We start from the raw sequence: 57671 nt of genomic DNA, 5'->3' as shown, positions 1-57671 counted from the left end.
CCCGCGGCCCCCGAGGGCGGCAACCCGGCGCTGCCCGGCGGTGCCCGCGGCCCCGCCGACGTCGTCACACCCGACCTCGTCGCCCGGCTCACCCGCGGCCTGCCCGGCACCGGCCGCACCACCAGCCACACCCCGCTCACCGGCGCCGAGCTGGCCTCCCTCCCCGAGGCCACGCCCGACGACGTCGCCGAGGCCTTCCGCCGGGCGCGCGCGGCCCAGCCGCAGTGGGCGGCCCTCCCGGCGAAGCGCCGGGCCGCGGTCCTGCTGCGCTTCCACGACCTCGTCCTCGCCCGGCAGGCCGAGGTGCTCGACCTCATCCAGGTAGAGACCGGCAAGGCCCGGCTGCACGCCCACGAGGAGGTGCAGGTCGTCGCGATGGCGGCCCGGCACTACGGGCTCAAGGCGCCGTCCTACCTCGCCGCCCGGCGCCACCAGGGCGCGATCCCGGCCCTGACCCGCACGGTGGAGCTGCGCCAGCCGCGCGGGGTCGTCGGGCAGATCTCGCCCTGGAACTACCCGCTGGAGCTGTCTGTCGGCGACGCGCTGCCCGCCCTCGTCGCGGGCAACGCGCTGGTCACCAAGCCCGACACCGAGACCGCGCTGACCGCCCTGTGGGCGCGCGAGCAGCTGATCGAGGCGGGCCTGCCGGAGGGCGTGTGGCAGATCGTGATCGGTGAGGGCCCGGTCGTCGGGCCCGCCGTCGTCGACCACGCCGACTACGTGTCCTTCACCGGCTCCACCCGCACCGGCCGCGAGGTCGCCCAGCGCGCCGCCGCCCGGCTGGTCGGCGCGAGCCTCGAACTCGGCGGCAAGAACGCCCTGCTGGTGCTGCGCGACGCCGACCTCGACAAGGCCGCCGAGGGCGCGGTGCGCGCGTGCTTCGCCTCCGCGGGCCAGCTGTGCATCTCCATCGAGCGGCTGTTCGTGGACGCCTCGGTCGCCGACGCCTTCCTGGAGCGGTTCGCCGCCAGGACCCGGGCGCTCAAGCTCGGCACCGCGCTCGCCTACGGCGCGGGCATGGGCTCGCTCGTCGGCCCGGCCCAGCTCGACGTCGTCACCCGGCACGTGGAGGAGGCGAAGGACAAGGGCGCCCGGGTGCTCGCCGGCGGCCGCGCCCGCCCGGACGTCGGCCCGTACGTCTACGAGCCGACGATCCTGGACGGCGTGGAGCCGCCGATGGCCGTCTGCACCGAGGAGACCTTCGGCCCGGTCGTCTCCGTCTACCGCTTCCGGGACGAGGACGAGGCCGTCGAACGTGCCAACGCCACGCCCTACGGCCTCAACGCGAGCGTGTGGACCAAGGACGTACGGCGCGGCGCCCGGATCGCCGCGCGGCTGCGCTCCGGCACGGTCAACGTCAACGAGGCCTACGCCGCCGCGTACGGCAGCGTGCGCGCCCCGATGGGCGGCATGAAGGACTCCGGGCTGGGCCGCCGGCACGGCTCGGAGGGCATCCTCAAGTACACCGAGGCGCAGACCGTCGCCACCCAGCGGCTGCTGCCGCTCGGTCCCTCCCTCGGCATGGACGACGAGAAGTACGCGGCTTTCCTGAGCCGTTCGCTGCGGCTGATGAAGACGCTCCGGATGCGCTGAGGAGGCGCTTGTGACAGCGGAAGGCGAACCCCGCGGCTCTCGCGGGGCGGAGGACGGCTTCGACTACGACGTCCTCGTGATCGGCTCCGGCTTCGGCGGTTCGGTCGCCGCGCTGCGGCTGACCGAGAAGGGCTACACCGTCGGCGTGCTGGAGGCCGGCCGCCGCTTCGCCCGCGGCGAACTGCCCAGGAACTCCTGGGACCTGCGCAACTACCTGTGGGCGCCCGCGCTCGGCCTCTACGGCATCCAGCGCATCCACGTCCTCGGCAACGTCCTGGTCCTCGCCGGTGCGGGCGTCGGCGGCGGCTCGCTCAACTACGCCAACACCCTCTACGTACCGCCCGCCGCCTTCTTCCAGGACCGCCAGTGGGGCCACATCACCGACTGGCAGCGGGAGTTGACGCCGTACTACGACCAGGCCAAGCGCATGCTCGGGGTGCGGCTCAACCCGACCACCACACCCTCCGACGAGCATCTGAAGGCCGCGGCCCAGGAGATGGGCGTCGGCGACACCTTCCACCTCGCCCCGGTCGGTGTCTTCTTCGGCGACGGCGGCGACTCCGACGGCGCCGTCAAGGCCGCCCCCGGCGAGGAGGTGCCCGACCCGTACTTCGGCGGCGCGGGGCCCTCCCGGCGGGCCTGCACCGAGTGCGGGGAGTGCATGACCGGCTGCCGGCACGGCGCGAAGAACACCCTCAACGAGAACTACCTGCACCTGGCAGAACGGTCCGGCGCCACCGTCCACCCCATGACCACCGTCGTGGACCTCACCGAGGACGCGAGCGGAGGCTACCGGGTCACGACCGTGCCCACCGACCGCCGCCGCAAGGGCGCCCGCACCACCCTGCGCGCCCGCCAGGTCGTCGTCGCCGCGGGCACGTACGGGACGCAGACGCTGCTGCACACCATGCGCGACAGCGGCCGGCTGCCCGCCCTGTCGCCCCGGCTCGGCGAGCTGACCCGCACCAACTCCGAGGCCCTGGTGGGCGCCCAGACCTCGCCGCGCCGCTACCGGAAGAAGAACCCGGGCCGCGCCCCGGACTTCACCCGCGGGGTGGCGATCACCTCGTCCGTGCACCCCAACGACCACACCCACATCGAGCCGGTCCGCTACGGCCGCGGCTCCAACTCCATGGGCTCGTTCTCGATCCTGGCCGCGCCGTACCGCGGAAAGCTGCCGCGCTGGGCGGAGTTCGCCGGTGCCTACCTGCGGCACCCGCTGCTCGCGGTGCTGTCGCTGTCCAACCGGCGCTGGTCGGAGCGCACCATCATCGGCCTGGTCATGCAGACCAGCGACAACTCCCTGGCCACGTACCGCAAGAAGCGCGGCCCCGGCAAGGGCCTGCTGACCGCCCGGCAGGGCCACGGCGAGCCCAACCCCGTGCACATCCCCGAGGGCGCGCGGGCCGCGCAGCTCATCGCCGAGCAGATCAACGGCTTCGCGGGCAGCAACATCGGCGAGGCCGTCAACCGCCCGATGACCGCGCACTTCCTCGGCGGCTGCCCGATCGGCGAGGACGCCGAGCACGGCGTCATCGACCCCTACCACCGGCTCTACGGGCACCCGGGCATCCATGTCGTGGACGGCGCCGCGGTGTCGGCGAACCTCGGCGTCAACCCGTCGCTCACCATCACCGCCCAGGCCGAACGCGCGATGTCGCTGTGGCCCAACAAGGGCGAGGAGGACCCGCGTCCGGCCCAGGGCGAGCCCTACCGCGAGATCCCGGCCGTGCCGCCGGCCGAACCGGCGGTGCCCGACAGCGCGTTCGGCGCGCTGCGGCTGCCGCTGCTGCCCGTTCCCGCGGTGCCGCCGGCCCGCGGACAGGCGGCGGGAGCCACGGCTCCGGGGGACGAGGGGGCTCCCGGAGCCGCCGCACAGGACGCGGAGGACTCCTCTTCCCGGTGAAAGAGCACCGAACGCGCCTGTACGCACGGTAATGTGTGCGTTACGGTGCTCTCGGTGCAATTGCGGCAGCGGGTGCCGTGAGAGGTGCCGCAGAGCGGCCGGACCCGGGCGTCCCCGGAGCCGACCGCCTCTTGGAGTCGTGACCGGGCTGCTGTCCCCTGCCGTCCGGTCACTGGCTGCCGCTGCGAGGTCCCACGGCGGCGCATCGCTGCGCCGCCTCATCGCACCGGCCCACACCCCGCCCAGCTGCGTCTGGGCGGTGTCCACTTCCACGCGTGGTGTTGGCGACCGCCCCTGGCTGGCACGGACACCACCTCCAACGAAGGCACCGCGGGGCGGTCACGTGCCGTTCGGGTGATGCCCCCCGAAAGGGTCGCGCCCGCGCGCCGCGTTGTCCCGCCGCGCCCGGACGCGACCCACCGTGCCCGGCCGTGTCACACCGTGCCGCGGCACAGCTCCAGCAGCGTCATCGCGACCGAGGTGCCCGGCCGCCCGAGCGCGTCCCCGTACGTGCGCAGGATCTCCATCTCGCGGGCCAGGTGCACGCGCCGCCCGCCGGCCCCCATCCGTGCCTGCTGGACGGCCCGCGACGCCGCCATGCGCTCCTCGACCAGGGCGATGATGCGGGTGTCCAGGTCGTCGATCCGCGCCCGGTTCGCCGCGATCACCTCGTCGGGGGTGGGCGCGTCCTGCTGCTGCGGTGCCGGTGTCGTCATGTCTGCTCCTCGGGTCCGGTCGGTGGTGGACCTCCGGGAGCCGCGGTGCCGTCCCGCCCGGGAAACGGCAGGCGCCCCGGGCGGTGAGCCCGGGGCGCCTGGAAGTCGCGGTGTCAGCGGCACACGCGACGCGACCATGGCAGCCGGCCGGGCCAGTTGCCATAGGTAAACGCGAAGGTGTGCGCGGTCATGGGGGTGAGTGTAGCGGCGGTAGAATCGGAGATCGACCCCCCTTCGCAGACCGCCGGAAGGCAGCACGTGGCACCAGCGACCCCCGCGAACACCGAGACGCCCAGGACCGACGAACTGACGCCCGAGAACGACACGGTCCTCGTCGTCGACTTCGGGGCGCAGTACGCCCAGCTCATCGCCCGCCGGGTGCGCGAGGCCAGGGTCTACAGCGAGATCGTCCCCTCGACCATGCCGGTCCAGGAGATGCTGGCCAAGCGCCCCAAGGCCGTCATACTCTCCGGCGGCCCCTCGTCCGTCTACGAGCCGGGCGCGCCGACGCTGGACCCGGCGCTGTTCGAGGCCGGTGTCCCCGTCTTCGGCATGTGCTACGGCTTCCAGATCATGGCCACCACGCTGGGCGGCACGGTAGACAACACCGGCGCGCGCGAGTACGGCCGTACCGCGCTGAGCGTCTCGCGGCCCGGCTCCACGCTCTTCGAGGGCACCCCGGCCGAGCAGTCGGTGTGGATGTCGCACGGCGACGCGTGCTCGGCCGCGCCCGAGGGCTTCACCGTCACCGCGTCCACCGACCTGGTGCCGGTCGCGGCGTTCGAGAACGACGAGAAGCGGCTCTACGGCGTCCAGTACCACCCCGAGGTGCTGCACAGTACGCACGGCCAGCAGATCCTGGAGCACTTCCTCTACCGCGGCGCGGGCCTGGCCCCGACGTGGACGGCGGAGAACGTCGTCGAGGAGCAGGTCGCCGCGATCCGCGCGCAGGTCGGCAGCAGCCGGGCGATCTGCGGGCTGTCCGGCGGGGTGGACTCCGCGGTCGCCGCGGCCCTCGTCCAGCGCGCCATCGGCAGCCAGCTGACCTGCGTCTACGTCGACCACGGCCTGATGCGCAAGGGCGAGACGGAGCAGGTCGAGAAGGACTTCGTCGCCGCGACCGGCGTGCAGCTGAAGGTCGTCGACGCCTCCGAGCGCTTCCTGAACGCGCTGGCCGGGGTGTCCGACCCGGAGCAGAAGCGCAAGATCATCGGGCGGGAGTTCATCCGGGTCTTCGAGCAGGCGCAAGCCGAGATCGTCGCCGAGGCGCCCGGTGACCACCCGGTGGAGTTCCTGGTGCAGGGCACCCTCTACCCCGACATCGTCGAGTCCGGCGGCGGCACCGGCACCGCGAACATCAAGTCGCACCACAACGTCGGCGGCCTCCCCGAGGATCTGGAGTTCCGGCTCGTCGAGCCGCTGCGCCAGCTGTTCAAGGACGAGGTCCGGATGGTCGGCCAGGAGCTGGGCCTGCCCGAGGAGATCGTGCAGCGCCAGCCGTTCCCCGGCCCCGGCCTGGGCATCCGCATCGTCGGCGAGGTCACCCGCGAGCGGCTGGAGCTGCTGCGCGAGGCCGACGCGATCGCCCGCGAGGAGCTGACGGCGGCCGGGCTGGACCGGGAGATCTGGCAGTGCCCGGTCGTGCTGCTCGCCGACGTCCGCTCGGTCGGCGTCCAGGGCGACGGCCGCACCTACGGCCACCCGGTCGTGCTGCGCCCCGTCTCGTCCGAGGACGCGATGACCGCCGACTGGTCGCGCCTGCCCTACGACGTCCTGGCCCGGATCTCCACCCGCATCACCAACGAGGTCCGCGACGTCAACCGGGTCGTCCTCGACATCACCAGCAAGCCCCCGGGCACCATCGAGTGGGAGTGATCTCCCGCACACACCGGAAGATCCCGGCGGCCGCACGGCCGCCGGGATCTTTTTTGCGCCCGCGGTGAGACACAGCTCGCTGGTGTACGTATGACTGTCTGACACCGGCAGGGCGGAGGGGACGCTTCCGCGACGGCGACCGGCGGCGGGAGAGGCGGAGGACGATGCGCGAGACGGTCGAGAAGTGGCGGGCGGTCGCCGGGCGGTACGCACTGCTGCCGCTGCGGGTGTTCCTCGGGGTGACGTTCGTCTACGCCGGGCTGGACAAGCTGACCAGCGACAGCTTCTTCACCGACAGCGCCAACGGCTCGCTGCTGCAGATCCTGCACGCCTCGCACGACACCGCCGCGATCCCCGGCCTGGTGGACCTCGCGCTCAAGGCGCCGCACGGCTTCGGCTACGCGATCGCGCTGGGGGAGATCGCCGTCGGGCTCGGCACGCTCGCCGGGCTCTTCGGGCGGGTGGCCGCCGCGGGCGGGGCGCTGATCTCGCTGAGCCTGTGGCTCACCGTGAGCTGGCCCACCACGCCCTACTACTACGGCAACGACCTCGCCTACCTGATGGCCTGGCTGCCGCTGGTGCTCGCCGGGACGCCGCTGCTGTCGGCCGACCGGCTGCTCGCCGTACGCCGGGAGCGCGCGGCCGGTGCGCCGGGCGCCCCCGACGTCACCCGCGCGCCCGGCGCGAGCGCGCCCGTACGGACCGCACCGCCTGCGTGAGCACCCCCGTGACGGCGGCCAGCACCAGGCCGCCGCCCGCCAGCCAGGAGGCCGTGCGCCACCCCAGGTGCCACACGCCGCCCGCGTCCAGCAGGAAGAACACCGCCAGGGTGCACAGCACCAGGCCCATCACCAGGGCCGCGGGTTCGAACCGGTGCCTGTTCACCTGACCACCTTCAGCTGGCCCACGCCCACCTCGACGTGGAGATCGACCGTTCCGTGCGCGGGGACGCCCGCCGCCGGGCGCAGCGTCACCGTGCCGTGCTTGTCCGACTGGATACGCACCCCGTCGTTGACCTTGTCCGGCAGCACCAGCTCGGCCAGACCCAGGTCGTAGTCGAGCACCACCGTCGCGTCCTTCGGCAGCCGTACCTCCGCCAGGCCCGCGCCCACCTTGACGTGCGAGCCGACCGTCGCGCCCGCGGGCAGCTCCAGGACCGACAGGTCCAGCAGCCCGCGGCCGGTGCCGCGTTCGTACAGCGTCCGCACCTGGCCCGCGTCCGCCGGGCGCCACGTCGTGGTGCCGACACCGGGGCCGCCCGCCGTGGGCAGCGCCGTCACACCGACCAGCGCGCCCAGCGTCAGGACGGCGAAGAAGGCCGTGCCGCCGCGGGCCCGCCCCGCGAACGACGCCACCACGAAGGCCGCGCCCAGCACGGCCAGCGCCGACGCCAGCCCGATCTCCGCGCTGACCGCCGCAGGCTGGTAGGGCCAGGACACCCCCGTGCCGACGCCGAGCGCCGTGACCGTCAGCAGCAGCACGGCGAGCGCGAACGGCCACGAGCGCTCCTGCCCCTGCCGCACCGCCTTCTTCCGGTCCCGCCACGCCTGCCGGTCCTCGTCGCCGTACGGCCCGTCGTCCGGGCCCCACAGATACCGCGGCAGCTCCTTCGTCAGCGGGTCCCGCCACCACGAGGGCCGCCCCGGCTCCGGCGGCGGCGCCACCGCGGGCGGCGCGTCCACCACCGCCGCCGCGGCGGCCGGGGAGACCGGAGGCGCGGGGGACTGGCGGCGCTGCGACCAGTACACGGCGCCCGCGGTCGCGAAGAGCAGCACGAGCGAGAAGGCCTGGTTGGTGGCGTTGCCGAGCATCGAGGCGTACAGGCCGCAGCCGACGAGCGTCATGAGCACGGCGGTGAGCGGCGCGCCCTCGATGCGTCCCGACATCAGCCGGTGCGCCTCGCTCTGCTCCTCGTCCTCCTGCGGGATGACGAGCCAGCCCATCCCGTACACGATCAGGCCTATGCCGCCGGTGAGGGCGAGCACGGCGAGCACGATGCGGAAGATCACCGGGTCGAGCCCGAAGTACCGCCCGGCCCCGTCGCACACGCCCGCCACGACGCGCCGCTCCCGGCCGCGGGTGATCCGCGGGCGGGCGGGGCGGTCGGCCCGCTCACCGCTGCCGCTGTCGGTGCCGGGGGGTGCCTCCTCCGGCGCCGGGGCGCGGGTGGCGCCCGCCTCCGTGCGGGCGGCGGGGGGCTCGTCGGTCGGCTCGTCCGTCATAGCCACCATGGTGGCCGTTCGCGGCACGCCCCGGCACCCGGTCCGACCCTGGTAGGACCCTGATCCGACCCTGGGGCCCTCCCCGGGGCCGCCCCCGGCGGGCGGCGGCGACCCTTGGGGGGTCAACCCTGATGCCCGGCGGGGGCCGGACGTGTGACGATCGGGGGTATGTCAGCGAGCAGCGCCCCGGCCGGGGCGCACACCCGACCCCCGGGCGGCGCCGCGCGCAGCGCGGGCTCCGCCGGCGGCGAGCGCGGCGCGCCCGGCGTGTCCGGCGCGCCCGCGGGCAAGGGCGCGCGCGGCGCGGGCGGGGGCCCCACGGGCGCGTCCTTCCTCAACCCGCCCGACCCCGCCGCCGGTCCGCGCCGCCTCTACCGCAGCTCCGAGGGCCGCTGGGTCGGCGGCGTCGCACGCGGCCTGGCCGGGCACCTCGCGCTGCCGGTGCTGTGGGTGCGGGTGCTCTTCCTGACGCTCGCCTCCTTCAACGGCATCGGCGTGCTGCTCTACGCCGTCTTCTGGTTCTTCGTCCCGCTCGGTGTCGGCGGCGTCGCGGAGGCCAAGGAGCCGCGCGACGCCCGTTCCTGGCTGGCCGGGCGCCGCCCCGACAAGGGCCAGGTCATCGCGCTCATCGCGCTCGCCGTCGGCACGGTCGTCCTCATCGACAACCTCAACCTGGGCGTCGCCAACCGGGCGGTGTGGCCGCTGCTGGTCATCGGGCTGGGCGCCGCGCTGGTGTGGCGGCAGGCGGACAACGCGCGCAAGGCCCGCTGGGTCGAGATGAGCCAGGGCAAGCGGTTCTGGCCGCTGGTGCGGGCCGCGGGCGGCATCGCCCTGGTCGTCGCGGGTGTCACGGGCTTCATCGTGGTGCGCGGCTCCGGCAGCCACCTCGGCGCGATCCTCCAGGCGGCGCTCGCCGTCCTGGTCGGCGTCGCGCTCATCGCGGGCCCCTACCTGGTGCGGATGACGCAGGACCTGTCGGCGGAGCGGCTGGCCCGTATCCGCGCCCAGGAGCGGGCCGAGGTCGCCGCGCACGTCCACGACTCGGTGCTGCACACGCTGACGCTGATCCAGCGCAACGCCGACGACCCGCGCGAGGTCTCCCGGCTGGCCCGCGCCCAGGAACGCGAACTGCGCGCGTGGCTCTACCGCCCCGAGGGCACCGGCCGCGACGACGAGCCGACGACGCTCGCCGACGCGGTGCGCGCGGCCGCCGCCGAGGTCGAGGACGCGCACGGGGTGCCCGTCGAGGTGGTGTGCGTCGGCGACTGCCCGCTCGACGACCGCCTCGTCGCGACGATGCAGGCCGCGCGGGAGGCCATGGTCAACGCGGCCAAGTACGGTGGCGGCGGGGCGGTGCAGGTCTACGCCGAGGTCGAGGACGGCAAGGTCTTCGTGTCGGTGCGCGACCACGGGCCGGGCTTCGACATCGACGCCGTGCCGGAGGACCGGATGGGCGTCAGGGAATCGATCATCGGCCGGATGCGGCGCAACGGCGGCGAGGCGCGGCTGCGCCCCGCGCCGGGCGGCGGCACGGAAGTCGAACTGGAGATGGAGAGGGCCACGACATGACGGACACCGAGGGCGGCGGGCGCCGCCACGTACGGGTGGTGCTGGTGGACGACCACCGGATGTTCCGCACCGGCGTGCAGGCGGAGATCGGCGCGACGGACGAGACGGGCGTGGAGGTCGTCGGCGAGGCGGCCGACGTCGACCAGGCGGTCACCGTCGTCACCGCGACCCGCCCGGAGGTCGTCCTGCTCGACGTCCACCTCCCCGGCGGCGGCGGCGTTGAGGTGCTGCGCCGCTGCGCGACCCTCGCCGCGGACCCCGAGCAGCCCGTGCGCTTCCTCGCCCTGTCCGTGTCCGACGCGGCCGAGGACGTCATCGGCGTCATCCGCGGCGGCGCGCGCGGCTACGTCACCAAGACCATCACCGGCCCCGACCTGATCGACTCCATCTTCCGCGTCCGCGACGGCGACGCCGTCTTCTCCCCCCGCCTGGCCGGCTTCGTCCTCGACGCCTTCGCCTCCACCGACGCCCCGCCCGTCGACGAGGACCTCGACCGCCTCACCCAGCGCGAACGCGAGGTCCTCCGCCTCATCGCCCGCGGCTACGCGTACAAGGAGATCGCCAAGCAGCTCTTCATCTCGGTGAAGACCGTCGAATCCCACGTCTCCGCGGTCCTCCGCAAACTCCAGCTCTCCAACCGCCACGAACTCACCCGCTGGGCGACCGCCCGCCGACTGGTCTGAGGAGTCACAAGGGATCCGGGTCCGCGTGGTCGGGATGCGGAGGTAAAGGATTTGCTACACTCCCGGTGTGGATGAGTGGGAGATCCGGGTGACCGACGAGCTGCTGGCCTGGATCAAGTCGCTGGACGAGGCATCCCGTGCGCAGGTAGTTGACGCGGTGGACCGACTTGCCGAAGCCGGACCCGGACTGGGGCGCCCCCTGGTCGATCGCGTGACGGGCTCCGACGTCCACAACATGAAGGAGCTACGCCCAGGCTCGGCCGGGCGGTCAGAGATCCGGGTCCTCTTCGTCTTCGATCCCTGGCGGTCGGCGATCCTGCTGGTGGGCGGCGACAAGTCGGGCGAATGGGCGCGGTGGTATCGCCACGCGATTCCGCGAGCCGAAGAACTGTACGAGGATTACCTCAGGGAGCGGTCGGCCGAGGAGGAGCCATCATGACGGACTTTCCCAAGTGGAGCGACGTCCGGGCCGGGGTCGTCGCCGATGCGGGGGGCGAGGAGGCGGTGGCCGAGGCCCGGCGGCGGAATCAGGCGTATGTCGACGGTCACCGTCTTGCCGAGCGACGCACCGCTCTGGGGCTTTCGCAGAGTGACGTCGCGGCCCGGATGGCGGTCACGAAGAGCCGTGTGTCGCAGATCGAGCGCGGCGAGGTGTCGACCGTCGAGGTCATCGCCCGCTACGTCGAGGCACTCGGCGGCACGCTCCAGGTGGCCGCCGTCTTCGGGGACGACCACTACATCCTGCGCGGCACGGACACGCACGCCGCCTGAGCCGCACCGGCGCAGGCGGCGAACGGCAGCCCGGAGGGCGCGCCCTCCGGGCCAGGATCACTACAGGCCGGAGCCGCCCGTGGCGTCGATGACGCGGCCGCTGACCCAGCGGGGGTCGTCGGAGGCGAGGAAGGCGACGACGTCGGCGACGTCTTCGGGCTGGCCGACGCGGCCGAGGGCGGAGAGGGCGGCGGCTTTGGCTTCGGCTTGGGGATTGCCGCCGCGACCCGGCTGTTCTGGGAACGCGGCTACGAGGCCACCTCCATCGGCGACCTGACGGAGGCCATGGGCATCCGGCCGGGCAGCCTCTACGCCGCCTTCGGCGACAAGAAGTCGCTCTTCCACGAGGTGGTCCGGGTGTACGGGGACACCCCCACCGGCGCCTTCCTCGGCCGCGCCCTCGCCGAGGAGCCCACGGCCCGCGACGCCGTCGCCCGTATGCTGCGCGAGGCCGCGGTCAACTACGTCTGCACGAGCCACCCCGCGGGCTGCCTGACGATCAGCGCCGCCACCAACGTCAGCCCGCAGGACGCCGAGGTGCAGACCTTCCTGTGCGGGCTGCGCACCGCCAACATCGACGCCTTCGAGGCCCGGCTGCGTACCGCCGAGCAGGCCGGTGAGCTGCCCGCGGGGACCGACGCCCGGTCGCTCGCCGCCTACTTCGCCGCCGTCCTCCAGGGCATGTCGCAGCGCGCCCGGGACGGCGCCACCGCGCAGGAGCTGGCCGCGACCGCCGAACTGGCCCTCGCCGCCTGGCCGGAGGCCGCCGCGGCCCGGAAGGCGGGTGTGACGGACGGGAGTTAATGCCCTGGACATTTCGCGGCGAAATTTGGCACGGTGGGCGCGGTCGGCCGCGTTCCGAGCGCGTCGGTGGGGCTGCCGCACCCTTCCGTCATTCCCTTGCGCCTCTCGGAGGCCCCGCCGTGCCCGCTCCCCGTCTCACCCCCGAGGCTGCCGCGTACTACGCCGCACAGAGCCCGACGTCCGACCCCGGCGCGTACGCCGGACTCCTCGCGGATCTGCCGCGCGACCCCGGCGGGCTCGCCCGGGTCGTACGGGGGCTGATGATCCACCGGGTCGAGGGCGGCCAGTGGGACATCCCGATCGCCGACGACCGGATGCGCGACGACGCCGAGACGCGCTACATCGACGACATCCTCGGGCTCGTCGCCGCCCGCGACCCCGGTCCGCTCACCGCCCGCCGCGCGTGGTCGGACCGCTTCGTCGGCATCTGCCGGGACTTCACGCTGCTGCACGTCGCCCTGCTGCGCCACTTCGGCATACCGGCGCGGCTGCGCTCCGGCTTCGCCACGTACTTCTCCGACGAGGGCTTCCACTGGGACCACGTCGCCACCGAGTACTGGGACGCCGAACGCGGCTGGCTGCTCGCCGACGCGCAGATCGCCGACCCCGAGCACTACGCGTACGGCTTCGACCCGATGGACGTCCCGCGCGACCGGTTCATCGTCGCGGGCCAGGCCTGGCAGGCGATCCGCGCGGGCGACGCCGACCCGATGCGCTTCGGCCTCGACCTGGAGGACACCCCGTTGCTCGGCGAGCGCTTCGTCGCGGGCAACGTCCGCTACGACCTCTCGGCGCTCAACAAGGTCGAGACGCTGCTGTGGGACGTCTGGGGCGCGGGCTCGGAGTCCGCCACCGACGTCGGTGCGGACGGCGGGCTGTCGGATGAGCTGTACGCGCTCTACGACCACGCCGCCGCCGTGACGGCCGGCCCCGACCCGGATTTCGCGGCCGTCCGCGCCCTCTTCGCCACGGAGGACCGCCTCCGTACCCCGCGGACCGTGCGCTCCCTCGCCCCGCTGCGCGGACCCGCCACGGTCACCCTGCGCTGAAAGCCGGCGGATTTCGCCGCAGCGTCCCCTTCTCCGCCGATTTCACCGTTTGCCGTCTTCGCCGGAAAGGTATTCGAGGGCGCTCCAGGTCTCTGCGCGTGCGGGATGAAACTTTTCCCGGCCGATCACCCTGTTTCGGGCACGCGGCAGGGTGATCGCCCATCTCCAGCCTCTTTCTTCCCTCAGTGCTCCACAGTTTCATCGAAGGGAATACACCCTTCCATCTCCTGTTGTTAATGTGGAATAAACCGTACCGGGGGTGTTTGTCGCGGGTAATTGCAAACGGCAAAGTTTGTATTGACGGTGCCTCGTCGGCGGTGTTTCCCTTGCTCCGTTTGTAAATTCGCAGCGCTCATTGGGTGGGTATTGTGAAACGGAGTGCAACAGGCCGCCGCCTTCCGGGGGCGGGCAGGCTCAGACCGGTGGTCGCGGTGTTCGCCGCGGCCGGGCTGCTGTCGGTGCTGCCGGCGGTCGGCGGCGCGCCCGCCGTGGCCGACGGCGGGCAGAAGGCCGCGGCCGCGAGCGGCGCGGCGGCGAAGACCGCCTCGCAGCGGGCCGCGCAGAGCGGCAAGCGGGTCGAGGTCACCGAGGACAGAACCGAGTTCGCCACCGTCTACGCGAACCCGGACGGCTACACGTACACCCAGGAGACCTCCGCGGTGCCGGTGCGGGTGCGCACCGGATCCGGCGGCTGGACGCGACCGGACGCCACGCTGGTGCGGCGCCCGGACGGCAGCGTCGGGCCCAAGGCCGCGATGGTGGACCTGGCCTTCTCCGGCGGCGGTTCACCGCGGATGGTGACGATCGGCAGCCAGGGCAAGGACATCTCCCTGACCTGGCCCGGCACGCTGCCGAAGCCGGTGCTCGACGGCGACAGCGCCGTCTACCCGGAGGTGCTGCTGGGGGTGGACCTGCGGCTGACGGCGTCGGTGCAGGGCTACCGCGAGGTGCTGGTGGTCAAGACCCCGCAGGCCGCCGCGAACGCCGACCTCAAGCGGCTGGCCTTCGGCGTGCGCAGCAGCGGCCTGAACGTCACTCCGCTGGCCGGCGGCGGCCTGGCGGGCGTGGACGACAACGGCACGCAACTCTTCACCGCGCCGCCCGCCCAGATGTGGGACTCGCACGGCACCGGGCCTGCCGCCCGGACCCGCACCCTGTCCGCGTCCCCGGCGACGCAGCAGGCCACGGGACAGGCCGCACCGCAGGCCACCGGGCAGGCCGCGCCCCAGGCCCAGGCCACCCCCGCGGACCCGCCGCCCGACTCCGCCGTGGACGGTCCGGCGCCCGGCGCGGGGGCGGTGGACCTCCCCGTCACCGTGTCGGCCGACGCGCTGGCCCTCACGCCCGACGCACATCTGCTCGCGCAGACCGACCCGGCCGCGTACCCGCTCTACATCGACCCCAACGTCAGCCTCTCCTCCGGATCGCCCGAGCGCACCCTGCTGCGCAGCGACGGCTACGACGACTACGCCTGGGCCAACGGCACCAACGGCGAGGGCGACGGCAAGTGCGGGACCTGGAACGGCTACTACTGCGGGCCCGGTTACGTGCAGAAGCTGTACTTCCAGTTCACGCCCGGCAACCTCAAGGGCAAGCAGGTGCTGTCCGCGACCTTCCGGGTGACGTCCCCGTGGGCCTTCCAGTGCTCGGCCCGGCAGACCGACCTGGTGCGCACCAACAACATCTCGTCCTCCACCACCTGGGCGACCCGCCCCAAGGAACTGGACTGGATGGTCGACGAGTCCTTCTCGGCGGGCCGCGGCTCGTCCTGCGACCCGGACACCCCGGACGCGCCGATCGAGTTCAAGGACAACCCGTCGGAGTCAGACGAGAACCTCACGCCGACGGTGCGGGACTTCGCGGCGGGCAAGTTCGCCAAGCTCACCCTGGAACTGCGGGCGCACGACGAGGGCGACACCTCGGCGTGGAAGCGCTTCAAGAACGACGCGACGCTCACCGTCACGTACGTGGGCCTGCCCGTGCCGCCCACCTACGCCGGTATCCAGGAGGGCAGCGGCATCTCCTGCGAGCCCAGCGCCTCCGCGCCGGACGTGGTCGCCGACCCGCACCCGCAGCTGACCGCGCGGCCTCAGGTCGCGTCGGGCGGCACCTCGGCGGGCGCGCCCGCCAAGCTGCGGGTGGACTTCCAGATGCAGCAGCAGTCGGCGTCCGGCACCTGGTCGGTGGTCACCGAACCGATCAGACCCATGGCACCGGACTTCGCGGGGGCAAACTCCACCGTCTCGACCCCGACCCCGGTCACCCTCACCGAGGGCACGCTCTACCGGCTGGCGGCCTCCACCTGGTCGTACGAGGACAACCAGAGCACGCACATCAACTCCCACAGCACCGTGACCACGCACGGCTGGTGCTACTTCAAGGTCGACACCACCGCGCCCAAGCCGCCGCAGGTGACCTTCGGCGGCCCGTACACCCCGTGCACCACCAACGACTGCCAGGCCGCGGGCGGCCCCGGCCAGGCGGGTGCCTTCACCTTCGCCGCGGCGTCCGGTGACAAGGTGTCGGGCTTCCAGTACAAGCTGGCCAGCGGCGGCTGGTCGTCGACGATCAGCGGCGCGGGCCCGGTGACGGTGCACATCACCCCGCAGCTCACCGGCACCCAGCAGCTCCAGGTGCGCGCCAAGGACGACGTGGGCACCGGGCGGTGGGGCGCGCAGACCATCGTGGCGTTCAAGGTCGCCGAGGGCGCCGACGCGATCGGCCGCTGGCACTTCGACGACGCGGCCCCGGGCAGCGTCACGGTGGTCGCCGCCGACAGCGCGACGGAGGCCGGTGCCCGGCACCCGGCGACCCTGCGCAACGCGGGTGCCGGCTGGTCGAGTCTGGCCCGGCGCGGGGACGCCGACCGGTCGCTGTGGCTCAACGACACCACCGCGACCGCCCAGCAGACCGGCTACGCCGACACCGCGGGCCCGGTGGTGAACACGCAGGACTCCTTCACCGTCTCCGCGTGGGTGCGGCTGTCCGACACCGACAACTACCACACCGTGCTGTCGCAGACCTCCAGCGACAAGAGCAGCTTCACGCTGCGCTACTCGCCGGGCGTGCACCGCTGGGTCTTCCTGTGGACCTGGCCGTCCGGCGGCAAGGTGACCTGGCTCGGCGCGAACGGCCTCAGCGACGTCGTCGCCGACGAGTGGACCTACGTGGCCGCGTCCTACGACGCCACCGCGGGCACCGTCGCGCTGTACGTCAACGGTGTGCCGCAGGGCGCGCCGGTGGCGCTGCCCGCCGGTGCCAAGGCCTCCGCGAGCGACGGGCCGCTGGAGTTCGGCCGCTACAACGACCCCAACAAGGCGGCCTGGACGGAGTACTGGAAGGGCCGGATCGACGAGGTCGAGGTGTGGCAGCGCGCGCTCACGCCCGAGGAGATCGCGCTGGACGCGCGGCTGCTGGACGAGAACGGCAAACCCGCCGTGGAGAACGTCGGCTACTGGTCGCCCGACCCCGCGGCCACCGGCACCGCCGACCTGGCCGACGCGGGCAGCGGCTACGGCCGGGCGCTGACCCTGCAGAACGGCGCCTCCGTCGCCGACGGCGCGCTCGTGCTGGACGGTGTCAACGACGCCGCCGCCACGCCGCAGCCGCTGGTGGACGAGACCGGCTCGTTCACCGTCACCACCAGCGTCCAGATCGACCAGGACGCGATGCTCGCCAAGCCGGACGGCTACACCGCGCAGGTCGTCGGCCAGCGGTCCGCGGACGGCTCGTCGTGGGGCCTGTGGTACCAGCTCACCGGGCGGACAACGGCGCTGGACGACGACCTGAACGTGATCACCGTGCCGACCAGCCGGTGGCTGTTCGGCCGGATCAACGCGGACGGCAGCTTCTCCGGCGCCGCCTCGGCCGTCGCGGTCGGCGCCGGCGACAGCGGCGACACCTCCAACGGCGAGGGCGCGGTCCGGGTGACCGGTGTGTACGACGCGCAGGACGGCACCGGCACCGCGACCCTCTACCTCGGGGAGAGCGGCCAGGAGACCCAGGCGTACACCGCGCAGCCCGGCACCGCGAGCTTCACGGTCGGCGACGGCTACGTGGCCGGTGTCTGGGGCCACTACCTGCCGGCCCGCGTCGGGGAGGTCCGGGTCTGGACGGGCGCGATGAGCGACCCCGACCAGATCGGCTCGGTCATCGGCGACTGACCGCACACCCGGCGACCGGGCGGGCCGCACCCGCGTCCCGCCCGGTCCCTCCGAAAAACCTCTCGTCCGCACCACCGCTCCACCCCACCGCGGCCGGCACCGGCTTCTCCCTGGTGCCGGCCGCGGTCAGGTCCGCGTGCCCGCACGCGGTTCGTCCAGGAAGGGATTCCGTGAGATCACCGAATGGCCCCCGGGGGCCGCGCCGTTCGGCGTGGTGGCGGGGCAGCACGATATGCGCGACGCTCGCCGCGGCCGTCGTCGTGCCGATGCTGGGGCTGAGCGCCGCCCCCGCAGCGGCGGACGCCGGACCGCTCGGCCGCAGCGCGGTACCGAAGCCGCACAGCACGAAGACCCACTCCGTCGCGCTGGGCGCCCAGCAGCAGCGCGACGCGTTCGCCCGGCAGCGCAAGGCCGACGACACGCAGGCCGCCCGCGCCCTGACCCAGCAGCACGCGTCCTGGCCCGCGGGCGGTACGGGCACGGTCGCGGTACGCGCGCCCGGCGCGCACGGTGCCGCGGCGGCGGCCGGCGGACTGCCCGTCACCGTCACCGCGGCGGGGGCCGCCGCCGGCACCCCGCAGAACGCCACCGTCACGGTCGCCGACCGGGCGGCCACCCGGGCCGCGGGCGTCACCGGCGTCCTGCTCTCGGTCACCGGGCAGGGGACCACCCGGCCGGACCGGGTCCAGGTCGGCTACGCGGGCTTCGCCTCGGCGTACGGCGGCGGCTGGTCCGGGCGGCTGCGGCTGGTGCAGCTGCCGGCCTGCGCCCTGACCACCCCGCAGCAGACCCGGTGCCGTACGCAGACACCGCTGGACGACGCCAACGACGTGGCCGCGCAGACCGTCTCGGCCGCGCTGCCGCGGACCGCTGCCGCCGCCGCGGCCGCGGCCGCCCCGACGGTGCTCGCGCTCACCGCGGACGGCACCGGCGGCGAGGCCACCGACGGGGCGGGCGACTACTCCGCCACCAAGCTGGAGCCGTCGGCGACCTGGACCGCGGGCGACTCGTCCGGGTCCTACTCCTGGTCGTACGCCATGGACGTGCCCTCCGCCCCCGCCGGTCCGGCGCCCTCGCTGTCGCTGGCCTACGACTCCGGCAGCATCGACGGGCAGATCGCGACCAGCAACAACCAGGGCTCCCAGGTGGGCGCGGGCTTCACCGACACCGCCGAGTCCTACATCGGCCGCAACTACGGCTCCTGCGACGAGGACGGCCAGAGCAAGGTCTACGACCTGTGCTGGAAGTACGACAACGCCTCGCTCGTCCTCAACGGCCGGGCCACCGAGCTGGTCAAGGACGACACGACGGGCACCTGGCGGCTCGCCGACGACGACGCCTCCACCGTCACCCACTCCACCGGCGCCGACAACGGCGACCAGGGCGACGGCGTGGACGGCGCGGGCGAGTACTGGACGGTGACGACCGGCGACGGCACGAAGTACGTCTTCGGCCTGAACAAGCTGCCCGGCGCCGGCACCCAGCGCACCAACTCGGTCTGGACGGTGCCGGTCTTCGGCGACGACTCCGGCGAGCCCGGCTACGCCAAGGGCAGCGCCTTCGCCGACCGGTGGTACCAGCAGGCCTGGCGGTGGAACCTGGACTACGTCGTGGACACGCACGGCAACGCCGAGACGTACTGGTACACCGCGGAGACCAACTCCTACAAGCGTGACAAGGCCACCACCGCCAACGCCACCTACACCCGCGGCGGTTACCTCGACCACATCCTCTACGGGCAGCGGTCCGACACCCTCTTCACCGCCACCGCCCCCTACCAGGTGCACTTCGGCTACGCCGAGCGCTGCCTGGCCGCCGACTGCTCCAGCCTGACCGAGAAGACCGCGCAGAGCTGGCCCGACGTGCCCTTCGACCAGATCTGCGCGGCGAACGCCTCGGACACCGCGTGCAAGGCGGTCGCCCCGTCCTTCTTCACCCGCAAGCGGCTGACGCAGGTGCAGACGTCGGTGTGGTCGGGCAGCGGCACCACCTACACGCCCGTCGACACCTGGGCGCTGACGCACAAGTACCTGGACCCGGGCGACATCGGCGACAGCTCCGACCAGTCGCTCGTCCTCGACACCCTCACCCGTACCGGCAACGGCGCGGGCGGTGTCACCCTCAAGCCGGTGAGCTTCACCTACCAGCAGCTGCCCAACCGGGTTGACGCCACCGACAACATCCTGCCGCTGTCGCGTCCGCGGCTGGAGGGCATCACCTCGGAGACGGGCGCGGTCACCACCGTCACCATGTCCCCGCCGGACGACTGCGTCCGCGGGACGAGGATGCCCGCCGCCGAGGACGACGACACCATGGCGTGCTATCCGGTCTACTGGCACGTCAACGGCGCCACGGACGCCTCGGTGGACTGGTTCCACAAGTACCGTGTGCTGTCGGTCAGCACCGCGGACCCGACCGGCAACAACGAGCCGGAGGAGCACTCCTACGAGTACGCCGACCCCGCCTGGCACCACGACGACAGCCCGCTGACCCCCGAGGACGAGCGCACCTGGTCGATCTGGCGCGGCTACCGCACCGTCACCGACTACCTCGGCACGGGGACCGGCCGGGAGAAGACCGTCACCACCTACTTCCAGGGCATGGACGGCGACAAGCGCAAGTCCGGCGCCGCCCGCTCGGCCACGGTCACCGGCCAGAGCGTCGGCGGACTGAGCATCCCCGCGGTCACCGACGCCGACCAGTACGCGGGCTTCACCCGTGAGTCCGTCACCTACGACGGCGCCACCGCGATCTCCGCGACCGTCAACGACCCCTGGTCGGCGCGGACGGCGACGCAGCACAAGTCGTACGCCGACACCGAGGCCTACTACGTCCGCACCGGCAAGACGTACGACTACACCTGGCTCACCGCACGGTCGGCGTGGCGGTCCACGTCCACCGCGACCACCTACGACTCCTACGGCATGGCCGTCAGCGAGGACGACGCGGGCGACACCGCCAAGAGCGGCGACGAGACGTGCACCCGCACCTGGTACGCCCGCAACCCCGGCGCCGGTCTGACGGCGCTGGTGTCCAGGACCCGTACCGTCGGCAAGCCGTGCGGCACCACCGACAGCGCCCTGGCGCTGCCCGCGAACAGCAGCACACCCGGCGACGTGCTCTCCGACACCGCCACCGTCTACGACAACCCGTCCGCCACCACCTGGACCTCCGCCCAGACCCCCACCAAGGGCGACGGCAGCTGGACCGGCCGCGCCTCGGCGTATCCGGCGGGCGCCGACAGCAACGGCGAGCGCAAGCCGGTGAGCTGGCAGACCACCACGAAGACCGCCTTCGACGCCCTGGGCCGCGCCACGTCCTCGACGGACGCCGCCGGCAACACCGACGCCACCGCCTACACACCGGCCGGTGCGGGAGTCCCGACCCAGACCGTCGAGACCAACGCGGCCAAGCAGTCCACCGTCACCGTGCTGGAGCGGCTGCGCGGCCAGAAGACGCAGGTCTACGACGTCAACGGCAAGCTCACGGAGCTGACCTACGACGGCCTCGGCCGGCTCACCGGCGTCTGGCTGCCCAACCGCAGCAAGGGCGGCGGCGAGAGCGCCAACACCACCTACACCTACCACGTCGACAACGCGACCCAGTCGTACGTCGCCACCTCCACGCTGGGGCTCAACAACACCCGCAGCACCAGCTACGACATCTACGACGCGCTGCTGCGGCCGATCCAGAAGCAGACCCCGACGCCGATCGGCGGCCGGCTGCTCACCGACACCCGCTACGACTCGCGCGGCCTGGTCACCGCCACCTACGCCGACACCTACGACAGCTCCAAGGCGCCCACGGGCACGTACGACCGGGGCGAGTACGGCGGCACGCCCACGCAGCACCAGTTCACCTTCGACGCGGCGGGCCGCACCACGTCCGACCAGCTGCTGGTCTACGGCGTGCCGAAGTGGTCCACCACCACCAGCTACACCGGTGACTCCACGGCCGTCAGCGCGCCCGCGGGCGGCTCGGCCTCCCGTACCGTGACCGACGCGCGCGGGCGGACCTCGGAGCTGCGCGAATACTCCGGCGGCTCCTACGCCGACGCCGACTACGGCGGCACCGCGCCGTTGCCCGCGCACACCACGACCGCCTACACCTACGGCAACGACGACCGCAAGCTCACCGTGACCGGGCCCGACAAGGCCGTGTGGTCGTGGGGCTACGACCTGTTCGGCCGCCAGACGTCGGCGACCGACCCGGACGCCGGGAAGACCACGACCACCTACACCGCGATCGACAACGTCGACACCGACACCGACGCCGAGGGCCGCACGCAGCTGTTCGGCTACGACTCCCTCGGCCGCAGGACCGGCCTGTGGCAGACCGACCGCAGCGACGCCAACCGGCTGGCGAGCTGGACCTACGACACCGTCGCCAAGGGCCAGCCCGCGACCTCGACCCGCTACGACGGCGGCAGGCAGTACACCGACGCGATCACCTCGTACGACAGCCTCTACCACGTCACCGGCAGCACCGTGAGCCTGGACCCGACCGATCCGCTGGTCACCTCCGGCGCCGCGCAGGCCGGTTACAGCTTCGCCGCGAGCTACAACGTCGACGGCAGCCTCGCCTACAGCCGCGAACCGGCCGTCGCCGGACTCCCGCAGGAGGACGTCAGCTACACCTACACCCCGACCGGGAACGTCGACACGGTGGTCGGCAAGTCCGGCTACGTGCTGGACACCGCCTACTCGCAGACCGCCCGGCCCGAGCAGCTGACGCTCGGAGTCTCCCCCTCGCCGACCGTCAAGCAGGCCTACCTCGACAACGAGTGGGAGGAGGGCACCGGCAGGCTGCTGCGCAGCTACGTCACCGACGACACGCACGCGTGGATGCCGATGGACCTGCACTACAGCTACGACGCCGCCGGTGACGTCACGAAGATCAGCAACCCCGCCACCCTCGGCGGCACCACCACCGCCGACACCCAGTGCTTCGGCTACGACGGCTACCAGCGGCTGACCAGCGCCTGGACCCCGGCCGGCGGCGACTGCGCGTCGGGTACGGCCGCCACCGCCGCCCTCGGCGGACCGGCACCGTACAGCAGCAGCTACGCCTACACCGACGGCGGGCTGCGCACCAGCGACACCGAGCGCACCGCGGCGGGCGCCGGCGGCACCACCACCTACTGCTACGGCAAGCCCACCCAGCCGCACACCCTGACCAGCACCGTCAGCACCGGCAGCTGCACGGGCGCGGCCGACACGTACACCTACGACAAGGCGGGCAACACCCTCACCCGGCCCCTCGCGGGCACCGCCGGGCAGCAGCTCACCTGGAACACCGAGGGCGACCTCGCCACCTCCGCCGAGGGCACCGACGCGGCGGGCTACCTCTACGACGCCGACGACGACCTGCTCGTCCGCCACGCCACCAGCGGGGACGGGGAGAGCGTGCTCTACCTCGGCGCTACCGAACTGCACTCCCGCAAGGGCGCCGACGGCAAGGTCACGACCTGGGGCGTACGCCAGTACACCGAGGGCGCGGACGGCCAGGTCGTCGCGGAGCGCACCACCGAGCCGGGCGTGCCGCAGCTGAGCTGGATCGCCTCCGACGACCACGGCACCGCGGGCATCGCCCTGGACGGCGCGACCCAGGCCGTCAGCACGCGCTACACCACGCCCTTCGGCTCCTCGCGCGGCAGCGGCCCCGCGAACTGGCCGGACGACAAGGGCTTCCTCGGCGCCCCGGCCGACCCCGGCAGCGGCCTCACCCAGGTCGGCGACCGGCAGTACGACCCGCTCACCGGCCGCTTCCTGAGCACCGACCCGAAGCTGGAGACGGACAAACCGCAGACCCTCAACGGCTACGCGTACGGCGCGGACAACCCCGTCACCTTCGCCGACCCCACCGGCGACGGCCTGGCCTGCGGCTTCGGCGACGAGCCGGCCTGCCCGCACACCCCCAGCAAGGGCAAGGGCGACGGCGGCGACCACCGCACCCAGAAGGAGAAGGAGCAGGACGCCCGGCACCACTCGGGCGCGAGCCACACCGCCACCTCCGCCTCGTACCACACCAAGAGCGGCAACAGCGGCGGCAACTCCGTCGACAGCAAGACGCAGGACTGGCTGCGCAAGAACCTCGGGTACACCGGCGGCGGCAACCTGGACGACAAGACGTTCAGGAACTGGATGGACACCGCGGGCGGCAAGTACTCGGCGCAGATCCAGCAGTTCGGCAAGTGCCTGGACGGCGGCAGCTCGGCCGCGCAGTGCAAGGACGCCGTCAAGATGCCGCACAAGAACGACGTCGCGGACAAGCTCAACGCGGCGTCCAACGACGCCATCATGCTGGCTGGCGCCGGGCTGCTCTTCTGCTCGGTCGTCGGCCCCGAGGGTGGCGCGGCGTGCGGTGCGACGGCCATCGCCGTCTACACCGGCATCCAGATCGTGGCCAACGGCTACCAGGCGTACTACAACTGCCGTAACGGCTTCGGCACCGCGTGTGTGAAGTCCTCCGTGCAGGCGCTGCTCATCTTCACCGGCATCGGATTCGCCCCCAAACTGGCGGCGTCACCCGTCGGGAAGGTGGCGAACAAGATAGGGACCTCGGTCGCCGGCGGCATCGTCAAGGGGGTCGGCGGTGTCGCGAAGGGGTTCAAGAAACTCGGTGGTCTCTTCGGATGAGCAGGACAATGACAACGGAGCAGGCGGAGCAGGGGACGAGAACGGAGGAGGGGGACCGATGACGGTTTCCGCTGCGGAACACCCGCAAAGGCAACCGGGCTTCCTGGTGCCGCTGGTGGCGCACACCCGGTGGATCACCGCCGGGTGCGTGGCCGGCACCGCGGCGGGCCTCGCCGTGGCACTGCCGGTCGGCAGCCGCGACCAGGACTGGGACGCCTTCAACCTGACGGGGCAACTCGTCGTGCTGGGGCTCTACCTGGTGATCATGCCGTTCGCGCAGTTCCGCGCGGGGGCGCGGCGCCGCACGGCCGAGGGCTACGCGGCGGCCGTCCCCGCCGAAGGGCTGCCGGGCGTGCGGCCGGCCGGGGAAGTCCGGCGGCGGCTCGCCCTGGACGCCGTGGCAGTGGGCCTGGGCAGCGCGCTGTTCGCGCTGTTCGGCGTCTGGCGGCTGCACGTGCCGTTCCTGGTACTGCTGCTGCCGCTGCTCTTCACGGTGTTCGCGGTGCAGACCCGCGCCGCCCGGGGATGGGAGCGCGAGCACGGCGTCGTCCTGTGGCGGCCGGCGCTCGGCCGGGCGGGATCCCGCGGAAAGGCCGCGGGGCTGTACGTGACACCCGCGGACACGCCCTAGCACGCGGACCCCTGCCGGCCCGGTCGCGACGCGACCGGGCCGGCAGTCCCATGTCCCGCCGTGTCAGCTCGGCCGCACCGCGCCCGCGAAGGGCATCTCGCTGATCGGCGCGATCCGCACCGTCGAACCGGGATGCGGGGCGTGGATCATCCGGCCGCCGCCGATGTAGATCCCGACATGGCTCACACCCGAGTAGAAGAAGACCAGGTCGCCGGGCTGGAGCTGGTCGCGCGAGATCCGCTGCCCCGCGTTGATCTGGGTGTAGCTGGTGCGCGGCAGGGACACGCCCGCCGCCTTGTACGCCGCCTGCGTCAGGCCCGAGCAGTCGTACGCGCGCGGGCCCGTGGCGCCCCACACGTACGGCAGGCCGAGCGCGCGGTACGCGAACGCCACGGCCCTGGCGGCGCGCGCCGAGGGCGCCGCGACGGAGGGGAGCGGCGCGGTGGCGGTGCCGTGCGCGCCGGGGGAGGCGGGGGCGGCCTGCGCCGGGGGGTCCTCGTCCGCCGCGAGGGCCGCGCGCTGGGCGGCGGTCAGCCGGTCGAGCAGCGCCTGTGCGGCGGCGAGCTTGCCGGTGACGGTGCGGCGGTGCGCGGCGACGGCGGCCTGCGCGCCGCGCAGCGCGGCGAGCTTGTCGGCGGCCTGCGCGCGGGTGCCGGCGATGTCGCGCTGCTGGGCGGCGAGCTGCCGCAGCGTCACGGACTGCCGGGTGCCGGCCTGGGTGAGGAAGGCGGCGCGTTCCAGGTAGCTGCCGGGCGTGGAGCTGAGCGCGAGCTGCAGCAGCGGGTCGAGGCCGCCGGTGCGGTACTGGGCGGCGGCGAGGCTGCCGAGCGCGTCCCGGGTGGTGTTCAGGGCCGCGGTCTTGCGGGCCAGCTCGTCCTGGAGGGCGGTGACCTGGGTGTCCGCCCGGTCGGCCTGCTCCTTGGCGCCGTCGTACTCCTGCGTGGCCCGCTCCGCCTGCTGGTAGAGCGTCGCGACCTGGGCGCGCACCTGGTCGGGGGTGAGCGTGGGCTCGGCGTGGGCGGTCTCGCCGAGCAGGGACACGGAGGCGGCCGAGGCGAGGGCCAGGGTGACGCCGACCCGCTTGGTGGTCGTGGCGGGACCGCCGGCTAAAGGGGGGCGTTTGCGGTGCGCGGCGGGGCCGGTGGGACTGCCGGCGGGACTGTGTGAGGCCATCGCGGCCGTCACTCCTTCCAGGGAACGGCCCGGCGGCGCCTGCACGGGGGAGCAGGACGCCGCCGGGCCTTCGGCGGGGGTGGCCGATGCCGTCCACGAGCCGGGACGGCAGTGGGGTGTCGGCCACCTGAGGAGCGACGCTAGACCCGCCGGGGGCGGAAAAGGGGCGCACTGACCGGGACTGACCTCATCCGGTCGGCTCTGCCCGCTTCCGACCGCTGTTCGACGGGTGACCCGCCCGCATATGCCCGCAGCCTGACCGGATGCCCCGGAACCGGTTCCGTACGACCGACGTACGGTACGGGGCAGGGGGCGCGGTCAGGCTGCGGAGGCGGGCGGCGCGGTGCCGGGGGTCAGGCGACCCGGCGCGCGGTCGAGAAGGGCATCCAGCTCATCGGGGCGACCTCGACGACCGCGCCGGTGTGCGGGGCGTGCACGATCTGGCCGTTGCCGAGGTAGATGCCGACATGCGAGTTGCCGGAGTAGAAGAAGACCAGGTCGCCCGGCTGGAGGTCGGCCTTGGAGACGGGCACCCCGTAGTGGATCTGGTCCTGCGTGGTGCGCCCGATCGTCACGCCCGCCGCGCGGAAGGCGGCCTGGGTGAGCCCGGAGCAGTCGTACGAGCCGGGGCCGGTCGCGCCGCGCACGTACGGCTTGCCGCGCTGCGCGAGCGCGAACTGGATGGCGGCGGCGGCCCGGCCGCTCGCGGGGCCGGAGTAGGTGTAGTCCGTCTTGGACGACGAGCCCTTGTGGATGTTGGCGACCTGGGTCCGCTGCTGGGCGGTGAGGCTGTTGAGCAGCTTCTGCGCCGCGGCGAGCTTGTCCTCCATGGTCTTCTTCTGCGTCGCGAGCTGCTGCTGCGCGGTGGTGAGCTGCGCGAGGCTCGCGGTGGCCTGCGACCGCTGGATGGAGGCCTGCTCCTGCTGCGTCCGGAAGTTCTTCAGCGCCGCGGTCTGGCTCGCCGACAGCTGGCTGAGCGTGTGCGACTGGTCCAGGAAGCCCGCCGGGTCGCTGGACAGGAGCAGCTGGACGGTCGGGTCGATGCCGCCGTCGCGGTACTGCGCGCTCGCGAACTGGCCCAGCAGCCGCCGGGTGGCGTTCATCTGCTCGGTCTTCTCGGCGACCTCGGCCAGCAGCGTGTTGGTCTTGGTGCGCTGCGCCTTGGTGTTCTCCACCGCCTGGTTGTAGGCCTCCGTCGCCACCTCGGCCTGCTCGTTGAGGGTGTCGATCTGCTTCTTGACCTCGGCGATGGACGGCTTCGGCTTGGCGGGCGCGGCGCTGGCGCTCTCGCTGAGCAGGGTGACCGAGGCAAGGGCCGCGGCGGTGACCCCGACCGCCGCGCGGGGGGCGGTGAGGGCCAGCAGGCTCTGACGCGGCTTGCGGTGCGACGCCACGAAGGCGACTCCTTCCGTGAACCGCCGACCGGGTTAGCTGACGGGTTCGGGCCGGGAAGGCTGGCCCTACGGTGCGGTGCCGCGCGGCACCGTGTCCGATTCACCCCAAGTGTGCTTGGTGGGTCCCCGGTTCCGGCCTGGGGCCGGATTGAGCGGAGGCGACGCGCTGCCGGTGCCGTCACCGGCGGAGAACGCATCACCTAGCGGGCTACGGTAGTCAAACTCCCCCGGGTCTGGGAAGTTTGGATCGGAACGTGACCGAAATCGCTTTGTGATCTTACGGTTGGTGACCGCTCGCCCCCGTGTCAGTACGGGCGGACCACCCCGTAGATGGGCATTTCGGTGATCGGCGCGATTTTCACGACCGTGCCCGTGTGCGGCGCGTGGATCATGTTGCCGCCGCCGATGTAGATGCCGACGTGGCTGTGGTCGCTGTAGAAGAAGACCAGGTCGCCGGGCTCCATGTCGGACTGCGAGACCCGGGTGCCGACGGTGACCTGCTCACCGGTGGTGCGCGGCAGCGTCACCCCCGCCGCCTTGTAGGCCGCCTGCGTCAGGCCCGAGCAGTCCCACGAACTGGGCCCGGTCGCGCCCCACACGTACGGCTCGCCGATCTGGTCGCGCGCGAAGGCGATCGCCTTGTCCGCGATCGAGGAGTTCGCGGCGGAAGATGTGCTGGTCGTGGAACCGGCCTGCTGGGCCTGCTTGGCCGCGGCCGCCTTCTTCGCCTCCTCCGCCTTCGCGATGGCGGCGGCCTTCTTCGCGGCTTCCTCCGCCTGCTTCTTCTCCAGCGCCGCCAGCCGCGCCTTCTCCTGCGCGGTCAGGCTGTTGAGGAGCTTCTGCGCCGCGCCCAGCTTCTTCGCCACGTCCGCCTTGGCGGCCTTGAGCTGTGCCTGCTTCGCGGTGAGCGTCTGGAGCGCCTGCGCGGCCTGGATGCGCTTCTGCGTCGCGTCGGCCTGCTGCACCCGGAAGTTCTCGACGGCGGCCTTCTGCCGCTTGCCGAACAGGTCGGTCAGATGCCGCTGGTCGAGCAGATCCTGCGGGCTGGCCGCCAGCAGGTAGGTGGCGGTCGAGTCGTCGCCGCCGCTGCGGTACTGGGCGGAGGCGTAGATGCCCAGCTGGCGGCGGGACTCGTTCAGCGTCTGCGTCTTCTGGGCGGCCTGCGCCAGCAGCGTGTTGACCTTCGTGTTCTGCTGGCTGGTGGCTTCCTTGATCCCGTTGTAGTTCTCGGTGGCCACCTCCGCGTCGTGCTGGAGGGCGTCCACCTTCGCCTTGACGTCGGCGATCGACGGCTGCGGGGAAGGAGCCCCGGGGGCGGCGGCCGCCGCCTCCGCGAAGATGGTCATGGTGGCCAGCGCGGCGGTCGTCAGCCCCACGGCCGTGCGCGGCCCCGGGGTGCTGAGTATCGCGGTGCGGGACTTGCGGTGTGTCGCCATGCCCGACGGACTCCTTTCGGACGCTGCCTGGTGCGGCACCGTAACCAAGTGGCGCAGCCAGGGGAAGGCCGGTGTCCGGTTGGCCCCGATACCTTTTCGTAATCAATTCCGATTCTCACGGTGTGTGATTCGCGAGCTACGGGGAAAGGGGGCCGAACCGGACCGCGCTGTCGGTGCCACCGCCTAGACTCGGGAGGCGATGAGCAGCCTCTTTGACGACGACTTCCTCGCCGGCCTCCAGTCCGGTCTGCACGTGGCCCCCGAGCCCGCCGACCCGGACGCCCCGCCGCCCCCGGAGGACCACGAGTTCGGCGGCGGCGCCCCGGGCGGTGAGCGCGACGCGTACTACCGCAACGGCGCCCCGCGCCCCGCGACCGATCCCGCGCAGCTCCTGGAGGGGCTCAACGAGCAGCAGCGCGCCGCCGTCGAGCACTCCGGCGGGCCGCTGCTCATCGTCGCCGGGGCCGGCTCCGGCAAGACCCGGGTGCTCACCCACCGCATCGCCCACCTGCTCGCCGCCCGGGACGTCCACCCCGGCTCCGTCCTCGCGATCACCTTCACCAACAAGGCCGCGGGCGAGATGAAGGAGCGCGTCGAGGAGCTGGTGGGCCCGCGCGCCAAGGCGATGTGGGTGTCGACCTTCCACAGCGCGTGCGTGCGGATCCTGCGCCGCGAGTCCAAGGTGCTCGGCTTCACGTCGTCCTTCTCCATCTACGACGCCGCCGACTCCAAGCGCCTGATGGCCCTGGTCTGCCGCGACCTGGACCTCGATCCGAAGCAGTTCCCGCCGAAGTCCTTCAGCGCGAAGATCTCGGGCCTCAAGAACGAGCTGGTCGACGAGGAGACCTTCGCCGGACAGGCGGAGAACGGTTTTGAGAAGAAGCTCGCCGAGGCCTACGCGCTCTACCAGGCGCGGCTGCGCGAGGCCAACGCGCTCGACTTCGACGACATCATCATGACCACGGTCAACCTGCTCCAGGCCTTCCCGGACGTCGCCGAGCACTACCGGCGGCGCTTCCGGCACGTCCTCGTCGACGAGTACCAGGACACCAACCACGCGCAGTACACCCTGGTCCGCGAGCTGGTCGGGACCGGCGAGGAGGCGGGGGAGCTGTGCGTCGTCGGTGACGCGGACCAGTCGATCTACGCCTTCCGCGGCGCCACCATCCGCAACATCCTCCAGTTCGAGGAGGACTACCCGCAGGCCCGCACGATCCTGCTGGAGCAGAACTACCGCTCCACCCAGACGATCCTGTCCGCCGCCAACGCCGTCATCGAGCGCAACGCCGGCCGCCGCGCGAAGAACCTGTGGACGCAGGCCGGCGACGGCCCCGTCATCACCGGCTACACCGCCGACCAGGAGCACGACGAGGCCCAGTTCGTCGCCGACGAGATAGACCGCCTTACCGACGCCGGTGACGCCCGCCCCGGCGACGTCGCCGTCTTCTACCGCACCAACGCGCAGTCCCGGGTCTTCGAAGAGGTCTTCATCCGCGTCGGCCTGCCCTACAAGGTCGTCGGCGGCGTGCGCTTCTACGAGCGGCGCGAGGTCCGGGACGTGCTCGCGTACCTACGCGTCCTCGCCAACCCCGAGGACGGCGTCCCGCTGCGGCGGATCCTCAACGTGCCCAAGCGCGGCATCGGCGAGCGCGCCGAGGCGATGATCGAGGCGCTCGCGGCCCGCGAGAAGATCTCCTTCGCCGCCGCGCTGCGCCGGGTCGACGAGGCGTACGGCATGGCCGCGCGCTCCGCCAACGCCGTCAAGCGCTTCACCACGCTGATGGACGAGCTGCGCACCGTCGCCGAGTCCGGGGCGGGCCCCGCCGTCGTCCTGGAGGCCGTGCTGGAGCGCACGGGCTACCTGGCCGAGCTCCAGGCCTCCACCGACCCGCAGGACGAGACCCGGGTGGAGAACCTCCAGGAGCTGGCCGCGGTGGCGCTGGAGTTCGAGCAGGAGCGCGGCGAGGAGCAGCCCGGCTCGCTGGCGGAGTTCCTGGAGCGCGTCGCCCTCGTCGCCGACTCCGACCAGATCCCGGACGACGACGAGTCCGGCGGCGTCATCACCCTCATGACCCTGCACACCGCCAAGGGCCTGGAATTCCCGGTCGTCTTCCTCACCGGCATGGAGGACGGCGTCTTCCCGCACATGCGGGCGCTGGGCCAGGTCAAGGAGCTTGAGGAGGAGCGGCGGCTCGCGTACGTCGGCATCACGCGCGCCCGTGAGCGGCTCTACCTGACCCGGTCGATGATGCGCAGCGCCTGGGGCCAGCCCGCGTACAACCCGCCCTCGCGCTTCCTGGAGGAGATCCCGGACACCCTCGTCCAGTGGCGGCGCACCGGCTCCGACGCGAAGGGCCCCGGCGGCGGGGGCGGCACCCCGGCCTCCAAGGCCGCCGCGTCCCTGTCCTCGACCCTCGGCGCGGGTACGGGCGCGGGGCGGCGCGGCGCGGGCGGCTTCGCGACACGGCGCGGGGCGGGCGACCGCCCGGTCATCTCCCTCTCGGTCGGCGACCGCGTCACGCACGACAAGTTCGGGCTCGGCACGGTCATCGAGGTGACCGGCCAGCCGGGCGACGAGAAGGCGACGATCGATTTCGGCGACGAGCGGCCCAAGAAGCTGCTGCTGCGGTTCGCGCCGGTGGAGAAGCTGTAGGCGCAGGGCGCCGCGGGCCCGGGGCAGCCGCCTCGGGCCCGGCCGGTCAGCGCGGGTCGAGGCCGTGCTTGAGGAGCCAGGCCAGCGGGTCGATGGGGGAACCGCCGTTCGGGCGGACCTCCAGGTGCAGGTGCGGGCCCGTGGTGTTGCCGGTGTTGCCGGAGTAGGCGATCACCGTGCCCGCCTTCACCTTGCCGCTGCGGATCTTCGTGCTGCTCAGATGGCAGTACCAGGTCTCGGTGCCGTCCGGCGCGGTGACGATGGCCATGTTGCCGTAGGAGCTGTTCCACTGCGTACGGACCGTGCCGTCGGTCACCGCCATCACCGGGGTGCCGACCATGACGGGGAAGTCGATGCCGGTGTGCACCGACATCCAGTTCACGCCCGCCTGCCCGAAGTACGCGCTGAGCCCGTGCTGCTTGACCGGCAGCACGAACTTCGGCCGCAGCGCCTCCTTGCGGGCCGCCTCGGCGTCCGCCGCCTTCTTCGCCGCGGCCTGCCGGTCCTTGAGGTCGATGCGCTCCTGGGTGCGGCTGGCGCGGTCGGCGAAGTCGTTGGCGTCCGCGCTCACCCCGGCGAGCTGGCGGTCGAGCTGCGTGGTGGGCGCCTTGCCGCTGCTCGCGTCGGCCTTCGCCGCGCCGCTGTCCTGGGCCACGCCCACGCCGGTCACGGCCGCGGCGCCGACCGCCGCCACACCCATGACGGCGACCGACGGCACCGCGACGGTGAGCAGCGCGGAGCGCCGCGCGGGCTTGCGGCGGCGGCTGCGGGCGGCGGGCATCTCGGGGTCGGGGCCGTCGGCGGCGAAGTCGTGCCGCTCGTCGGTGCGGGAGGCGGCGGCGGTGTCGAGATCCAGACCGAGGTCGAGATCGAGGCCGAGGTCCGCTGCGGGGTCGGGCTCGGGCGCGTCCTGAGGCTGATGCTGCGGCTGCTGCTGGGCTTCGTGCGCGGTGGGCTCGGCGTAGCCGTAGTGCTGCGGGGCATACGGGTCGTAGCCGCTTCCCGCGTACGGGTCGTGGGCCTGCTGCTGGGGCGGGAACTGCTCGAAGATCCCGGTGTCGCCGCTCGCGTCGTAGCCGTAGCCGTACGCGGGGTAGCCGCCGGAGTCCCACTCCTGCGACGGGTAGCCGGGCTGGACCTGCTGCTGGGGCTGGGCCTGGGCCTGCGGCTGGGGCTGTTCGTACGACGCGAACTGGCCGGCGTCGAAGGTGCCCGTGTCGTAGTACGTCGTCCCGGAGGGGTACGCGTACGGGTCGTAGCTCTGCTGCTGGGTGGCCGGGTCGTAGCCGTACCCGTAGCCCGTGCCGTAGCTCACGTCCTGGGCCGGTGACTGGCCGTAGCCGTAGCCCGCGGGCTGCTGTGGGACGTAGCCGTACGTGCCGGTCGCGGTGTCGTCCGCGAAGGCGGTGCCGACAGCCTGGTAGGCACCCGTGGAATAGGCGTCGTACGCGTAGGCGTCGTAGTCGGGGGTGTGACCCGACGGGTGACGTTCGTTCACCGCCAGCTTCTCTTTCGCCTCGGCAGCAGGAGAATCAGCGGTGACTGTAGCTGCCGGTAGGGGACGGGGACAATCTCTGCCCGGAACGTGACGTCCGCCTTGCCCGGTGTTCGGTCGATATTCGACCGTTATGTGTCCGTTATGCGGCGTCGATCGCCGGACGCAGCGGACCGGCGCCCAGCAGCGCCCTGCGGATCTCCGCCACCACCGTGCCGTGCACCGGCAGGGCCAGATGGCCCACCCCGCTGACCTTGACATTCTCCGCCGGCAGATCCGGATGGACCAGTTGGGCCGCCTCCGCGGGGATCATCAGCTGGTCCAGATCGCTCCAGAAAGCCACGAACCGCGTCCGGCACCCGGGTGACGGCGCGGCCAGCTCCCGCAGCACCTCCGAGCCCGGCCGCATCTGCCGGACGATCGGGTGCGGCGCGAGCACCGGCACCGCGCGGGTGCCGGCGTGCGGGGTCCCCAGGGTGACCAGCGTGCGGACCCGGTGGTCACCGCCGAGCCGCTGGACGTAGTAGCGGGCGATCAGGCCGCCGAGGCTGTGCCCCACGACGTCCACCCGGCGCCGGTGGCTCTGCGCGCACACCTGCTCCACATGGCGGCCCAGCATCTCGGCCGCGGTGCGGATGTCGCCGATGAGCGGCGAGTAGTTCAGCGCCTGGACCTGCGGCCAGCCGTTCTCGTGCAGTGAGCGGCGCAGGACGGAGAACGCGGAGCGGTTGTCGACGAAGCCGTGCAGGAGGAGGACGGGCGGGCGCCCACGGGCCGCCGCCCCGCCGGATCGCCGGCCGTGCGTGCCCGCGGGATCGCCCTCCCGGGCGGGCGGGGGGCCGTGCCGGTGGCCCTGGCCGCCTCCGCGTTCGCGCTCGCGGTCGTTTTCGGTCTCGGTCTCGGTCTCGGTCTCGTGGTCGTGCTCGTGCTCGGGGAGGATGCCGGTGGGGTAGAGCACCAGGTGGCGGGCCAGTACCGCGAGGTCGGCCGCGGTGGCCCTGGCCAGGCCCACGCTGTGCCACAGGCGGCTCACCGACGGGCCGGGGGAGTCGGGGCTGCCGGGCGTGTCGGGCGTGTCGGGGCTGTTCGGGCGGTCAGAGCGGTCCGTGCCGTCGGGGCCGGCCATGGCCCACCTCCCGTCGCGGCCCGAATCCGCACCGACCCGGGCGCGCACCGGAGAAACCGCCGCTCGGGCGGGGCGTCCGCGGTGTGCCCGCGGACGCTGCCGCGGATGCCGCACCGCCGTGCTCTGCGGCTGGGAGCGCGGCAATGCGGCGTCCTGACAGCGGCTCCTCAGAACCAGACGAGTCGGCGTACCGCTCGGGCGTGTCCCGTGCCCGGGGGCGGCCCCACCGGCCCGACCTTGCGGGGAATGTGTCCCACTGTGTGATTTCCCCCTCGGTGCCGTCCGTAAAACTGACGCCCGGCGGAGGGTGGAGATAACGTTCGTTCACACGGTTCGCGCACAGTGCGGTCCACGGGCGGCCGGACGGGTCGGCACGGGGGCCGCGTACGCATGGAGGCAGAGATGGGTGTGTCCGGTCCGATCCGCGTGGTGGTCGCCAAGCCGGGGCTCGACGGCCATGACCGCGGGGCCAAGGTCATCGCCCGCGCCCTCCGGGACGCCGGTATGGAGGTCATCTACACGGGCCTGCACCAGACGCCCGAGCAGGTCGTCGACACCGCCATCCAGGAGGACGCCGACGCGATCGGCCTGTCCATCCTCTCCGGCGCCCACATGACGCTCTTCGCGAAGGTCGTGGAACTCCTCAAGGAGCGCGACGCCGCCGACATCACCGTCTTCGGCGGCGGAATCATTCCCGAGGCCGACATCGCCCCGCTCAAGGCGCTCGGCGTCGCCGCGATCTTCACCCCCGGAACGCCCACCGGTGACGTCGTCCAGTGGGTCACCGCGAACGTCGCGACGACCGCGGCGTAGGCGCCGCGCGGCGGGGTGGCCGTCTCTCGCGCCGACGGGCGAGCGGCCGTCCCGGCAAAAAAAGAACGGCAAGGACGTCACGCTCTCCTTGCCACTCTTAACTTATAGCGCACAGGGGGGCTTGCGGCAAGGCCCGTTCGATACCGCACAATGACCGGCCCGAGGTGCTCTGGGCTGCGGAAACGCGCATTCCCGGTCGGCACCGCGGTCGGAAACACACCCTCATCGAACGGGCCATGGTGATGACTGACGTGACGGACTCCCCCCGTACCGCCCACCCCACCGCCGACGTGATCGTGATCGGTGCCGGGCCCACCGGCCTCATGCTCGCCGGTGAACTGCGGCTGCACGGCGTGGACGTGCTCGTCCTGGAGAAGACGCCCCAACCGGTCGACCAGCCCCGCGGGCAGGGCCTGCACACCCGCAGCGTCGAGATCATGGACCAGCGCGGCCTGCTCGACCGCTTCCTCGCCATCAGCGAGAAATTCCAGGTCGGCGGCTTCTTCGGCGGCATCCACAAGGACTGGCCCGCGACCCTCGACACCGCCCACCCCTACGGCCTCGCCGTCTCGCAGCCCGCCACCGAGCGGCTGCTGCGCGAGCACGCGGAGCGGCTCGGCGCCCGTATCCGCTTCGGCAGCGAGGTCGCCGCGGTGGACCAGGACGCGGACGGCGTCACCGTCGGGCTCGCGGACGGCACCCGGCTGCGGTCGCGGTACGCCGTCGGCTGCGACGGCGGGCGCAGCGCCGTCCGCAAGGCCGTCGGCATCGGCTTCCCCGGCGAGCCCGCCACCGTCGAGACACTGCTCGGCCACATGACGCTCACGGAGGAGCCGGAGACGATCGCCGCGGTCGTGGCCGAGGTGCGCAAGACCCAACTGCGCTTCGGCGCGCACCCCCTCGGGGACGGCATCTACCGCATCATCGTGCCCGCCGAGGCCGTCTCGGAGGACCGGGCCGCCCCCACCCTCGACGAATTCCGCGCCCGGCTGCACGCCTACGCCGGAACGGACTTCGGGGCGCACACCCCGACCTTCCTCTCCCGCTTCACCGACGCCACCCGGCAGGCCGAGCACTACCGGGTCGGCCGCGTGTTCCTCGCGGGAGACGCCGCGCACATCCACCCGCCGACCGGCGGACAGGGCCTCAACATCGGCGTCCAGGACGCGTTCAACCTCGGCTGGAAACTCGCCGCGCAGCTCGCGGGCCGGGCCCCCGAGGATCTGCTCGACACGTACGAGGCCGAACGGCACCCGGTGGGCGCGGCCGTCCTCGACAACACCCGCGCCCAGATCATGCTCCTCGGCACCGAACCGGGCGCGGTCGCCCTGCGGGCGCTGCTGTCACGGCTCATGGACTTCGAGGACGTCAACGCGTACATGACGGGCGTCGCCACGGGGGTGGGGGTGCGGTACGACCTCGGCGGCGAGGACGACGGATCCGGCCTGCTCGGCCGGAGACTGCGGGACATCCCGCTCCCCGGGGGCGCCCGCCTGTACGAGCGGATGCGGTCAGGGCGCGGAATCCTGCTCGACTCCACGGACGCGCTGGACGCCACGGGCTGGTCCGACCGCGTCGACGTTCTCCCGGCGGGGGCCGCGGACCTTCCCGCACCGGCGGTGCTTTTGCGTCCCGACGGGCATGTGGCGTGGGCTGGGGCTACTCCGTCGGGGCTGGCGGGGGCGTTGGGGCGGTGGTTCGGTGCGGGTTTGGGGTGAGGCGGGGGCGCTCCGGGGTGGCTTGTTGCGGTTCGCCGCGCGACCTTCCCTCGGGGGGGGTGCTCGCGCAGTTCCTCGCGCCCCTGTCGCGGCGCCGCCGTTGGTGGGTCGGGGGCCGCCACGGGGCACCTCCTCGGAATGCGCCTTCGGCCTCCTACCTGGTCGGTGAGGCACTACCAGCGCATTCCTGCGGGGGCACCCCGCACCGTCCCCCTCCGGGCCGGTTCGGCGGCTGCCTGCCGGTGGGGGTGAGCGTGGCAGCTTCTGGCTCGGGTGTGGTCCCGGCGGGGGTCAGGAGTTGGGTGGGCGGAGTTCGGTGAGCATGGTGGCCCGGAGGCGGAGGGTGCCGGCGAGGCGTTGGAAGGCCTCGGACCAGTACGCGGAGGCGCCCGGCGCGCTGTTGGCGGTGTCCTCGCCGGCCGCGGCGAGGAGGGCGACCTGCTCGGCCCCCGCAGGGTCGAGGCAGCGTTCGGCGAGTCCCATGACGCCGCTGAAGCTCCAGGGGTAGCTGCCCGCGTCCCGCGCGATGTCGAGTGCGTCGACGACCGCCCGGCCGAGGGGCGGTGCCCAGGGAACGGCGCAGACCCCGAGCATCTGGAAGGCCTCGGAGAGTCCGTGCGCGGCGACGAACGCCGCGACCCAGTCGGCGCGTTCGCCCGCGGGGAGGATGGAGAGGAGTTTGGCGGGGTCGCCGATGGCGACGACGGGTGCGGTGGGTGCGGGCGGGGGGCCGAGGAGGGCGCGGGCCCAGGGCGCGTCGCGTTGGCGGACGGCGGCCCGGCACCATGCGGCGTGCAGGTCGGGCTGCCAGTCGTCCAGGACGGGGAGGGCGATGATCTGCTCGGGGGTGCGGCCGCCGAATCGTGCGGGCCACATGGCCAGGGGTGCGGCGTCCACGAGTTGGCCGAGCCACCAGGCGCGTTCGCCGCGGCCGTTCGGGGGGCGGGGGGCGACGCCGTCGCGTTCCATGGCGGCGTCGCATTCGTAGGGGGCTTCCACGACGATGCCGTCGGGGCCGAGGGAGACGCAGGTGCGGGCGCGTACGGCCATGCGTGCGGCGAGCGCGGATCCGGGGAGGGCGGAGAGCAGTTCGGCCGCGGTCGCCCGGACGTTGCGGCTGCGGTCGGAGAGGGCCTGTTCGAGGAAGGTCTCGTCCGCGGCGGACAGGCCCGTGCGCAGGGAGTCGAGGAACATGAGCCGGTCCTCGGCGCGTTCGCTCTTCCAGGTCGCGGCGAGCAGGGCGAGCCCGGTGTCGGGGGCGCTCATCCGCAGGCGGGTGAGCAGGGCGACGCGTTCGGCGAAGAGTCCTTCCTCCCAGAGCCGGGCGGCTTCCTCCTGGTCCTGGTCGGGCGTGGCGCCGGGGGTGCCGGGTTCGGGGACCGCTGCCGCGCCGGCGCGCAGGGCGTAGGCCCAGTCGGGGTTGAGGCGGGCGAGCCACCGTCCGCGCTGACCGGCGAAGGCGAGGGCGTCGGCGCGCAGGTCGGTACGGGCGCGGGCCACGTCCAGCAGCGCGGGGAGCAGTTCGGGGGGTACGGCGTAGCCCTCGTGGCGGGCGGCCGCGAGCCATTGGGGGAGCAGTTCGGCCAGGTTCGGGGCGGCGCCGCGCCGGTTGCCGCCGCCGGAGCCGGAGCGGTCGGCGAGGAGGGCGGCGAGTCGTCGGCGGGCGGCGGGCGGCAGTTCGGGCCGCCGGTCGGGGGCAGCGGGTTTCGGCCGTGGTCCGGCGGTGCCGGGCAGCAGCCCGGCGCGTCGCCGGACGACGCCGGTCGCCGCGGCGTCCAGCAGGCTCGACGCGGCGTCGGCGGCGTCGCCTATGACTCCGGCCGGGCGGCGCCGCTCGGTGCCGAGCAGTGCGATCCCGACGAGGTCGTCCCACCTCATGTCCATGAGGCCTCCCTCCGTGAGCCGGCCGCGGGCCTGGCTCCTCGCCTTGCGTGGTCGTCTGACGGGCCGTCCTCTTATACGGGCAGCGGGACGGGTGATTCCGGTGGCCAGGCGGCCAGCGGGTGGAGGCCGGCCGGGGTGGCCTCGGCGAAGAGGGTGACGGGGTGGCCGCCGGATATGGCGGCCAGCCGCCACAGCGGGGTGGGGCTCGTGAGCGGGGCGGCGGCGTCGGACGCCGCGTCGGCGACCTGCCAGTGGTCCTGGCCGGGAAGGGGCACGACGTCGGTGAGGACGACGGGGAAGGCGTCCAGCCAGGGGTCGTCCGCGAGCGCCGTGCCGTACGCGTCGAGGGCGGCGGCCACCGAGGTGCCCGGCGGGGTGCCGTCGGGGGCGGTCGTCGCGAACACCTCGCCGAGCACCGCGCGCAGCGGGACCGCGGCCGGGTGGTAGGCCAGCTCCGCGTCGAGGACCGAGCCGACGGGCAGCGTCAGTTCGGGGGCGCGGCCCGCGGCGCCGAAGGAGAGGAGCAGGGCGAAGCGGCCCGACGCGGCGTCATGGAGCCAGACCCGGCGGGTGGTCAGCCGTTCGTCCGGCGTGTCGTACTGCGCGAGGACCAGCCACTGCCCGCGGATCCGCGGCCCCGCGAGGACCTCCGCGGAATCGACGGTGAAGCCGACGCGCGTCCGTACCGTCTCGGCCAGCGGCCCGGGGAGGCGCTCGCGGCCGAGATACCCGCGGGCCAGCAGGTGCAGCAGGCCCGTCTCCTCCAGCATGCGCGACGGCCAGTCCCCGCCCGCCGCGGCGGCCGCACCCAGCGTGCGGACCCGGGAGGCGAGCCCAGGGGCCTGCGCGTCGACCATGCGGGCCGCCATCTCGTCCCACTGCTGGTAGCCCGCGCGCTCCGCGCCCGCGAGGCCGCCGCGCAGCAGGTCGGTGAGCCGCTGCTCCAGCTCGGCGGCGCCGCCCTCGACCCGCACCGCCCGCCGCTCGGCCCGCTTGCGGGCGGCGTCGGCCGCGGACGGGCCCGGCGCGGGCTCCTCCTCCGCGGAGGCGGTGGGGGCGGTCGCCTCCGCCTTCTTGCGGCGGGCCGTCAGCCACTGCTCGGCCCACTCCGGCGCGACCGCCCCCGCGGCGACCGCCCCTTCGTCACCGGCCCACAGTAAAAGCAGCCCCAGCGCGTGCTTGCACGGGAACTTCCGGCTCGGGCACGAGCACGCGTACGCGGGCCCGCGCAGATCGACGGCCGTCTGGTACGGACGGCTGCCGCTGCCCGCGCACAGGCCCCACACCGCGTCGTGCGACGCGCCCGTGCCCGACCACGGCGCGCGCGTCGCGAGCCGCGCGCCCGCGGTGCGTGACGCCGTGTCAGGCGCCAGTCCGAGCACCTGGTCGGCCGTCCACCGAGCTTCCGTTTCGTCCATGCCCACCACGCTAGGGGCACCCACTGACAATCGCTGTGACCTGCGCGGATAGCGCGCTGTGACGGATTGTCAGTGGGGGGGTGCACAGTGGGATCAGCACGGACCGAGGGGGTCCGTTCGAACGAGTGGGGGAGAGCCATGACCGCTTCGACGAGCGTCGCGGCCGGCACCGAGGAGGCCCTGCGGCCGCACGCCGAGGAGACCTTCGCGGCCGAACTGGCCGCGCTCGCCGCCGCCGACGACCGCCCGCGCCCGGCCCGCTGGCAGCTCTCGCCCTGGGCGGTGGCCACCTACCTGCTCGGCGGGACACTCCCGGACGGCACGGTCGTGACCCCTAAATACGTCGGCCCGCGCCGCATCGTCGAGGTCGCCGTGACGACACTCGCCACCGACCGGGCGCTGCTGCTGCTCGGCGTGCCGGGCACGGCGAAGACCTGGGTGTCGGAGCACCTGGCGGCGGCGATCAGCGGCGATTCCACCCTGCTGGTGCAGGGCACGGCCGGCACCCCCGAGGAGGCCATCCGCTACGGATGGAACTACGCCCAACTGCTCACACACGGCCCGAGCCGGCAGGCGCTCGTGCACAGCCCGGTGATGCGGGCGATGGCGGAGGGCCGCATCGCGCGCGTGGAGGAGCTGACGCGCATCCCGGCCGATGTCCAGGACACGCTCATCACGATCCTGTCCGAGAAGACGCTGCCGATCCCCGAACTGGGGACGGAGCAGCAGGCCGTCCGCGGCTTCAACCTCATCGCGACGGCCAACGACCGCGACCGCGGGGTCAACGAGCTGTCGAGCGCGCTGCGCCGCCGCTTCAACACGGTGGTGCTGCCGCTGCCCGCGAGCGCGGAGGACGAGGTGGAGATCGTCGCCCGCCGCGTCGCCCAGATAGGACGCGGCCTCGACCTTCCCGCCGCGCCGCGCGGCGCCGACGAGATCCGCCGTGTCGTCACCGTCTTCCGCGAGCTGCGCTCCGGCGTCACGGAGGACGGGCGCACCAAGATCAAGTCCCCGTCGGGCACGCTCTCCACGGCCGAGGCGATCTCCGTCGTGACGAGCGGCCTCGCCCTGGCGGCCCACTTCGGGGACGGCGTGCTGCGCGCCCCCGACGTCGCCGCGGGCATCCTCGGCGCCGTGGTCCGCGACCCGGCGGCGGACCGTCTCGTCTGGCAGGAGTATCTGGAGACGGTCGTGCGCGAGCGCGACGGCTGGAAGGACTTCTACCGCGCCTGCCGTGAGGTGTCGTCATGAGGCCGCCCCGCCGCCCGGCGGCCCTACGCGCCGGTGGATCGCCGTGGTGCCCGGCGGCAGCTCCCGGCCCACGGCCGGACACGGGGGAAGCCGCGGGCGCGCAGGAGACCGGGGCGTTCGGGACACGGCGGCGACCGGCGGCCGAAGCGCCGCCCACGGACCGGGCGGTGTCGGGAAGCGGGATGTTCGGGAGGGGGCGCGGCATGAGCGGTACGACAGGATCCGAGGTACGGCGGGCGGCCGGGCAGCCGGAGGAGACGGCAGCGCCCGGCGTGTCCGGGCCGGATTCCCCGTCCTCCGGGCCGGGCGAGGAAGAGCGCGCGGCTGCGACCGGTGCGCCCGCGCTCCGCGGGAAAGCCCGGGACGTGCTGGCCGCGACCGTGGTGGCGCAGGGCACGGGGGACGCGGTGCTGCTCGGCGTGCGGCACCACGGGCCCGGGTCGGCGCGGGCGGTGCTCGCCGCACTGGAGGCCTACCGCCCGCAGGCGGTGCTGATCGAGGGCCCGCCGGAGGCCGACGCGCTGGTGGGACTGGCCGCGGATCCCGCGATGCAGCCGCCGGTCGCGCTGCTCTCGCACGTGGTCGACGACCCCGCGCGCGCGGCCTTCTGGCCCTTCGCCGAGTTCTCGCCCGAGTGGGTCGCCCTGCGCTGGGCCGCGGCCGCGGGCGCGGAGGTCCGCTTCATCGACCTTCCCGCCGCCGTCAGCCTGGCCCTGCGCCCCTCCCCGGAAGACCTGGCCCTCGCCGACGCCCCGGACGACGCGGATGAGGAGGCCCCGACCGGTCCCGGGACGCCGTCCGCCGCCGGGCCCGCGCCCGGTCCGGGGGACGCCCCCGCCGCCCCCGGGGACGCGCCCGAAGCGACCGGGCCCGAGCCGGGGCCCGGCGGGGGTGCGGGGGAGGCGGACGTGCGGATCGATCCGCTGGCGGTGCTCGCGGAGACGGCCGGGTACGACGATCCGGAGCGCTGGTGGGAAGACGCGGTCGAGCACCGCGGCGACGGCACCGGCGGAGGTGCCGACGGCCAGGCCGATCCGCTCGCCCCGTTCGCCGCGCTCGGCGAGGCGATGGCCGCGATCCGCGCGGTGCACGGCGACGGCGGCCACCCCCACGACCCCGTGCGGGAGGCACACATGCGGCTGCGGCTGCGCGAGGCCCGCCGGGCGCACGCGCGGACGGCCGTGGTGTGCGGGGCCTGGCACGTGCCCGCGCTCGCCGCGCGGACGGCGGTCGCCGCGGACCGGCAGCTGCTCAAGGGCCTGCCGAAGGTCCGGGTGGAGACGACGTGGGTGCCCTGGACGCACCGCAGGCTCGCCCGCGCGAGCGGGTACGGCGCGGGCATCGACTCGCCGGGCTGGTACCGGCACCTGTTCACCTCACCCGACCGGCCGGTCACCCGCTGGATGACGAAGGTCGCCGGGCTGCTCCGGGAGGAGGACATCCCGGTCTCGTCCGCGCACGTCATCGAGGCGGTGCGGCTGGCCGAGACGCTCGCGGCGCTGCGCGGCAGACCGCTCGCCGGGCTCGGCGAGGCGACGGACGCGGTGCGCGCGGTGATGTGCGACGGCTCCGATGTGCCGCTCGCCCTCATCCGCGACAGGCTGGTGGTCGGGGACGCGCTCGGCGAGGTGCCGCCGGACGCGCCCGCGGTGCCGCTCGCCCGGGATCTGGCCCGGCAGCAGCGCACGCTGCGCCTCAAGCCGGAGGCGCTGGAGCGCCATCTGGACCTGGATCTGCGCAAGGACACCGACGCCGCCCGCAGCAAGCTGCTGCACCGGCTGGCGCTGCTCGGCGTCGGCTGGGGCGAACCCGCCGGCGGCCGGGGGAGCACCGGCACCTTCCGGGAGGAATGGCGGCTGCGCTGGGAGCCCGAACTGGCGGTGCGGGTCGCGGAGGCCGGGATCTGGGGGACGACGGTGGCGTCCGCCGCGGCGGCGAAGGCAGCCGACGCGGCAGCGCACGCCACGACACTCGCCGAGGTCACGGCGCTGGCCGAGACATGCCTGCTCGCCGGTCTCGCGGACGCGCTGCCCGTGGTGATGCGGGTGCTGGCGGATCGCGCGGCGCTCGACACGGATGTGGCGCACCTGGCGGCGGCGCTCCCCGCGCTGGTGCGGGCGGTCCGCTACGGGGACGTGCGGGGGACGGACGCGGCGGCGCTCGGCGAGGTCGCCGCGGGCCTGGCGCTGCGGATCTGCGTCGGGCTGCCGCCCGCCTGCGCGGGGCTGGACGCCGACGGGGCGGCGGCCATGCGCGAACATCTCGACGGGGTGCACCGCGCGGTCGCACTGCTGCCCGACCCCGCACTGCGGGACCGCTGGGCCGCAGCCCTGCGCGGGCTCGCCGAACGCGCCGACCGGCCCGGCGGGGCCCCCGGCGGCATACCCGGGCTGCTGCGCGGAGCCGCCGCCCGGCTGCTGCTGGACGACGGGCGGCTGACACCCGAGCAGGCCGCCCGGCTGATGGGGCTGACACTCTCCCCGGGCACCGCCCCCGCGGACGCGGCCGGCTGGATCGAGGGCTTCCTCGCGGGCGGCGGGATGCTGCTCGTGCACGACGAGCGCCTGCTCGCGCTGCTGGACGCATGGATATGCGCGGTGCCGCCCGCGGCCTTCCCCGATGTGCTGCCGCTGCTGCGGCGGACGTTCGCGGAGTTCGAGCCGGGGGTGCGCCGCACGGTCGGCGAGCTGGTCCGCCGCGGCCCGGCGACCGCCCGCCGTCCCGCCCCCGGCTCCGCGGAACCCGGCCTGCCCGGATTCGCCCCGGCCCTCGACCCGTCCCGCGCCGCCGCCGCGGCCCACACCGTCCGCCTGCTGCTCGGCACGACCACGACCACCGACCTGGGAACCCACCCGACCGGGGGAGCCTGACAATGACCAATCCCCACCCCACCGACCCCCCCACCCCGCCCCTGCCGCCTGCCCCTGCGGCGTCCGCCTCCGGCGCGGCAGCCGAGCCCCCCGCCCCCGGCGGAAGCACCCCCGCCCCCGGCGGCAACACCTCCGCCCCCGGCGGAAGCTCCTCCGGCAGCCGCGTGACCGGCGGAAGTAGCTCAGTACCTGTCCTCGCCGGAGGCGAGGAGCGGATGCGGCGGTGGCGGATGGTGCTCGGTGGGGGGGAAGGGACGGGGTACGCGCTCGCGGGGCGGGACGCGGCGATGGACCGGGCGCTCGGGTCGCTCTACGGGGGGAACGGGGCGGGGCTCGGGGGGTCGGCGCCGCAGGTCGCGCGCTGGCTCGGGGACATCCGCCGGTATTTCCCCACCTCCGTGGTGCAGGTGATGCAGCGGGACGCGATCGGCCGGCTCGGCCTGTCCGCGCTGCTGCTGGAGCCGGAGATGCTGGAGGCGGTGGAGGCTGACGTGCATCTGGTCGGCACGCTGCTGTCGCTCAGCAAGGCGATGCCCGAGACGACGAAGGAGACCGCGCGGGCCGTGGTCCGCAAGGTCGTCGAGGATCTTGAGGCCCGGCTCGCGACCCGCACCCGGGCGACGCTGACCGGCGCGCTCGACCGTTCGGCCCGGGTCGGCCGGCCGCGCCACCGCGACATCGACTGGGACCGTACGATCCGTGCCAATCTGCGGCACTACCTGCCGGAGCACGGCACGGTCGTGCCGGAGCGGCTGATCGGCTACGGGCGGGCGGACCGCTCGGTGAAGAAGGACGTCGTGCTGTGCATCGACCAGTCCGGGTCGATGGCGGCCTCGGTCGTCTACGCCTCCGTCTTCGGCGCGGTCCTGGCGTCGATGCGTGCGATCGCGACGCGCCTGGTGGTGTTCGACACGGCGGTGGTCGATCTCACCGACCAGCTCGCCGACCCGGTGGACGTGCTGTTCGGCACGCAGCTCGGCGGCGGTACGGACATCAACCGGGCGCTGGCGTACTGCGCTTCCCGTATCACCCGTCCGGCTGACACCGTGGTGGTGCTGATCAGCGATCTGTACGAGGGCGGTATCCGGGACGAGATGCTGAAGCGGGTCGCGGCGATGAAGGCGTCCGGCGTGCAGTTCGTGGCGCTGCTCGCGCTGTCGGACGAGGGTGCGCCGGCGTACGACCGGGAGCACGCGGCGGCACTGGCAGCACTGGGCGCGCCCGCGTTCGCCTGCACGCCCGACCACTTCCCGGACGTCATGGCGGCGGCCATCGAGAAGCGCCCGATCCCGATACCCGAGGCCTGAGGCCGTACGGGGCCCGGAAAGGCCCCGTCCGGGGCCCTCCGGCGGTGGCCCGAACGGGCGGGTTGTGACCGTTCTCACCGCTCACGGCCATGCCCGGATTTCGGCAGCGCCGCCGCGCGGCGATAACCTGCAAGACGGACATGCCGCGTACTCGGACACCGCGTGCGCTTATCTGGTGACAGCTGGTGGTGCAGTCGCCCTGCCCGTGCGGCACGCCCAGCCGGCAGGCGGCGCTGTACGTGTTCACGACGGCAGCCTCCCGCCGACGCGTACACCATCCGGGCTTAACTCCAGCCGATTCCAGGGAAAAGGGAGACGGACGCGCGTGGACCTGTTCGAGTACCAGGCGAGGGATCTCTTCGCCAAGCACGGGGTACCGGTGCTGGCCGGTGAAGTTATCGACACGCCTGAGGCGGCGCGCGAGATCACCGAGCGGCTCGGCGGCAAGTCGGTCGTCAAGGCCCAGGTCAAGGTCGGTGGCCGTGGCAAGGCCGGCGGCGTGAAGCTGGCCGCGACCCCGGACGAGGCCGTCGCCCGCGCGACGGACATCCTCGGCATGGACATCAAGGGCCACACGGTCCACAAGGTGATGATCGCCGAGACGGCCCCGGAGATCGTCGAGGAGTACTACGTCTCCTTCCTCCTGGACCGCGCGAACCGCACCTTCCTCTCCATCGCGTCCGTCGAGGGCGGCATGGAGATCGAGGAGGTCGCGGCGAACCGTCCCGAGGCCGTGGCGAAGACCCCGATCGACGCGATCGACGGTGTCGACAAGGCGAAGGCCCAGGAGATCGTGGCCGCCGCGAAGTTCCCGGCCGAGGTCGCCGACCAGGTCGCGGACGTGCTGGTGAGCCTGTGGGAGGTCTTCATCAAGGAGGACGCCCTCCTGGTCGAGGTCAACCCGCTGGCCAAGGTCGCCTCCGGCCAGGTCCTCGCGCTGGACGGCAAGGTGTCGCTGGACGACAACGCGGAGTTCCGCCACCCGGACTTCGAGGAGCTCCACGACAAGGCCGCCGCCAACCCGCTGGAGGCCGCCGCCAAGGCCAAGGGCCTGAACTACGTCAAGCTCGACGGCCAGGTCGGCATCATCGGCAACGGCGCGGGCCTCGTCATGAGCACCCTCGATGTCGTCGCGTACGCCGGTGAGGCGCACGGCGGCGTGAAGCCCGCCAACTTCCTGGACATCGGCGGCGGCGCATCCGCCCAGGTCATGGCCAACGGCCTGGAGATCATCCTCGGCGACCCGGACGTCCGCTCCGTCTTCGTCAACGTCTTCGGTGGCATCACCGCGTGCGACGAGGTCGCCAACGGCATCGTCCAGGCGCTGAAGCTGCTGGAGGACCGCGGCGAGCAGGTCACCAAGCCGCTCGTCGTCCGTCTCGACGGCAACAACGCCGAGCTGGGCCGGAAGATCCTCACCGACGCCGCGCACCCGCTGGTGCAGCGCGTCGACACCATGGACGGCGCGGCCGACAAGGCCGCCGAGCTGGCCGCCGCGAAGTAAGCAGAGGACGAGGACACACACCACTATGGCTATCTGGCTCACCAAGGACAGCAAGGTCATCGTCCAGGGCATGACCGGCGCGACCGGCGTCAAGCACACCAAGCTGATGCTGGGCGACGGCACCAACGTCGTGGGCGGCGTCAACCCGCGCAAGGCCGGGCAGAAGGTCGACTTCGACGGCACCGAGGTACCGGTGTTCGGTTCGGTCAAGGAGGCCGTCGAGGCCACCGGCGCGAACGTCACGGTCATCTTCGTGCCGGAGAAGTTCACCAAGGACGCCGTCGTCGAGGCGATCGACGCGGAGATCCCGCTCGCCGTCGTCATCACCGAGGGCATCGCGGTGCACGACTCCGCCGCCTTCTGGGCGTACGCCGGCAAGAAGGGCAACAAGACCCGCATCATCGGCCCGAACTGCCCCGGCATCATCACCCCGGGCCAGTCGAACGTCGGCATCATCCCGGGCGACATCACCAAGCCGGGCCGTATCGGCCTGGTCTCGAAGTCCGGCACGCTGACGTACCAGATGATGTACGAGCTGCGCGACATCGGCTTCTCGACCGCGGTCGGCATCGGCGGCGACCCGATCATCGGCACCACGCACATCGACGCGCTCGCCGCGTTCGAGGCCGACCCCGACACCGACCTGATCGTCATGATCGGCGAGATCGGCGGCGACGCCGAGGAGCGGGCCGCGGCCTTCATCGAGAAGAACGTGACGAAGCCGGTCGTCGGCTACGTCGCGGGCTTCACCGCGCCCGAGGGCAAGACCATGGGCCACGCCGGCGCCATCGTCTCCGGCTCCTCCGGCACCGCGCAGGCCAAGAAGGAGGCCCTGGAGGCCGCGGGCGTCAAGGTCGGCAAGACGCCGTCCGAGACCGCGCGGCTGGCCCGGGAGATCCTGGTCGGCTGACCCACCGCCGCACACCGGACGGCCCGCTCCCCGCAACGGGGGGCGGGCCGTCCGCCGTCGCGGGGGGTCTCAGGGCGCGGTCCGCGCCGCCTGACCGTGCGGCGGCACGGGGTCGTGGTGGTGCGAGGCGCCCGGACGGCTCGGTCCGACGATCATGCCGACGGTCGTGACCAGCAGCACCGTCCCGGCCGCGGCGAAGGACGCGAGGGTGCGGCGCCGCGTCCCGCGCTCGCTCGCCTCCCGTACGCCCGCGGCCCGCGCGGGCACCTCCGGGGCGCCGTCCGGCGCGGGCGGCGGTTCGGGTACGGCCGCGAGCAGACCGCCCAGGTGCTCGGCCGCGTCACCCCCGTCGTACGCGTCCGGCGCCGCCGCGGCCAGCTCGCGGCGGGCCCCGATGATGCGGGACGCGGCGGCCGCCGGGCTCGACTCGACCTCGGCCGCGGTGCGCACCAGGCTCATCCCGAGCCCGTCGTGCAGCAGCAGCGCCCGCCGCCGCTCCGGGTGCAGCCCCACCAGCGCGCGCCACAGGCCGTCCTCCGGCGCGGGTACGGGCGGGCGCCTGCGCACCCGCTTCCAGTGCCGTTGCCAGGGCGCGAGCGCGTAGGTGTGCGCGGTGGCCCGCAGCCAGCCCGCCGGGTCGCTGTCCCGCGCGACCTCCGGCCACCGCTGCCAGGCCTGGTCGAACGCCCGCCGCACCGCCTCGGCGGCCAGCTCCGCGTCGCCCGTGAGGACGACGACCTGCCGCCGCAGCGGCCCCGCGCAGCGCAGGTAGAGCGCGTCGAACGCGGCCTCGGGGTCGAGCGTGTCCGCCGGGTCGAGCAGCGCGTCACCCGGGTCCGCCGCCGTCTCCGTACGGACCGGCGCCGCGGGCGCGACCTCAGCCGGGGCCGCTACCGCCTCCGCGTCCGGCCGCAGGATCTCGGCGGTCACCGCGGGGTGAACGGTGACCGTCCCCAGCGGAAGAAGGGCCGTCGCCGAAGCGGCGGGGGAGGGAGGGGCCGGCGCGGAAGGGGACGCGGCGGCGACGGACGCGGGAGCGGTACGGGCGGTCCGGGCGGCGGCCCGGGGCCGGGACGTGTGGGGGCGCTTGCGCCTGCTCACGAGGTACGCCTGCTCACGGGAACGACCTCTCATCTCATCCGACTCGTCATATGCATCAGACAGTCCGAAAAAAGCATGTATACGCCGCATCATGGGCGACACGACGACCAACCGCCTGCTGCACGGGCGAAACGGGTGTTGTTGGCACCATGGGACGGCGTGACCCATATGACGCAACCGGCGGCCCGCCCCGGCTCCGGAGCAGCGGCCGAGCCCGACCCCGACCTCCCCCGCCCCCTCCCCGCGCTGCGCGCGTCCGCCCTCGCCGCGGGGACGGCCGCGGCGGGGCTCGCGCTGCTCGGCCTCGCGGCGGTCGTGCTGCTGCTCTGGGTCGTCTCGCCCTTCCCCGACAGCGGACTCGGCGGGGCCCTGCACATCGCCGCCGACCTGTGGCTGCTGGCGCACGGCGCCGACCTGGTGCGCGACACCACCCTCTCCGGGACCCCGGCGCCCGTGGGCGTCACGCCGCTGCTGCTCACCGTGCTGCCGGTGTGGCTGCTGTACCGCGGGACGGCGTCGGCGGTCGCCAACGGCACGCGTGCCTGCGCGGGCTGGGTGCTCGGCGGCTACCTCGCCGTCGCCGTGCCCGTCACCGTGTACGCCACCGCCGGGTCGCTGCACGTCGGCGTGCTGTCCGCGCTGCTGCACGTGCCGCTGCTCGCGGGCGCCGCGACCGCCGCCGGGGCGTGGGCGGGCAGCGGCCGGCCCCTGCTGTCGGCCCGGACGTGGGGCGGCGACGTCGCGCTCGCGCTGCGGGCCGGCGGTATCGGCGCGGGTGTCCTGGTGGGCGGCGGGGCCGTCGTCGGCGGACTCGCCCTCGGGTGGCACTCCGGGGCGGCGGGCCGGACGTTCGGGCAGCTCAGCGCGCCCTTCGCGGGCCAGGCCGCGGTGTTCCTGCTGTGCGCGCTGCTGGTGCCGAACCTCGCGGTGTGGTCGGCGGCGTACGCGCTCGGGCCCGGCTTCTCCGTCGGCGCGGGCAGCACCGTCGCGCCCGCCGGGACCTCCGGCTACCCGCTGCTGCCGCGTTTCCCGCTGCTCGCCGCGCTGCCGGGCCAGGGCGGGCCGACCCCGGCGGGCTGGGCGACCCTCGCGGTGCCGGTCCTCGCCGCCGCGGCGCTGGGCTGGGTCTGCGTACGCGCCCGACTGCGGCCCGGCCGCACCGCCCTGGTCACCGCGGGCGCCGCGGTGACGTGCGGGCTCACGCTCGGGATCCTCGCGGCGGCCGCGGGCGGGCCCCTGGGCGTCGGCACCCTCGCGCACGTCGGCCCGGTGTGGTGGCTCACCGCCGCCGCGGCCGCCGCCTGGCCGCTGGCCCTGGTGCTGCCGCCCGCCGCGGCCGTGTCCTGGCTGCGTACCCGCACCCCGCGCGCCAGGGCGGTGCCCCAACCGCCGCCGCAGCCGCCGCAGGTCCCGCAGCCGCCCGTACGCCCGCGCCCGCTCCAGCCGTTCCGGCCCCCGGCGCCGCCACAGCCGCCGCAGCCGCCGCAGCCGCCGGTACCGCCGAAGCCGCCCGTGTCGGCAGGACCGCCGCCGTCGTCGCCACCACCGGCCCCGCTCAAGACGTCGAAGCCGCCGGTGCCTCCCGTGCCGCCGAAACCGCCCGCGCCGCCCGACGGGAGCTGAGGACGGGAGGGAAGGAGAACTACGGGCGCATCGACGGCAGGTCGCGCAGCGGCTTCGGGAGGAGCTTCTGGCAGGCGTGCGCGGCCGGAGTGGTGAGGGCGTCCTGGCGGCAGGTGTAGTAGTCGCGGTAGGCGAGGTGGAAGGCGTACGTGCCGGCCACGATGACGAGGGCGAGCCCGCTCGCGACGATGCCCGTCCAGGCCGCCGTGACGAACGAGCGCTGTGCGTCCGGGCCCGGCGCGGGCGGCGCGGGGCGCGCCGACTGCGTGGCGTCGGCCAGCGCGGAGGCGGCCGCGGCGCGGGCCTGGGCGCGCTCCTCGTCCGGCATGCGCAGCGCGCTGATGCCCCAGTAGAGCGCGAGCGCGCCGAGCAGCAGGCCGACCGGCGTCCAGCCGAGCAGGGCGAAGAGCAGGCCGCAGCTGCCGAAGAAGAGGGCGTAGCGGGAGCGGCGGTGGGCCGGGTCGGTGGGGTCGAAGCGGGGGCCGGTGCCCTGCGGGCCGGTGGGGCCCTGCATGGGGTCGGGCCGTCGCCCGTACGGGTCGGGCCGTCCGCCCTGCGGCTGGCGGCTGCTCCACTGGCTGCCCCACGCCTGGGGTGCGCCGCGCGGCGGGGTGGGCGGGGTGGAGCCGGGGCCGGAGGAGCCGGATCCGTCGGGGGAGCCCTGCCCCGACCCGGAGTCCGGTCCACCGGAGCCGTCCGAACCGTCCGAGCTGCCCGAACCGCCCGAGCCGCTCGAACCCGAGGGCTGCCGCGGCTGCCAGGGCCGGTCCGGTGTGCCCTCGGGGGGCGGTGCGAACGGGTTGTCCTGGTCCTGGTCGCCCTCGGGCGTGCGCAGCGCGAGACGAATACGGCCGCTGCTCATGATGTGATGCGCCATCCCCTGGGCTCGACTCCTCGTGCGGGCATTGCGGTCTGGTGAAATCCTCCGGCCTGTGCGGCCGTATGTACGTCATACGTGACACAGGTGTCGGATACATCACGTTCACTCTCGCGCAGGGCGCGCGAAGTCCGTGTTCCCGGCAGACGCTACCCTCCGCGCGCTCCCCCGTCCCGCGGGGGCCGTCCGGAGTGCCGGTATCGTTGCTGACGGTCGGGGGTCTCGTAGGGTTCCCCGGAATCCGGCCAATCCCTGACTCGTACGATCATCCTAAGGCTGACGGGTGACTGCCCGGCGGCCGCGAGAGAGAGCCTCCCGCCAGTGGCCGCCCGTACTCCCGCCTCGTCCGACGCGCCGTTCGTCGTCCCGCCCGCCGCAGACTCCGCCGGATCCACCGCGCGCGTGGTCGTGCTGGTCTCCGGCTCCGGCACCAACCTCCAGGCGCTGCTGGACGCCGTCGCGGCCGACCCCGGGTACGGGGCCAGGATCGCCGCAGTCGGCGCCGACCGCGACGGGATCGCCGGTCTGGAACGCGCCGAGCGCGCCGGGATCCCGACCTTCGTCGTACGCGTCAAGGACCACCCCGACCGTGCCGCGTGGGACGCCGCCCTCACCGCGGCGACCGCGGCCCACTCCCCGGACCTGGTCGTCTCTGCCGGTTTCATGAAGATCGTCGGCAAGGACTTCCTCGCCGCCTTCGGCGGCCGGTTCGTCAACACCCATCCCGCGCTCCTGCCGAGTTTCCCCGGGGCCCACGGCGTACGCGACGCGCTCGCGTACGGCGCCAAGGTCACCGGGTGCACCGTCCACTTCGTCGACGACGGCGTCGACACCGGCCCGGTCATCGCCCAGGGCGTGGTCGAGGTCAGCGAGGACGACACGGAGGAAGCGCTCCACGAGCGCATCAAGGACGTCGAGCGGCGGCTGCTCGTCGACGTCGTAGGGCGGCTGTCGCGCGACGGCTACCGCATCGAAGGACGAAAGGTACGGATCCCGGCATGAGCGCCGACACCACCGAAGGCCAGGACAAGCGCCCGCTGCGCCGCGCGCTGATCAGCGTCTACGACAAGACCGGCCTGGAGGAGCTGGCCCGCGGGCTGCACGAGGCGGGTGTGGAGCTGGTCTCCACCGGCTCGACGGCCGGCCGGATCGCCGCCGCCGGGGTGCCCGTCACGCCCGTCGAGGAGCTGACCGGCTTCCCCGAGTGCCTGGACGGCCGGGTCAAGACGCTGCACCCGCGCGTGCACGCCGGCATCCTCGCCGACCTGCGGCTCGACGACCACCGGCGGCAGCTGGAGGAGCTGGACGTCAAGCCGTTCGACCTGGTCGTCGTCAACCTCTACCCCTTCCGCGAGACCGTCGCCTCCGGCGCGTCCGACGACGAGTGCGTGGAGCAGATCGACATCGGCGGCCCCTCGATGGTGCGCGCCGCCGCCAAGAACCACCCCTCCGTCGCCGTCGTCACCAGCCCCGAGCGGTACGCCGACGTGCTGGCCGCCGTGCGTACCGGCGGCTTCGACCTCGCCGCCCGCAAGCAGCTCGCCGCCGAGGCCTTCCGGCACACCGCCGCCTACGACGTGGCCGTGGCCTCCTGGTTCGCCGAGGGCTACGCGGCCGACGGCTCCGGCGACTTCCCGGCCTTCGCCGGTGAGGTCTTCACCCGCCGCCAGACCCTGCGCTACGGCGAGAACCCGCACCAGGCCGCCGCCCTGTACGTCAGCGCCGACGCCCCCGCGAGCGGCCTGGCCGGCGCGGAGCAGCTGCACGGCAAGGAGATGTCCTACAACAACTACGTGGACACCGAGGCCGCCCGGCGCGCCGCCCACGACCACGACGAGCCGTGCGTGGCGATCATCAAGCACGCCAACCCGTGCGGCATCGCGGTCGGCGCGGACGTCGCCGAGGCGCACCGCAAGGCGCACGCGTGCGACCCGCTGTCCGCGTACGGCGGCGTCATCGCCGTCAACCGCCCGGTGTCGGTCGCGATGGCCGAGCAGGTCGCGGAGATCTTCACCGAGGTCATCGTCGCCCCCGGCTACGAGGACGGCGCGGTCGAGGTGCTCGCCCGCAAGAAGAACATCCGGGTGCTCAAGGTCGAGGGCGCCCCGGCCGCGGTCACCGAGCGGCGCCCGATCGAGGGCGGCGTCCTGATCCAGGCCAAGGACCGCTTCCAGGCCGAGGGCGACGACCCCGCCGGCTGGCGGCTGGTCAGCGGTGAGCCGCTGGCCCCGGCCGAGCTGGCCGACCTGGCGTTCGCGTGGCGCGCCTCGCGCGCGGTGAAGTCCAACGCGATCCTGCTGGGCAAGGACGGCGCCACGGTCGGCGTCGGCATGGGCCAGGTCAACCGGGTCGACTCGGCCAAGCTCGCGGTCGCCCGCGCGGGCGCCGAGCGCGCGGCCGGCTCGTACGCCGCGTCCGACGCCTTCTTCCCCTTCCCCGACGGCTTCGAGGTGCTCGCCGAGGCGGGCGTCAAGGCCGTCGCCCAGCCCGGCGGCTCGGTCCGCGACGACGCGGTGATCGAGGCCGCGCAGAAGGCCGGCGTCACGATGTACCTGACGGGTACGCGGCACTTCTTCCACTGAGCGGGCACGCACTGAGCGGGCACGCACTGAGCGGGCACGCCCTGAGCGAGCACGCGAACGGCCGCGGCCGTACCCCCTTTCCGGGCGGGTACGGCCGCGGCCGTCGTGCGTGCCGATTCGGTACCGAGGCAGCAGAAGCGGTGTATCGGAAACGGCGTATCAGAACTGGTCTTTGACGACCACCGTGCCGACCATCTTGTCGGCCCACGTCTGGTTCTTGGAGTCCCACAGCGGCCACAGGTAGCCCAGGCCGCACGGGATGCCGTCCAGGATGTGCAGCAGGCGGCGGCCGAAGGCGCGGCCGAAACCGGTCGCCGAACCGTCGCGCTCGCGCAGCAGCCGGATGCCGACGATCTTCCGGCCCGGCGTCTGGCCCGTCTTCCCCTCGCGGTAGCTGAGGAAGATCGTGGCCGCCAGCAGCAGGATGCCGCCGACGACCATGAGCGTCACGTTCGTGCTGGTCGCATCCGGCACGTTGTGGCAGTTCTTCTGCGAGATGCCGTGGTCGGCGCACTTGTTGTAGGCCTGCTGCACCTTGACGGCGTGCGGGATGTAACCGGCCAGGTAGACGCCCGCGGGCACCAGGTTGACGATCAGGAAGTCCAGCAGCAGCGACCCGAGCCGCGCGCCCCAGCTCGCGAGCGGCGGCATCCCCGGCGGCACCCCGCCCGGCTGCGCGTAGCCGTACGGCTGCTGGTAGCCGTAACCGGCCGGCTGCCCGTACGGGACCTGCGGCGGGACACCGGGCGGCATCTGTCCGTACGGCTGCGACGGCGGCTGCTGGGGCTGGCCGCCGTACGGGTACGGGGGGCCGGGAGGCTGGCTCACGTGCGGTTTCCTTCGCGGGACGGGGACGGGCGGCAGCGAACCGCCACATACTCCGACCAGGTGACATCGCCGCGCAAGGGCTGTCCCCGTACGGGAACCGCACGGATTTGCTGACCGGCACCCCCGATCGACGACAATGGGGGCCATGAGCGCCCAGATTCTCGATGGCAAGGCCACCGCAGCCGCGATCAAGTCCGAACTGACCGAGCGTGTCCAGGCGCTCAAGGCCCGCGGTGTCGCCCCCGGGCTCGGCACTCTGCTGGTCGGCGACGACCCCGGCAGCAAGTGGTACGTCGCCGGCAAGCACCGCGACTGCGCGCAGGTCGGCATCGGCTCCATCCAGCGCGAGCTGCCCGCCACCGCCACCCAGGAGGACATCGAGGCGGTCGTCCGCGAGCTCAACGAGGACCCCGCCTGCACCGGCTACATCGTGCAGCTCCCGCTGCCCAAGGGCATCGACACCAACCGCGTCCTGGAACTCATGGACCCCGCCAAGGACGCGGACGGGCTGCACCCCACCAACCTCGGCCGGCTCGTCCTCGGCGTGCCCGCACCGCTGCCCTGCACCCCCAACGGCATCGTCGAACTGCTCCGCCGGCACGGCGTCACGATCAACGGCGCGCACGTCGTCGTCGTCGGCCGCGGCATCACCGTCGGGCGCTCCATCGGCCTGCTCCTCACCCGCAAGTCCGAGAACGCGACCGTGACGCTGTGCCACACCGGCACGCGCGACCTGTCCGCGCAGCTGCGGCAGGCCGACATCGTCGTCGCCGCGGCGGGCGTGCCGCACATCGTCAAGCCCGAGGACGTCAAGCCCGGCGCCGCCGTGCTCGACGTCGGCGTCAGCCGCGACGAGGCCGGCAAGATCGTCGGCGACGTCCACCCCGCCGTCGCCGAGACCGCCGGCTGGCTCTCCCCCAACCCCGGCGGCGTCGGCCCCATGACCCGGGCGCTGCTCCTGCAGAACGTCGTCGAGGCGGCCGAACGGCAGGCGGCGGGCCGTGTCGGCTGAGCTCGGCCCCGGAGGCCGCCCCGCCGTCACGACCTCCACCGCGCGCCCCGAGGGCGGCGGGCGCGCCGCCCCGGGCGACGCGCCCGCACCCGCACGGCAGTGGCCCATCCTCCTCGTCGTCGCCGGCACGGTCGCCGGCCTCGTCACCACCGCGTCCGGCGCGTTTCGCGCGGGCGCGATCACGGTGGGGGTGGCGCTGCTGCTCGGGGGAGTGCTCCGGTGGACCCTGCAGTCGGTCGGCATGCTCGCCGTCCGCAGCAGGTTCACTGACGTGATCACGTACGCGATCCTGGGCCTCGTGATCATCCTGCTGGCCCTCATGGCCCAGCCGGACCCGATCCTCCGGATCCCGTTCCTGGAGGACATCATCCACTTCTCGGTTCGGTAGGGGTTTCGCTCCGGGGTGCGCCTTGCGGTGTCCCGCGCGACCTTCTGCCGGTGGTGGGCTGGTCGCGCAGTTCCCCGCGCCCCTTTCGCCCCGGGGTGCGCCTTGCGGTGTCCCGCGCGACCTTCTGCCGGTGGGTGGTTGCGCGCGCAGTTCCCCGCGCCCCTGGTGGGTGCCCTGCGCGGCAGAAGCGAGCCCAATACCGCGCAGGGTGAGCGTTTTTAGGGGCGCGGGGCTGTATTCGTTATGCGGCTGGCGCCGCGTGGGCGCGCTCAGCCCCCACCGGCGGAGGATCGCGCAACGCACCTCCGGGGGCAGCCCGGGGCGTCGCCGGGGGTGGGCGTTAGCACAAACGGGCTCCCCGTGTGGGGGGTTGAGCGGAAAGAACATCCGTGCGGCACGGGTGTTCTATCGTTGCCCTCGGTATCCGTCGGGACACGAAGGGTGCGGGGTCATGGGTCAATGGGAGCCGCTCACGGACCACGCCCCCGTGGACATGCGGCGGCTCGCGACGCAGTTGCGGCGCATGAAGGACCGCAGCGGCCTCACCGTGCCCGCGCTCGCCGCGCGCACCGCGGAGTCCGCGGAGGCGTGGGCCTCGTACCTCGCGGCGCGCCGCGTACCGCCGCTGGCCGCCGTGGAGGTGCTGGCGCAGGCGAGCGGCGCGGACTACGAGCGGGCCGGCGCGCTGTGGCGGCTCGCGGACAAGGCGGCGAACGGCACGGGCGAGCGCGGCCGCGGCAAGCCCGTTCCGGATCCGGACCCGCTGGATCCGCTGAGCGCCGAGGAGGGCCTGCCGCCCGGCCGCAGGCGGGCCGTCGTGCTGGGGGCGGCCGGTGTGTGCGCGGTGGCCGCGCTCCTCACGGTCGTCCTCCTCGCGAGTACGGGCAGCGGCAGCGCCCCCGGCCCCGGCGCCGCCCCGACGGCGACGGCCACGAGGGCGCCCGCGTCCCGTACCCCCGTGGCCTCTCCGCCGCACACCCAGCCGCAGGCCTCGGCGCGGCCGCCCGCCGGTACGACGGCGCCGCCCGCGCCGGACAGTTCGCCGCAGACGTCCGCCCCGCCGTCCGCCGCGCCGCCCGCCCCGGTGGATCCGCCCCCCTCCGCGCCCGCGACCTCGACGACGACCGCGGCGCCGAGCCCCTCGGACGGGCCGCCGACCGCGACGCCGAGCCCGACGTCCACCGGTCTCTGCCTGGGCCTCATCGTGCTCGGGGTCTGCATAGGGTGAGGCAGGTCACCCCGCGGTGGCCGAAACAGCACGTCGGCGGCATGCCGGGGCGGGGCCGGGTCCGCTCGGCGACAGCCCCGCGATAGCCTGACGGGTGGCTCTCCCGACGACGGGGAGATCCGCGATCTGGGCCGCCGCCCAGCCATTGCCGAGCGGCCGCGCACAGGCCGCACCCCCGACCCCAGCAGCACGCGCGGCGAACGCGCACAGGCCAGGAGAAGGCAATGACTCGCACTCCCGTCAACGTCACCGTCACCGGAGCGGCCGGCCAGATCGGCTACGCGCTCCTCTTCCGCATCGCCTCGGGCCACCTGCTCGGCGCGGACGTGCCGGTGAAGCTCCGGCTGCTGGAGATCCCGCAGGGGCTCAAGGCCGCCGAGGGCACGGCCATGGAGCTGGACGACGCGGCCTTCCCGCTGCTGCGCGGCATCGACATCACCGACGACCCGAACGTCGCCTT

At 73.7% G+C, this 57671-nt stretch carries 41 protein-coding genes, 1 pseudogene and 1 riboswitch (1 of these 43 running past the window's edge); of the genes and pseudogenes, 28 read left to right on the top strand and 14 right to left on the bottom strand.

Translation table 11 applies throughout. The annotated features are described in order from the left end of the window. Both ACWERV_RS08595 and ACWERV_RS08590 read left to right on the top strand, forming a co-directional pair. Positions 1 to 1593, top strand: the 3' portion of a protein-coding gene (locus ACWERV_RS08595; RefSeq protein ID WP_398185201.1) for a succinic semialdehyde dehydrogenase. It extends 72 nt beyond the left edge of the window; 1593 of the gene's 1665 nt are visible here — the last part of the coding sequence; its start codon lies off the left edge, out of view; its stop codon occupies positions 1591 to 1593. A gap of 10 nt (positions 1594 to 1603) precedes the next feature. After that, positions 1604 to 3499: a GMC oxidoreductase gene (locus tag ACWERV_RS08590; RefSeq protein WP_452930442.1), complete on the top strand. Its 1896-nt coding sequence runs from the start codon at positions 1604 to 1606 to the stop codon at positions 3497 to 3499. Between the two features lie 434 nt (positions 3500 to 3933). Here the strand turns inward: ACWERV_RS08590 and ACWERV_RS08585 are convergent, their stop codons facing one another. Continuing rightward, positions 3934 to 4215 carry a chorismate mutase gene (locus ACWERV_RS08585; RefSeq protein WP_452930440.1) on the bottom strand — a complete coding sequence of 94 codons (282 nt, stop codon included), beginning with the start codon at positions 4213 to 4215 and terminating at the stop codon, positions 3934 to 3936. A 258-nt stretch (positions 4216 to 4473) separates the two neighbouring features. On the opposite strand from ACWERV_RS08585, the gene guaA reads away from it, so the two are divergent. Both guaA and ACWERV_RS08575 read left to right on the top strand, forming a co-directional pair. Then, positions 4474 to 6090: a glutamine-hydrolyzing GMP synthase gene (gene guaA, locus ACWERV_RS08580; protein ID WP_452930437.1), complete on the top strand. Its 1617-nt coding sequence runs from the start codon at positions 4474 to 4476 to the stop codon at positions 6088 to 6090. Between the two features lie 164 nt (positions 6091 to 6254). Next, entirely contained in the window at positions 6255 to 6809 is a 555-nt protein-coding gene (locus ACWERV_RS08575; protein WP_452930434.1) for a DoxX family protein, read from the top strand. Here the strand turns inward: ACWERV_RS08575 and ACWERV_RS08570 are convergent. Together ACWERV_RS08570 and ACWERV_RS08565 are read right to left on the bottom strand one after the other, a co-directional pair. Next, on the bottom strand, positions 6757 to 6975 hold the full coding sequence (locus ACWERV_RS08570; RefSeq protein ID WP_398185187.1) for a hypothetical protein: 219 nt from the start codon (positions 6973 to 6975) through the stop codon (positions 6757 to 6759). The genes ACWERV_RS08575 and ACWERV_RS08570 overlap by 53 nt on opposite strands. Then, positions 6972 to 8312 (bottom strand): PspC domain-containing protein, encoded by a 1341-nt coding sequence (locus tag ACWERV_RS08565; protein ID WP_452930430.1) that lies wholly within the window; start codon positions 8310 to 8312, stop codon positions 6972 to 6974. Before ACWERV_RS08565 ends, ACWERV_RS08570 begins: the two co-directional genes overlap by 4 nt. Before the next feature lie 168 nt (positions 8313 to 8480). Between ACWERV_RS08565 and ACWERV_RS08560 the strand changes: the two genes are divergently transcribed. The 4 genes from ACWERV_RS08560 (at position 8481) to ACWERV_RS08545 (ending at position 11335) form a co-directional block, all read left to right on the top strand. After that, complete coding sequence (locus tag ACWERV_RS08560; protein WP_452930428.1) at positions 8481 to 9881, top strand: PspC domain-containing protein; 1401 nt, start codon at positions 8481 to 8483, stop codon at positions 9879 to 9881. Then, complete coding sequence (locus tag ACWERV_RS08555; protein ID WP_398185178.1) at positions 9878 to 10564, top strand: LuxR C-terminal-related transcriptional regulator; 687 nt, start codon at positions 9878 to 9880, stop codon at positions 10562 to 10564. Before ACWERV_RS08560 ends, ACWERV_RS08555 begins: the two co-directional genes overlap by 4 nt. Positions 10565 to 10631: 67 nt before the next feature. Beyond that, positions 10632 to 11003 (top strand): type II toxin-antitoxin system RelE/ParE family toxin, encoded by a 372-nt coding sequence (locus ACWERV_RS08550; protein ID WP_452930424.1) that lies wholly within the window; start codon positions 10632 to 10634, stop codon positions 11001 to 11003. Then, the gene (locus ACWERV_RS08545) at positions 11000 to 11335 is read left to right on the top strand and encodes a helix-turn-helix domain-containing protein (RefSeq protein WP_452930421.1); all 336 of its coding nucleotides are present in this window, start codon (positions 11000 to 11002) and stop codon (positions 11333 to 11335) included. Before ACWERV_RS08550 ends, ACWERV_RS08545 begins: the two co-directional genes overlap by 4 nt. Before the next feature lie 60 nt (positions 11336 to 11395). Here ACWERV_RS08545 and ACWERV_RS08540 read toward each other — a convergent pair. Continuing rightward, positions 11396 to 11554: pseudogene (locus ACWERV_RS08540) on the bottom strand (SDR family oxidoreductase); the annotation flags it as partial. Between ACWERV_RS08540 and ACWERV_RS08535 the strand changes: the two are divergent. From ACWERV_RS08535 to ACWERV_RS08515, 5 genes are all read left to right on the top strand, one after another. Beyond that, positions 11543 to 12139: a TetR/AcrR family transcriptional regulator gene (locus tag ACWERV_RS08535; protein WP_452930418.1), complete on the top strand. Its 597-nt coding sequence runs from the start codon at positions 11543 to 11545 to the stop codon at positions 12137 to 12139. The pseudogene ACWERV_RS08540 and the gene ACWERV_RS08535 overlap by 12 nt on opposite strands. A 119-nt stretch (positions 12140 to 12258) precedes the next feature. Next, positions 12259 to 13188, top strand: a complete 930-nt coding sequence (locus tag ACWERV_RS08530; RefSeq protein ID WP_452930415.1) for a transglutaminase-like domain-containing protein — start codon at positions 12259 to 12261, stop codon at positions 13186 to 13188. Positions 13189 to 13610: 422 nt separating this feature from the next. Continuing rightward, positions 13611 to 17351, top strand: a complete 3741-nt coding sequence (locus ACWERV_RS08525; RefSeq protein ID WP_452930412.1) for a LamG domain-containing protein — start codon at positions 13611 to 13613, stop codon at positions 17349 to 17351. Positions 17352 to 17521: 170 nt separating this feature from the next. Next, positions 17522 to 23989, top strand: a complete 6468-nt coding sequence (locus ACWERV_RS08520) for an RHS repeat-associated core domain-containing protein (protein ID WP_452930409.1) — start codon at positions 17522 to 17524, stop codon at positions 23987 to 23989. A gap of 58 nt (positions 23990 to 24047) precedes the next feature. After that, entirely contained in the window at positions 24048 to 24620 is a 573-nt protein-coding gene (locus tag ACWERV_RS08515; RefSeq protein ID WP_452930406.1) for a hypothetical protein, read from the top strand. A 63-nt stretch (positions 24621 to 24683) separates the two neighbouring features. Here the strand turns inward: ACWERV_RS08515 and ACWERV_RS08510 are convergent, their stop codons facing one another. From ACWERV_RS08510 to ACWERV_RS08500, 3 genes are all read right to left on the bottom strand, one after another. Next, entirely contained in the window at positions 24684 to 25793 is a 1110-nt protein-coding gene (locus tag ACWERV_RS08510) for an NlpC/P60 family protein (protein WP_452930403.1), read from the bottom strand. 353 nt (positions 25794 to 26146) lie between these two features. Next, on the bottom strand, positions 26147 to 27187 hold the full coding sequence (locus ACWERV_RS08505) for a C40 family peptidase (RefSeq protein ID WP_398185155.1): 1041 nt from the start codon (positions 27185 to 27187) through the stop codon (positions 26147 to 26149). Positions 27188 to 27194: 7 nt separating this feature from the next. Then, a riboswitch (cyclic di-AMP (ydaO/yuaA leader) is annotated at positions 27195 to 27352 on the bottom strand. A gap of 140 nt (positions 27353 to 27492) precedes the next feature. Beyond that, complete coding sequence (locus tag ACWERV_RS08500) at positions 27493 to 28623, bottom strand: NlpC/P60 family protein (RefSeq protein WP_452930399.1); 1131 nt, start codon at positions 28621 to 28623, stop codon at positions 27493 to 27495. A gap of 199 nt (positions 28624 to 28822) precedes the next feature. On the opposite strand from ACWERV_RS08500, the gene pcrA reads away from it, so the two are divergent. Further along, a complete protein-coding gene (pcrA, locus tag ACWERV_RS08495) occupies positions 28823 to 31276 on the top strand; it encodes a DNA helicase PcrA (RefSeq protein ID WP_452930396.1) in 2454 nt (817 codons plus the stop codon). 46 nt (positions 31277 to 31322) lie between these two features. On the opposite strand, the gene ACWERV_RS08490 is transcribed toward pcrA, so the two are convergent. Both ACWERV_RS08490 and ACWERV_RS08485 read right to left on the bottom strand, forming a co-directional pair. Beyond that, on the bottom strand, positions 31323 to 32774 hold the full coding sequence (locus ACWERV_RS08490) for a M23 family metallopeptidase (protein WP_452930394.1): 1452 nt from the start codon (positions 32772 to 32774) through the stop codon (positions 31323 to 31325). Between the two features lie 139 nt (positions 32775 to 32913). Beyond that, positions 32914 to 33897: an esterase/lipase family protein gene (locus ACWERV_RS08485; protein WP_452930391.1), complete on the bottom strand. Its 984-nt coding sequence runs from the start codon at positions 33895 to 33897 to the stop codon at positions 32914 to 32916. Positions 33898 to 34299: 402 nt separating this feature from the next. Between ACWERV_RS08485 and ACWERV_RS08480 the strand changes: the two genes are divergently transcribed. Both ACWERV_RS08480 and ACWERV_RS08475 read left to right on the top strand, forming a co-directional pair. Further along, positions 34300 to 34710 carry a cobalamin B12-binding domain-containing protein gene (locus ACWERV_RS08480; protein WP_398185139.1) on the top strand — a complete coding sequence of 137 codons (411 nt, stop codon included), beginning with the start codon at positions 34300 to 34302 and terminating at the stop codon, positions 34708 to 34710. 236 nt (positions 34711 to 34946) lie between these two features. After that, the gene (locus ACWERV_RS08475; RefSeq protein ID WP_452930388.1) at positions 34947 to 36428 is read left to right on the top strand and encodes an FAD-dependent monooxygenase; all 1482 of its coding nucleotides are present in this window, start codon (positions 34947 to 34949) and stop codon (positions 36426 to 36428) included. 291 nt (positions 36429 to 36719) lie between these two features. Here ACWERV_RS08475 and ACWERV_RS08470 read toward each other — a convergent pair whose 3' ends face one another. Further along, on the bottom strand, positions 36720 to 38312 hold the full coding sequence (locus tag ACWERV_RS08470; protein ID WP_452930385.1) for a DUF5691 domain-containing protein: 1593 nt from the start codon (positions 38310 to 38312) through the stop codon (positions 36720 to 36722). Between the two features lie 71 nt (positions 38313 to 38383). Continuing rightward, positions 38384 to 39730: an SWIM zinc finger family protein gene (locus tag ACWERV_RS08465; RefSeq protein ID WP_452930382.1), complete on the bottom strand. Its 1347-nt coding sequence runs from the start codon at positions 39728 to 39730 to the stop codon at positions 38384 to 38386. 138 nt (positions 39731 to 39868) lie between these two features. Here ACWERV_RS08465 and ACWERV_RS08460 point away from each other — a divergent pair, with 138 nt between their 5' ends. The 5 genes from ACWERV_RS08460 (at position 39869) to sucD (ending at position 47572) form a co-directional block, all read left to right on the top strand. Then, a complete protein-coding gene (locus ACWERV_RS08460; protein WP_452930379.1) occupies positions 39869 to 40981 on the top strand; it encodes an ATP-binding protein in 1113 nt (370 codons plus the stop codon). A 203-nt stretch (positions 40982 to 41184) separates the two neighbouring features. Further along, entirely contained in the window at positions 41185 to 43851 is a 2667-nt protein-coding gene (locus ACWERV_RS08455; protein ID WP_452930376.1) for a DUF5682 family protein, read from the top strand. A 215-nt stretch (positions 43852 to 44066) separates the two neighbouring features. Next, positions 44067 to 45158, top strand: coding sequence for a VWA domain-containing protein (locus ACWERV_RS08450; protein ID WP_452930666.1), 1092 nt, complete (start codon positions 44067 to 44069; stop codon positions 45156 to 45158). 325 nt (positions 45159 to 45483) lie between these two features. Beyond that, complete coding sequence (sucC, locus tag ACWERV_RS08445) at positions 45484 to 46662, top strand: ADP-forming succinate--CoA ligase subunit beta (RefSeq protein WP_398185123.1); 1179 nt, start codon at positions 45484 to 45486, stop codon at positions 46660 to 46662. A 25-nt stretch (positions 46663 to 46687) separates the two neighbouring features. After that, positions 46688 to 47572: a succinate--CoA ligase subunit alpha gene (gene sucD, locus ACWERV_RS08440; protein WP_398185120.1), complete on the top strand. Its 885-nt coding sequence runs from the start codon at positions 46688 to 46690 to the stop codon at positions 47570 to 47572. A 69-nt stretch (positions 47573 to 47641) separates the two neighbouring features. Here sucD and ACWERV_RS08435 read toward each other — a convergent pair whose 3' ends face one another. Further along, positions 47642 to 48502, bottom strand: a complete 861-nt coding sequence (locus tag ACWERV_RS08435) for an RNA polymerase sigma factor (RefSeq protein ID WP_452930373.1) — start codon at positions 48500 to 48502, stop codon at positions 47642 to 47644. Positions 48503 to 48841: 339 nt separating this feature from the next. On the opposite strand from ACWERV_RS08435, the gene ACWERV_RS08430 reads away from it, so the two are divergent. After that, the gene (locus ACWERV_RS08430) at positions 48842 to 50296 is read left to right on the top strand and encodes a cell division protein PerM (protein WP_452930663.1); all 1455 of its coding nucleotides are present in this window, start codon (positions 48842 to 48844) and stop codon (positions 50294 to 50296) included. 19 nt (positions 50297 to 50315) lie between these two features. On the opposite strand, the gene ACWERV_RS08425 is transcribed toward ACWERV_RS08430, so the two are convergent. Then, positions 50316 to 51173, bottom strand: a complete 858-nt coding sequence (locus tag ACWERV_RS08425; protein WP_452930370.1) for a hypothetical protein — start codon at positions 51171 to 51173, stop codon at positions 50316 to 50318. Positions 51174 to 51575: 402 nt separating this feature from the next. Here ACWERV_RS08425 and purN point away from each other — a divergent pair, with 402 nt between their 5' ends. Together purN and purH are read left to right on the top strand one after the other, a co-directional pair. After that, positions 51576 to 52175 (top strand): phosphoribosylglycinamide formyltransferase, encoded by a 600-nt coding sequence (gene purN / locus ACWERV_RS08420; RefSeq protein WP_398185849.1) that lies wholly within the window; start codon positions 51576 to 51578, stop codon positions 52173 to 52175. Further along, on the top strand, positions 52172 to 53755 hold the full coding sequence (purH, locus tag ACWERV_RS08415) for a bifunctional phosphoribosylaminoimidazolecarboxamide formyltransferase/IMP cyclohydrolase (protein WP_452930367.1): 1584 nt from the start codon (positions 52172 to 52174) through the stop codon (positions 53753 to 53755). The genes purN and purH overlap by 4 nt, the downstream gene beginning before the upstream one ends. A 159-nt stretch (positions 53756 to 53914) precedes the next feature. Here purH and ACWERV_RS08410 read toward each other — a convergent pair whose 3' ends face one another. Beyond that, positions 53915 to 54583: an RDD family protein gene (locus ACWERV_RS08410; RefSeq protein ID WP_452930364.1), complete on the bottom strand. Its 669-nt coding sequence runs from the start codon at positions 54581 to 54583 to the stop codon at positions 53915 to 53917. A gap of 145 nt (positions 54584 to 54728) precedes the next feature. On the opposite strand from ACWERV_RS08410, the gene ACWERV_RS08405 reads away from it, so the two are divergent. The 4 genes from ACWERV_RS08405 to ACWERV_RS08390 form a co-directional block, all read left to right on the top strand. After that, on the top strand, positions 54729 to 55595 hold the full coding sequence (locus ACWERV_RS08405; RefSeq protein ID WP_398185104.1) for a bifunctional methylenetetrahydrofolate dehydrogenase/methenyltetrahydrofolate cyclohydrolase: 867 nt from the start codon (positions 54729 to 54731) through the stop codon (positions 55593 to 55595). Next, the gene (locus ACWERV_RS08400) at positions 55585 to 55983 is read left to right on the top strand and encodes a DUF3017 domain-containing protein (RefSeq protein ID WP_398185101.1); all 399 of its coding nucleotides are present in this window, start codon (positions 55585 to 55587) and stop codon (positions 55981 to 55983) included. Before ACWERV_RS08405 ends, ACWERV_RS08400 begins: the two co-directional genes overlap by 11 nt. Positions 55984 to 56434: 451 nt before the next feature. Further along, entirely contained in the window at positions 56435 to 57211 is a 777-nt protein-coding gene (locus ACWERV_RS08395; protein ID WP_452930361.1) for a helix-turn-helix domain-containing protein, read from the top strand. Between the two features lie 224 nt (positions 57212 to 57435). Then, on the top strand, positions 57436 to 57671 hold a 236-nt coding region (locus tag ACWERV_RS08390; RefSeq protein WP_452930358.1), incomplete at its 3' end, for a lactate/malate family dehydrogenase.

This window comes from Streptomyces sp. NPDC004031 (genome assembly GCF_053604375.1).
The sequence above is the reverse complement of the archived record's forward strand: the minus strand, read 5'-3'. Positions and strand labels throughout refer to the sequence as shown.

Bases quoted from the DNA above. Each gene is read 5' to 3' on its own strand.
- ACWERV_RS08430 (WP_452930663.1), top strand. From the start codon at position 48,842: ATGACGCAACCGGCGGCCCGCCCCGGCTCCGGAGCAGCGGCCGAGCCC.
- ACWERV_RS08515 (WP_452930406.1), top strand. From the start codon at position 24,048: ATGACGGTTTCCGCTGCGGAACACCCGCAAAGGCAACCGGGCTTCCTG.
- ACWERV_RS08425 (WP_452930370.1), bottom strand. From the start codon at position 51,173: ATGGCGCATCACATCATGAGCAGCGGCCGTATTCGTCTCGCGCTGCGC.
- ACWERV_RS08405 (WP_398185104.1), top strand. From the start codon at position 54,729: ATGAGCGCCCAGATTCTCGATGGCAAGGCCACCGCAGCCGCGATCAAG.
- ACWERV_RS08465 (WP_452930382.1), bottom strand. From the start codon at position 39,730: ATGGACGAAACGGAAGCTCGGTGGACGGCCGACCAGGTGCTCGGACTG.
- ACWERV_RS08575 (WP_452930434.1), top strand. From the start codon at position 6,255: ATGCGCGAGACGGTCGAGAAGTGGCGGGCGGTCGCCGGGCGGTACGCA.
- ACWERV_RS08480 (WP_398185139.1), top strand. From the start codon at position 34,300: ATGGGTGTGTCCGGTCCGATCCGCGTGGTGGTCGCCAAGCCGGGGCTC.
- ACWERV_RS08455 (WP_452930376.1), top strand. From the start codon at position 41,185: ATGAGCGGTACGACAGGATCCGAGGTACGGCGGGCGGCCGGGCAGCCG.
- purH (WP_452930367.1), top strand. From the start codon at position 52,172: ATGAGCGCCGACACCACCGAAGGCCAGGACAAGCGCCCGCTGCGCCGC.
- pcrA (WP_452930396.1), top strand. From the start codon at position 28,823: ATGAGCAGCCTCTTTGACGACGACTTCCTCGCCGGCCTCCAGTCCGGT.
- ACWERV_RS08470 (WP_452930385.1), bottom strand. From the start codon at position 38,312: ATGGACATGAGGTGGGACGACCTCGTCGGGATCGCACTGCTCGGCACC.
- ACWERV_RS08545 (WP_452930421.1), top strand. From the start codon at position 11,000: ATGACGGACTTTCCCAAGTGGAGCGACGTCCGGGCCGGGGTCGTCGCC.
- ACWERV_RS08450 (WP_452930666.1), top strand. From the start codon at position 44,067: ATGCGGCGGTGGCGGATGGTGCTCGGTGGGGGGGAAGGGACGGGGTAC.
- ACWERV_RS08565 (WP_452930430.1), bottom strand. From the start codon at position 8,312: ATGACGGACGAGCCGACCGACGAGCCCCCCGCCGCCCGCACGGAGGCG.
- sucD (WP_398185120.1), top strand. From the start codon at position 46,688: ATGGCTATCTGGCTCACCAAGGACAGCAAGGTCATCGTCCAGGGCATG.
- ACWERV_RS08485 (WP_452930391.1), bottom strand. From the start codon at position 33,897: ATGGCCGGCCCCGACGGCACGGACCGCTCTGACCGCCCGAACAGCCCC.
- ACWERV_RS08560 (WP_452930428.1), top strand. From the start codon at position 8,481: ATGTCAGCGAGCAGCGCCCCGGCCGGGGCGCACACCCGACCCCCGGGC.
- ACWERV_RS08475 (WP_452930388.1), top strand. From the start codon at position 34,947: ATGGTGATGACTGACGTGACGGACTCCCCCCGTACCGCCCACCCCACC.
- ACWERV_RS08585 (WP_452930440.1), bottom strand. From the start codon at position 4,215: ATGACGACACCGGCACCGCAGCAGCAGGACGCGCCCACCCCCGACGAG.
- ACWERV_RS08555 (WP_398185178.1), top strand. From the start codon at position 9,878: ATGACGGACACCGAGGGCGGCGGGCGCCGCCACGTACGGGTGGTGCTG.
- ACWERV_RS08510 (WP_452930403.1), bottom strand. From the start codon at position 25,793: ATGGCCTCACACAGTCCCGCCGGCAGTCCCACCGGCCCCGCCGCGCAC.
- ACWERV_RS08395 (WP_452930361.1), top strand. From the start codon at position 56,435: ATGGGTCAATGGGAGCCGCTCACGGACCACGCCCCCGTGGACATGCGG.
- ACWERV_RS08500 (WP_452930399.1), bottom strand. From the start codon at position 28,623: ATGGCGACACACCGCAAGTCCCGCACCGCGATACTCAGCACCCCGGGG.
- ACWERV_RS08460 (WP_452930379.1), top strand. From the start codon at position 39,869: ATGACCGCTTCGACGAGCGTCGCGGCCGGCACCGAGGAGGCCCTGCGG.